We start from the raw sequence: 42704 nt of genomic DNA, 5'->3' as shown, positions 1-42704 counted from the left end.
ACGGTTCCAACTTCGGACCACGACGAGGCACCGGCACATCCGCAGAAGCAGTCATACACAAACTAACGACGGATCTCCGACGCGGGACACTAGCTCCGCCTGGCCTGACGCGGATCGGTTCTTGGACGCTTCCGAGTTCATTCACGCGCTTGGCATGATCCGTGCGATCAGCGGCCTGACGCAACGCGAGCTGAGCGAGAACTCCCCTGCGCCACTGTCAGCAGGCAGCATCAGTCGACTCCTCAACCGCGAGGACCTTCCCCACCGGTGGACTAAAACGATCGAGACGTACCTCTCTTCGTGCGGTGTGCCTGATGACCATGTCGACCGATGGAAAGCAGCCTGGGAACGACTCAGCGCTGCCTCAGCCCAAACTCCTTCGACCGTCGCACCCGCTCCAGCTCCAGCTCCAGCTCCAGAGCGGGGCTCGTCGAGTTCACTACGCACCAGGCTCAAGGCCATTGGTCTACGCAAGCAGTCACCGACGAAGCGCACCAGCCGCTGACGCAAGACCAGCGCCGCGAACTGCAGCAAGCAACGGGACGCTACTTCCTTGCAGGTGAGGAGGTAGCGGATGGCTTGTCCGTCTTCTGAGTAGTGCTTCCGTCATCGCCACTGCCGGAGAAGAGCCCGAGCTTCGCCCCAAGGAGCAGCAGGGCCACAGCAGCAACACCGGCCCATGTCTTCTTCTTCGGTCGTTTACGGCCGCCTGTGGGCCGATTCACCATGTGGCCAGCGCGATAGTACTGACCGGAACGCCCTGCCATCACACACCCCCGAGTTGAGCAAACGCCCTGCTCCATCGAGTCTCGCAACGAACCAGGTGGGCAGACCACGAGTTGAATGCACTTGGCTGAAATAGGCGCCACCGCACGCTTGGCAACCACGGGAGCCTGCCGTCCATCAACACTTGCGCCTGGCAGCCGTCTTCCTCCACACTCAGCTGTGGCCTCCAGGGGGCCGCCCCTGATCCTGCTTCGCCCCGTTGCCGGATCATCCAGGGGTTAAGGAGCCATAGCCCCACCTGCACAGCGCATCGCACTGTTCACCTATGCCCTCATGCAGGGCGTGCAGATCAGTTGTCGGATGCCGAGGGGCGACGGTATTCCGGGGACGGATCGCACATGACCAGCGGTGGGCGGCTCGAGAAGCTCGCGAGGACACAGCAGCTCTACACGGGCGAACCCTTCGCCGTGGCGAAGAAAGTGATGCGTGGCAGGGACAATCGCCACCCGATTCATTCCGGCCCGCTGCAACAAGCGCATCTCGAAGCTGAGGCATTTGCCAAACTTTGCAGCGGAGGCCAGTGGTGGGCCCATCCCCTCGGGCTCTCGCACGTGCAGTCCACAACCAAATCTGCGGTCGCGCACCTCGACAGCCACACCACACTCAGCAACGGCACCTCGTATGCCCTCAGTGGCCATGCCCTCGACCAGCTGTTGCCCAGCGCCGAGCCAGGCGTACAAGTAAATGGCGTCGTTGGCCTTCGAGTTGTTGGCATCGACGGATCAGACCTGCACCTCACACTCGTTGACAGCGAATGCCACCTCGTGCTGCGCGGCATCCCCGGGACGGATTGGGCTGAGGAGCTCGATGAACGTCGACTTCGATACGAGAAGGCCGAAGCCCCGCCGCTCTGGCAGCAGCCAAAGCTGACCACCTTCGAGGAAGAGCACATCCGTGACTACCCAGAGACGTGGAAGGCCGAGCGTGGCCTCGATTGGCTCGGATCAGCGCTGCTACGCCGTATCGCCATCTTCCAGACGGCCAGCACCGCATACTCAACACGCTCCTGGATCACCGGCGACGAATGGATCTTCGAGCTAGACACGGTGCGTGGCATCAGGCTCGAGCACGAAGTCTTTCTGCGACACCTCATGGACCCCGTATGGGGCTTGCCTCTCCATATCGAGCGCCAGTACTGCTCTTGCAGGCCGGAGCAAGAACTCGGTGACAGCACGTACACCCTGCAATGCACGTATGACCTCCTGCACCGCGGTATGAACAGTGGCGGTCTACAACTACGTTTCCGTCACGGACCAGGCGTCTACACGGGCGGCACCCGGATCAAGCTTGCAGAATTGGGTGCTCCCATCAGGTGGCTCGATCGGGTTCTGCCCGAGCACAGCCCGGACGTCGCGTCGCCTTCCGATGCCTCGGGCGCAGCTCGCTCCTCTGACGAGGGGAGCCACTGATGAACTGGGATGCCATCGTGCTGTCCGTTCTGGCCGCGTTCGGAGCAGTCGTTATCGCGCTCTCGCAGCTCCACGAGGCGCTGGGGAAAGTGCCAGCGATCATCCGCGCATGGCATGAGATTCGGCGCACCTGGCGCGAGGCAGGAGATGACCGGCAATAGCTTGGCCCCAGGTCGCTGGCCGGACGAGCTGCGACCTCTCGTGGGACATCCCGTGCCGAAGTGAGCCATACAGGCTCCGGCCGGCCCTGCTCTGTCGTGCACCGGTTGTGCACCGCCCCCAATGCCAGAGGGTGAAAGGTACTGGTCAGAAGCACTTCTTATCTCTACTTCGACATTTAAGAACGCCACAGGTCAGAGCGGGTTTCCGCTCCCCTGGGCCGTCTCTGGGCCGTCGGCCGTGTTCTTCCGCTCTCGGAAGGCGCGGCCGACGGCCCTTTCCATGACGTCCCCAGCCCAGCGGCCGGCGCCCCCCTCTCGTCTTTCGCCCAGCGGTCATCGACGGGACGATGCCTCAAGGGGGAAACTGTGCAGTGACAGCGAAGTCGGCGGCGGCAGGGGCCCGTTGGCCGCATCGGCGCGGAACGACTGGAGCAGGTAGGCGATCAGACGCCGGGAGGCCGCGCCGTCTTCCGGCAGGGCGGACACCAGACCGCAGTGGGCCACCAGGGCCACGGCGAGGTCGGTCGGGTGGAAGTCGGCTCGCAGCGCACCCGTCGCCTGGGCCCTGCGTACCAGGGTCATGAGGTCCCTTTCGGCGCGTTCCCGGGACGGTGCGTGCTCCACCGTGCTGTCCGGGAAGGCCGCGACGAACGCGGCGGGGAACCCCCGCTCCTCCCGCTGAAGCGCGCAGACCGTCTCGACCAGCCGTTGGAATCCCCGCCAGGGGTCAGGGTCGGCAAGAGCCTCGGTGAGCGTCCGTGCGCAGGTCTCCATCTGCTGCGTGAACGCGCCTCGCACCAGGGCGTCCCGGGTCGGGAAGTGCCGGTACAGCGTCGCTACGCCGACCCCGGCCCGGCGGGCCACGGTCGCCATCGGCGCGTCGATCCCGCGCTCGGCGAATACCGCACGGGCGGCGACAAGGACACGCTCCCGGTTGCGTCGGGCATCCGCCCGCACCCCGTCCGGGTTTTTGATCCGAGAGGATTCGGTCATCGGTGCCTCTCACTTCCGGATCAAGTGGACGATCTCGTCCGTTTATGAGCTTACGGTCCACGTCAGACACGTCCTCACATGGCCCCGGCCGCAAAGGTGGAACGATGAATGACCACATGATGAGAGCAGTGCTCTTCGACCGCTACGGCAGCCCCGACGTGCTGTACGTGGGCCAGGTGACGCGCCCCGAGCCGACACCGGGGCAGGCGCTCGTGCGGGTGCGCGCGTTCAGCGTCAACGGCGGCGAGCTGGCAGCCCGTGCCGGCCGTCTCCGCCTCGTGACCGGCCGGAAATTCCCCCAGCGCGTCGGATTGGACTTCACCGGCGAAGTCGTCGCACTCGGCGCCGGTGCGACGGAGGCCACGGTCGGTGACCGAGTATGGGGCGTCCTGGGGCGCGCGTCCGGGTTCGGCAGCGCCGCTGAGTACGTGACCGTACCGGCCGGGCGGCTCGGCCGGGTCCCCGACGGGCTGGACCTGGTGGACGCCGCGGCGCTGCCGGTGGCCACCACAGCCGTCACCGCCCTGCGGGACAAAGCCGGGCTGCGGGCCGGCGAACGCCTCCTGGTGCGGGGCGCGGCGGGCGGTGTCGGCAATGCCGCCGTACAGCTCGGGCGGGCGTACGGCGCCGAGGTCACGGCCCTCGCCCGTGCCACCAACCTCGACTTCGTCCGCGGTCTCGGCGCTCACAAGGCAGTTGACCACCGGGCCGTACCTTCTGGGGAACTGGGCCGCTTCGATGTGGTCCTGGACACGGTGGGGACCGATCTGCGGAGTTTCCGGCGCCTGCTGAATCCGGGTGGGCGCATGGTCACCATCGCCTTCGATCCGACACGTCCTGCCGCGTCGCTGGGCTACCTCATGGCCAGTGCGGTTCATGGCCGCGGCCGGGTGCGCTTCTTCAGCGGCAACCCCAAGCGAGAGGAGCTCGACGACCTCGCCCGCCACGTGGTCGAGGGCAAACTGCGCCCGGCGGTGGACACGGTCTTCCCTCTGCAGGAAACGGTGGCGGCACACCGTGCACTGGAGGCGGGCGGCGTGCAGGGCAAGTTCGTGGTCAAGGTCGCTTAGGGCAGGTCACGGCCGCGCGTGTGGCCCTCTGAGCTCCCCAGGCGAGTGGGTCGAAATCGCCCTAAAATCGGGCGAAGTCGCATACGCGTGAACGTCTCGGAGGAGTGCTGTCATGAGCAATCTGTTCGTCGTCGCCTACGACGACCTCGCCACCGCCGACCAGGTTCGCGACAAGTTGTTGTCGATGTCCAAGGAGCACCTCGTCGAGCTCGAGGACATCGTGGTGGTCGAGCGGCGGGAGAGCGACGGCACGATCAAGCTGCACCAGGCCGTGAATCACACGGCGGTGGGCGCCGCGGGCGGGGCGCTGTGGGGTGGCGTCATCGGGCTGCTGTTCCTCGTGCCACTCCTGGGCGCCGCGGTGGGGGCGGCGGCCGGTGCGGCCGGCGGGGCCGTCACGGACACTGGGATCAACGACGACTTCATGAAGGAGCTCAGCCAGAATCTGCGGCCGGGCGCCGCAGCGCTGTTCGTGCTGGTGAAGCAGGCCGCCCAGGACAAGGTCGTACCCGAGATCGCCGCGTACGGCGGGCAGTTGGTGCAGACCTCGCTGAGCAACGAGGAGGAGGACGCGCTGCGGGAGATGGCGCGGGCCGCCCGCGAGAAGGCGCGGGCCGCCGAGGAGGGGGCCGGGGCCGTGTCGGCGCAGGCCCCGGTCGCTTCGCCTTGACCCGTGCTCGTTAGGGGTCGATGGGGAAGTCGCGGCCCTCGACGATCTCGCGGGCCACGTCCTGGACCTTGCGCTGGTGCGAGCGCGCGTGGCGGCGCAGGCGGTTGAAGGCCTCGTCGAGGGAGAGGCCGTGCAGGGCGGCGAGGATGCCCTTGGCCTGTTCGACAACGACCCTGCTGGACAGTGCATGCTCCAACTGGCCTGCCAGGACCCGGCTTTCGGTCACCTCACGCTGGAGCGAGAGTGTGCTGGCCGCGGCGTCGGCGAAGGAGCGGGCCAACGACAGGGCTTTCTCGTCGAGGCTGCCGCTGTGCGGGCCGAACAGGACGAGGGCACCGGCCGGGCCGTCCTTGGCGGGCAGCGGCAGGGCGGTGACCCGGCCGTGCCCCAGGTCCCTGACGCGTGCGGTCCAGCGCGGCCAGCGGGCCCGCGTCGGCTGTATCGTCACGTCCACGTCGATGAGGGCGCAGCCCGTCGTACGGACGTCGTAGCCGGGGCCCTCCTGCCAGCCCGCGGCCTCCGCCGCGAGGGCCCGCAGAGCGTCGTCGGTACCGTCGGTCTGGATGGCCGAGTTGCCACCGGGTGAGTACTGCACGGTCGCGCCCAGTGCGTCGAACAGCCTTCTGCCGCCCTCCACCAAGGTGGCGAGGAGGGTCTGCGTATCGAGCGGATCACGTGCGGCTTCCTCCGTCAAATGGGCGAAGACCGCGGCGAGTTCCTGCTCCTGCAGCGTCACGGTGGAAGACCTCTCAGCCGAGTTTCAATTGTCCGTGGACGATATCCCGGGCGACGTCCCCGATGCGGCGTCCATCGGCGAATGCGCGCGCTTTGACCATTTCCAGTGCATCCGCGACCTGACAGTTCAACTGCACGGCTGCCATGCCCGCGGCCTGGTGCACGACGGCCCGGTAGTCGATGCCGCCGAACAGACCGGGTACCGCGTCCTGGCCGAGCAACACACTTCTGGTCAACGCATCCGCGACCTCGGTGAAAAGCGTCGTGGACGCGGTGTCGGGGCGCGGGTCGAAGACCGCGAGGGCGCCGATGCACTCGCCGGGCACCTGCAGCGGCACGGCCACCACCTGGCCGATGCCGAGTGCTCTGACGGCCGGGCCGTAGCCCGGCCAGCGCGAGGTCAGGGCGGCCTCCGACACCTCGACCGGGCGGCAGTCGCGCACCGCGTCGCCCGCCGGGCCTTCGCCCATGACGAACTCCAGGTCCTGTGCGGTGCACGAGGGCTGGTCGGATGTGGCGATCGCGAGCTGGTTGCGCTCACGGTCGACGAGGACCACGGCGACGCTGCTCGTGCCGCACACCTCGGCGACACCCGTCATGAACAGGGGCGGCGGGCCGCCGTCACGGACCCACTGGCGGGCCCGGCGGGCGTGCCCCTCGAGGAGCTCCGCCGCGACCCGATGGCGGGCGGCGGTGGAGCGGTGGATAAGGGCGAGGCGCTGGTACAGACTGTCGAAGGATCCTTCCGCCAGCGACTCGTAGCGCTCCGCGAGTTCGGCGGCCCGGTCGGCACGCTCCCGGGCCCGGACCGCGCGCTGCCAGGCAAGCGCGGCCTGCGTCGGTGAACCGGCCTTGGGCTCCATATCCCGAGAATACGCCCGGCCAGTCAGACCGTGTCGCCGCTTCCGCCTTCTTCCATCAAGAGGACGACCCCCCCGCCGCGGTGGCCGTCGAACGGGCTGCACTGCACGGTGCAGCCGATGCCACGGCCCAGCCGGTTGACCGCGTCGATCTCCACGGGATTACCGCGCTTACGGGTCTTGACGCACTCCTCCACCACGGCGAACAACTGCTGGGTGGGCAGACCGAAGTCGAGGCGGAAGAAGGGCTCGTCGAGCACCTCGTCCTGGCGCAGGCCCCACAGCTCGGCGGCGCCCCGGTTCCAGCTCTTGACGTTGAGGTCCTTGTCGAGGACGACGACGGCGGCCGCGATGGAGGTGAGGACTCCCTCGAGGAAGGCGCGGGTCTCGTCCAGCTCCTCGCTGCGGATGCGCATCTCCTCGTTCATGGTCTCCAGCTCCTCGTTCCCGGACTGGAGCTCCTCGTTCGTGGTCTCCAGTTCCTCGTTCGTGGACTGGAGTTCCTCGTTCGTCGTCTCCAACTCCTCGATCGAGGACTGGAGTTCCTCGTTCGTCGTCTCCAACTCCTCATTCGTGGACTGGAGTTCCTCGTACGCCGTCTCAAGGTCCTCGCGTACGCGCTTGACCTCGGACTTGAGCTGGGTGGTGACGGTGACGTCGGTGAACGAGATGTGCGTGACGGAGGGCAGGCCGCCGCCGCCGACCAGCGGCTGGACCAGGATGTCGAAGTACTGGAGGTCCTCGCCGACCCTGCGCTCCGCCCCGTTCACCCGCAGGGTGCGGCGCTCGTGGGTGGCCTGGTCGATCAGTGAGCGCAGTTCGACCGGGCGGTAGGAGATCTCCAGGTCCTGGAAGGGGCGGCCGATGTCGTTGGTGGTCAGGCCGAACTGGACGCGGGCATGGTTGTTGATGAGGACGACGACGCCCTCGGCGTCGACCGCGAGGGCGGCGCCGGGCGCGGCGTCGAGGATCAGGTCGCGCAACTGCCGGTTCCTGGCCATTGTCAGCATCTCCCCGCCGAATCCCGTGCGCATCTTGGGCGCGGGAGGCTGGTACTGCGCGGTCACGGCGGAGCCCCGGCGGCGGCGGAAGATGCGCTGGCGCATGCTGACGACGTCGAACCGATCCGCGTCGTTGAGCAGCATCTCGGCCTTGCCGAGGAACAAGAAGCCGGTCTCGCGCAGCGCGAAGTGGAACCGGTCGACGATCTGGGTCTGCGCCTCGACGTTGAAGTACATCAACGCGTTGCGGCAGACCAGCAGGTCGAGGCGGGAGATGGGAGCGTCGCGGGTGATGTCGTGACGGCCGAAGATGACCCGGCGGCGCAGATCGGACCGGAAACTGTACTGCGAGCCGTTCTGCTCGAAGTACTTGTCGCGCAGCTCGGGGGCGAGCGACTCCAGGCTTCTGGCCGGGTACAGACCCGCGCGGGCGTCGCGCAGCGCTTCCTCGTCGACGTCGGTGCCGTAGATCTTTACGCGGGTCAGGGCCTCGGCGAGACCGAGAGCCTCCGCGAACATGATGGCCAGCGAGTACGCCTCCTCGCCGCTTGAGCAGCCGGCGCTCCACACCCGGATCTCTTCCGCCGGGTCGAGCCCGGCGATGAGTTCGGGGAGTACCTCGCGCTGCAGGTACGTCCAGGCGTCCGCGTCGCGGAAGATGGAGGTGACGTTGATGAGGATGGTGTTGAAGAGAGCGCTGAATTCGTCGGCGTTCGTCTCGAGCTGGTCGCGGTAGTCGGCGTACTCGTCGATGCCGACGTCGGCCATCCGCTTGCGGATGCGGCGGCCCAGGGAGGAGCGCTTGTACCCGGTGAAGTCGAAACCGCGGGCGTCCCTGAGGAATCCGAGAAGGTCCTCCAGCTCCTCGTCCGTCTCCTGCTCTCGGGGCGCCTCGCTCATCGTTGCCTACCTACTGCTTCTTGATCTCGACAAGGCCGCGGATCACCGCGGGAATTTCCTCCAGAGGTAGCACAAAGTCCACAGCTCCCGTACCCACTGCGGCCTCCGGCATGCCTCGGAACTCCGCGCTCTGCGGGTCCTGCGCGATCACGGTACCGCCCCGCGACTTCACGGCGTCGACTCCCATGGCCCCGTCGTTTCCGGTACCGGTCAGGACGACGGCTATGGCACGGGGGCCGTATGCCCCGGCGACGGACTCGAAGAGCAGGTCGGCGGAGGGGCGCAGGAAGTGGACGAGTTCGCTGCGGGAGAGGGAGAGCGTGCCGCCGGGTCCGACGAGGAGGTGCCGGTCGGGCGGCGCGATGTAGACGGTTCCGGCCTGGGCCGTCTCGTCCTGTTCGGCGAGTTTGACGGCGAGGTTGGCCCGGCGGTCCAGGATCTCGGCGAGGACGGTGCGGTGCCGGGGGTCCAGATGCTGGACGACGAGGACGGGCACGGGCAGCTCGGCGTCGAGCCCGCCGAGCAGGGTGATCAAGCCGTGGATGCCGCCCGCGGACGTGGCGACGGCGACGACGGCGAAGTTGTCCGGGACGGCTCCGGGAGGCTGTGGCGGCACGTCGCCGAGCGTAGCCCTCCGGGCGGCTTCGCACAGCGTGGCGTGGGCCGCGCTCCGCCTCACGCGCCCGGCCTGGCGGTGAGGACGCCGGCCGAGATCGCGCCGCACAGTGCGTCGTGGTCCCTGGTGGTCTGATCGGCGTAGCGGAGCGCGAACGCGGCGGTCGCCCGGTCGAAGGTGTCCGCGCCGCCCAGATACGCGGCGATGGCGATGCGGTCGCCGGAGCGGGCGTGGGCGCGGGAGAGCGCGGTGCCGCAGAGTCGTGCGTAGGCGAGGAGTTCGTCGGGGGGCATGGCCGCGATGTCCGCCGAGCCCTTCATGTCGCGCAGCTGCCGCCAGTAGAAGGCGCGGCCCTGGGGGCCCGTCATCCAACCGAGGAAGATGTCGCCCGCGGCCTGCATCAGGCGCTGTCCCGAGACCACGCGGTGGCCGGGGTGGAGGTACGGGCCGTGGTAGGGGATGTGTTCCTCGATCACGGAGCGGGTCGCCTCCTTGATCTGGAGGAAGAGCGGGTCGTCGGGGTCCCGGCCGGCGAGCAGGACGACGAAGCAGCGGGTGCCGACGCTGCTGACGCCGACGACCTTGCGGGCCGCGTCGACGAACCGGTAACGGTCGAGGAGGCGGCGGCGGTCCTCGGCGAGCGTGGAGCGGTAGTCGCCGAACATCTTGCGCAGGGCGGCGGCGTCGCTGATTCCCGCGGGTTCCAGGAGCGGCGGGTCGTGGGCGATGCGGCGGCGGCCGTCGGGGGTGGTCTCCGTGAGCCGCGCGAGGGCGTGCAGGCTGGTGCGGCGCGTGGCCTGGGCGAGGGTGTGCTCGGCACGGCGGCGGTGGCGTGCGGAGCGCACCAGCGGGAGCAGCGCCCGGGCGTCGATGTGTTCGTACCAGACGGCCAGTTCGCCGAGGCCCGCCAGGCGGCGCATGTTGACGCGGTACGCGGCGACGGAGGCGAGGACCGCGCTGTGGGCCTGTTTGTCGGAGTGGCCGTTGTCACGGGCGGCGACGGCGGTCGAGGCGGCGAGGCGCTTGACGTCCCATTCGAAGGGGCCCGGGTACGTCTCGTCGAAGTCGTCGAGGTCGAAGAGGAGGGAGCGTTCGGGCGAGGCGAAGAGGCCGAAGTTCGACAGGTGGGCGTCTCCGCAGAGCTGGACGGTCAGGCCGGTGTGGGGTGTCGCCGCGAGGTCGCCGGCCATCACGGCGGCGGCGCCGCGCAGGAAGGCGAACGGGCTCGCCGCCATCCGCCCGTACCGGATCGGGAGCAGGTCGGGCAGGCGGTCGGCGCCCTGGCGTTCCAGGACCGCGACCGGGTCGGGGCGGTCGGCGGCCGGGATCCAGGGGGCGTGCGAGGAGCGCGGGGCGTACTTGCGGGCGCGTTTGCCCTGGGCAGCGCGTTCGGCGGGGCTGCTCATGGCGGGCGCCCCTTCGTTCAGTGACGCAGCGCGCGGAGGATGTCGGCGGTGACGTGGCCGTCGAGGGAGCGGTGGCTGCGGGCGGTCTCCTTCTGCGACGTGCCCCCCGCGACGTCCTTCACGGTGAGGGCGACCGTGTCGAGGCGCTTGCCGCCGCTGTCCTTGAAGGAGACGAGGACGAGATACGTCTTCGCGGACGATGCCTTGTTCGTGACCTTGACCGGCACGGTGGCCCGTCCGTCGTCCTTCGTCACGCCGCCGATTTTCACATCGTCCTTGGCCTCGGCGCCATCCTTGAACTCGTCGACTTTCTTCTGCGCCTCGGCCGTCGCGGACGACAGCACGCCCCCGGCTTTGGACGCGGCGTCGGACGGGCTGTCGCCGCTGTCGGAGCAGCCTGCCGCGCCGGCCGTCAGGACCACCGCGAGCAGGACCGCGCCGGCGCCTCGGATGCCTCGCACGTATCCCATCCCCACACCTCCGCTCGACCCGCCACTGCGGGTCGCACCAGTCAACGGTGCTCCCTCGGGGGCCCGCATGCCAAGTACGGCAAACAGGTGAATTCCCGGCAGGGGGCGAGGGGCCCGGACAGCGAAAAGCCCGGCGGCCGGAACTTCCGGCCGCCGGGCGTCGCGCGACAGGTCAGCGGCAGTACCGCATCAGCGTCCGCACCATGTGACAGGTCGTGTCCGACGGCGGATGTACGCCGATGAGCTCGGCCGTGGAGCGGATCCTCCGGTTGTGGGCCTGGTTCGGCAGGTAGACGCCCGAGTCGAGCAGGGCTATCGCCAGGCGCATGGCCTTGAGGCGTCGGTTGTGGGTGATGTACCAGTCACGGGGCCGTCCCGCGGGGAGCGGCCTCTTGGCGAGTGGCGCGTACGGCAGATCCATCAGCATCGGTGCGGCAGCCGGCACAGGCATCCTCCTGTCGCGAACTCGAGAGCCCCCGAAGCCCTCGAACACTGCTTCTATTCTACTGCCACCCACTGACAAAAGCCGCTGGCCAGGCCCCAGTTGAGGCCGCCGCGTGAAGCAACTCGCGTACCGTTGGCACCATGGAGATCTGGATCAACCCGGCTTGCTCGAAGTGCCGCGGCGCGCTCACCCTGCTCGACGCCGAGGGCGCCGACTACACGGTGCGCCGCTACCTGGAGGACGTACCCGCCCCCGACGAGATCCGCGCCGTCCTCGACCGGCTCGGCCTGGAGCCGTGGGACATCACCCGCACCCAGGAAGCGGTCGCGAAGGAGCTCGGGCTGGCGGCGTGGGCGCGCGACGCCGACACCCGCGAGCGGTGGATCGAGGCCCTGGCCGCGCATCCGAAGCTGATCCAGCGCCCGATCATCACGGCCGACGACGGCACGGCTGTGGTGGGCCGCAGCGAGGAGGCGGTACGGGACGCGCTGGGGCGGCGCGCCTGACATCCCCGGTAACACGCGGTTCACAAGCGGGCAATGGCCGGGAAACCGCCCGTTGACAAGCTGCCCGGCAGACAGCGACCCGTGACTGAGGATGTGGCCCGTGACGTTCAAGGCTGAGTACATCTGGATCGACGGCACCGAGCCGACGGCCAAGCTCCGCTCGAAGACGAAGATATTCGCCGGTGCGGCGGAGCGGTCGGGAAGCCTGGACGCGCTGCCGATCTGGGGCTTCGACGGGTCCTCGACGAACCAGGCCGAGGGCCACGCCTCGGACCGCGTACTCAAGCCGGTCGCCGTCTACCCGGACCCGATCCGCGGCGGCGGCGACGACATCCTCGTCATGTGCGAGGTCCTCAACATCGACATGACGCCGCACGAGTCCAACACGCGGGCCGCGCTCGCCGAGGTCGAGGAGAGGTTCGGCGCGCAGGAGCCGATCTTCGGCATCGAGCAGGAGTACACCTTCTTCGAGGGCGACCGTCCGCTCGGCTTCCCGGTCGGCGGCTTCCCCGCCGCGCAGGGCGGCTACTACTGCGGTGTCGGCACGGACGAGATCCACGGCCGTGACGTCGTCGAGGCGCACCTGGACAACTGCCTCAAGGCGGGACTCGGCATCTCCGGCATCAACGCCGAGGTCATGCCAGGACAGTGGGAGTTCCAGGTCGGCCCGCTCGCCCCGCTGGAGGTCTCCGACCAGCTGTGGGTGGCCCGCTGGCTGCTGTACCGCACCGCCGAGGACTTCAAGGTCTCGGCCACCCTCGACCCGAAGCCGGTCAAGGGCGACTGGAACGGCGCAGGCGCGCACACCAACTTCTCGACGAAGGCGATGCGCGAGGGGTACGAGGCGATCATCACCGCCGCCGAATCCCTCGGCGAGGGCTCCAAGCCCATGGACCACGTGAAGCACTACGGCGCCGGCATCGACGACCGCCTGACCGGCCTGCACGAGACCGCCCCGTGGAACGAGTACTCGTACGGCGTCTCGGACCGCGGCGCCTCGGTCCGCATCCCGTGGCAGGTCGAGAAGGACGGCAAGGGCTACATCGAGGACCGCCGCCCGAACGCGAACGTCGACCCGTACGTCGTCACGCGGCTCCTCGTCGACACCTGCTGCTCCGCGCTTGAGAAGGCCGGACAGGTCTGATTCCGGCCATGTCGCACCTCTGGGCGCCCGCATCTTCTGCGGGCGCTCTCTCCTTTGCGTACCGCATCTGCTTCAATATGGGCATGGCCGGATTCCAGAACACCACCGCGCGGGGTCGTCGTCACGACCTCGAGCCGTTCTGGCCTTCCCGCCAGCATCACGACTTCGACCGGGTGTGTTGCCGCGCGACGAACGCGCCGGCCCTCTAAAACCGTCCAGCGAAGACTCGCGGTACGGCCTTCGGCCCGCGCGCACGACGTACGTCCTTCCTCAGACGGCCTCTCGCGCGAAAGAGTTGACCACTCATGGCTAACGCCCGCTCCCTCGCCCCTCTTGCCTCTCCCGCCCCTCTTTCTGGTGGCCCCGGCTCCCCCGCGCGCACAAGGCTGCGCGCCGTCGACCGGAACGAGGTGGCCCCCGCCGCCCCCCTGGTGAACGTGGCTGACTTCCTGCCGCCGGGCGCCACGCTGCTGCCCGCGCCGCCGCACACGCTGCCCACGCTGCCGGGCCGGCCGCCGATGATCGGCTACCTGGTGCTCGTACCGGCCGACCAGCAGCCGCTGCTGCCCGTCCCGCCCGGCCCCGCCGAGTCCGCCGAGCCCGCTCCCGCGGCGGGCCCCGAAGGGCGTGACGTGCTCATCGGGATCGACGGCGCGCAGCGCACCGCCGACGTCCAGGGGCGTCAACTCGACCTCACCTACCTGGAGTTCGAGCTCCTTGCCCACCTCGTCGCGCATCCGCACCGGGTGCACACCCGCGACCAGCTCGTCACGACGGTGTGGGGCTACGGGCACGTCGGCGACGGCCGCACGGTCGATGTCCACGTCGCCCGGCTGCGCCGCAAGCTGGGCGCCGAGCACCGCAATGTGATCCAGACCGTGCGCCGCGTCGGATACAAGTACGCGCCGCCGGCCGGCCGCTGAGCCACGGTGCGGGGTGTACCCAGTGACACCCCGGTACGGGTGCCGTACCCACTGACCGGCGCCGTTCCAGCGGCGACACTGTGAGGTGTCGGGTCGGGCGGGACGGATGGAGTGTGCGGCTGATGGGCGCGAGGACGCGGAGCGCCGTGGTGGCGGGGTTGCGGGGGCTGGGGGTCGCCGTGGCCGGGCTCGCCGGGTCGGTCACCCTGTTCGTGCTGTCGCTGGTGTCGGTCCTGCTCATCGTGGCCGGGGTCGGCGCCCTGACCACGCCCTGGGTGCTCGGACTCGTTAGGCACTGGGCGAACTGGCGGCGGGCCGTCGCCGCCGAGTGGTGCGGGGTACGGATCCCGGCAACGTACCGGCCGTTTCCGGACGATCTGCGCGGCGGCGTGCTGGGACAGGCCGAGCGGTGCCGGCTGCTGCTCGCGGACCCGGCGACCTGGCGGGACCTGCGGTGGCTGCTCGTCGACATGACGGCCGGGTTCGCCACCGCGCTGCTGCCCGCGGCGCTGATCTTCTATCCGCTGGAGGGGTACGCCCTCGCGGCCGGGCTGTGGCGGGTCTTCACCGACGGCACCCATGTCGGCTGGTGGTACGGGTTCGTGCCGATCAGCGGTCAGGGAACAGCCCTGCTGGCCGCGGTGCTCGCGACGGCGCTGCTCGCCACCGGCGTCTTCGTCACGCCCGCGCTGCTGCGGGTGCACTTCCAGCTGACCCGCTACGTGCTCGCTCCCGCCGCCGGTGAACTGGAGCAGCGCGTCAGGGTGTTGACCGAGACGCGGCGGGACGCCGTGGACACCTCGGCGGCCGAACTGCGGCGCATCGAGCGCGATCTGCACGACGGGGCGCAGGCCCGGCTCGTCGCCATGGGCATGGACCTCGGCACGATCGAGGCGCTGATCGAGAAGAACCCCGCGAAGGCCAAGGAACTGCTCGGACAGGCCCGGCAGTCGTCCGCCGAGGCGCTCACCGAGCTGCGGGACCTGGTGCGCGGAATCCATCCGCCGGTGCTCGCCGAGCGCGGACTCGGCGACGCGGTACGGGCGTTGGCGCTGCGCCTGCCGGTGGCGACCGAGGTGGAGGTGGAGCTGACCGGGCGGGCCGACGCGCCCGTCGAGTCGGCCGCGTACTTCGCCGTCAGCGAGGCCCTCACCAACACCGTGAAGCACGCGGGCGCCGACCGGATCTGGGTCGACATCACGCATGCCGACGGCTGTCTGCGGGTCGCCGTCACCGACAACGGCAAGGGCGGCGCGGTGATCGCGTCCGGCGGCGGGCTGAGCGGGATCGAGCGCAGGCTGGGTACATTCGACGGTGTCCTCGCCGTCGGCTCCCCCGCGGGCGGTCCGACCATGGTGACCATGGAGATCCCTTGCGTGTTGTCCTAGCCGAAGACCTGTTCCTGCTGCGGGACGGTCTGGTGCGGATGCTCGAGGCCTACGACTTCGAGATCGCCGCGGCCGTCGAGAGCGGGCCCGAACTCACCAGAGCGCTCGCGGAGTTGGCGCCGGACGTCGCCGTCGTCGATGTCCGGCTGCCGCCGTCGCACACCGACGAGGGGCTGCAGTGCGCGCTCGCGGCGCGGCGGGAGCGGCCGGGTCTGCCGGTCCTCGTGCTCTCGCAGCACGTGGAGCAGCTGTACGCGCGCGAACTGCTCGCCGACGGGACCGGCGGGGTCGGTTATCTGCTGAAGGACCGGGTGTTCGACGCGGACCAGTTCATCGACGCGGTACGGCGGGTCGCCGCGGGCGGGACCGCGATGGACCCGCAGGTGATCCAGCAACTGCTGTCGCGCCGGGCCACGGACCCGCCGCTCGGCGGGCTCACCCCGCGCGAGCTGGAAGTACTGGAACTGATGGCGCAGGGGCGGTCGAACGCGGCCATCGCCGGGCAATTGGTGGTCACCGAGCGGGCCATTGCCAAGCACACGTCGAATATCTTCGCCAAGCTGGGGCTGCCGGTCTCCGATGACGACAATCGGCGCGTGCTCGCGGTCATCGCATATCTGGATCAAGGCCGCTGAGAATTCCGGGCGGTCGATTGAACACGGCCGCCTCCCGTTGCGTACGTAGCCCCATGGGACGCACCTCACGGAAACGGCGCTCTTCGCTGGCGACGCGGATGACCATCGCGTCAGCCGCACTTCTCCTGGGCGGAGGTGGGCTGGTCGCGGTCAACGTGTATGCGTCGGCCCAAGAGGACTCGGGACAGGAAGCGGGCAGCGAAACGCAGCAACAACAACAGCTGCAGCAACAGCAGCAGCAAGTGGCCACCATCGACTGTCCGGACGTCGGCAACGCCCTGCCCGACGTCCCCGACAGCGCGCGCGGCCAGGTCGACGGTGAGCTGGCCGCCATGGACAGCCAGATCACGGAGGCGTATCAGCGGCTCGCCTCTAACCGGCAGGCCGCCGTGCAGGACCCGAATTTCGTGCAGAACAGCATCCTGGGTCCACTGAAGGACAAGCGAGGCGCCGCGCTGGGCCGCATCGGGCAGGACATCCAGCGCTCCGGCGGCAACCCGCCGCAGCAGCTCGACGCGATGGCGGCCTGCACCGGGCGGTCAGCGGAACAGCAGCAACCTCAACAGCAACAGCAGCCGCCGCAACAGCAACAACAGTCACAGCAACAACAGCAACAGTCGCAGCAGCCCGCCACCGCCGGCGGCAACGCCGGTAACGGCAACGCGGCTAACGGCAACGCCGGTAGCGCCAACGGCCCCGACGCGAGCGACTTCGTCGACATCAAGTCCGTACAGCCCAATGTCGCCACGGCCCGCAACCAGCGCGCGGCGTCGCGCGGCACCTTCACCACGGCCTGCGGACGCAACGAGAACGGCAAGTTCAATCCGGACAATGTCATCGTCGCGCCCGGAGTGAGCAATGGCGCTCACCATATGCACGATTACGTAGGAAATCAGGCGACGGACGCTTTCGCCAGTGACGACAAACTTGCGAACGGGCAGACGAGCTGCCGCAATCAGGGTGACAAGTCGACCTATTACTGGCCGGTCCTCAGGCTGCAGAACGGAAAGGCCGAAGCGGACGCGAACGCGGACGGCGGCGGAAAGGACCAGAACGTCGGGGAAATCCAGACACCGTCCTCGGTGACCTTGCAATTCGACGGGAATCCGACGAGCAAGGTCGTGGCGATGCCGCGCTTCCTGCGGATCATCACGGGTGACGCGAAGGCCTTCACCAACGGCAACGCGAACGCCAACGCGTCATGGAGCTGCACCGGCTTCGAGAACCGCCAGCTGAAGGACAAGTACCCGATCTGCCCCCGGGGTTCGAAGGTCGTGCGCTCCTTCCGGTTCCAGAGCTGCTGGGACGGGGCGAACGCCGACAGCGCCAACCACCGTACGCACGTCGCGTTCGAGGACCAGCGCACCGGCGCCTGCCCCGGCGGCTTCAAGGCGATCCCGCAGCTGGTGCAGCGCATCGTCTACAACGTGCCGCCGGGACCGGGGTTCGCCGTCGACTCGTTCCCCGAGCAGTTGCACAAGCCCGTCACCGACCACGGCGACTTCATCAACGTCTTCGACGCCAAGCTGATGCAGCGCGTCGCGAACTGCATCAACCGGGGCGATCGCTGCACCTGACCGATCCGCCCCACCATGGCTGCTGCGCGGCCGTCTCAGTGGTGACCCGAGTGCCCCGTACGGGCACCCTCCTCGCGACCCCCACCACCGCTGCTCATCGAGTGGTGCGAGGAGGACCGCTCCACGGTCCCGCCGAGCCGGCCGCGCAGCTCTGTCACGACCCGGTCCGCGCCGACCACGATCCACTTGCGGCCGACGAGGTACGTGCCGCCGTAGTCGTCGGCCGCGTCCAGCCACTCGGCCTGGCCGCGGTCGGTGGCGAAGGTGGCGAGAACGTAACGGCCACTTCCCTTGCCGCAGTTGGCCTGACGCAGTTCGTCCGCGTCGGTCTGAATGTCCGGGCGGCAGCCCGCCGTGTGCGCCAGCTGCTCCAATGAGCCGCTGGCCGTTCGGGGGATCTTCGAGCCGTTGTCGTGCGCCCCGCACCCGGTCACGGCCGCGACCACCGCGACCCCTGCCACCAGCAACTTCTTCATCCCGTACTCCTGTCCCACAAGTCCTTGGTACGCCGACACGATCCCGCCAGCTCCGTACGCACCGTTGAGCGCGGGCGTGCGCCCCGGTTAGCGTGCGCCGCACCATCCGCGACGCAGGGGGTTCACACGTATGTCCGCGCCAACGCGACGCACGGTTCTCGGCACGGCAGGCGCCATCGGGCTCGGCACGGCCCTCGGGGTGGGCGCACCGGCCGCCGAGGCGGCCCCGCACGCACTTGATACGGCTCCGGCCCTCGCCGCGCTCAAAAGGCAACTGCCGCATCACGCGGATCAGTTCCGGCTCAGACTGCTCGCCCCGCAGGGCGGCGCGGACCGGTTCCGGGTTTCCGGCAAGCGGGGCAGCGTCGAGGTGTACGGGACGACCCCGGCGACCCTGCTCGCCGGGGTCCACTGGTATCTGAAGTACGTCTGCGGCACCCACATCGCCTGGAACGGCAGCCAGCTGGACCTGCCCCGCACCCTCCCGGCGCCCGTCCGCCGCCTGGAGCGGTCGACGGCGCTCCCCCACCGGTTCGCGCTCAACGACACCAACGACGGCTACACGGCGCCGTTCGCCGGCTGGGCGTACTGGGAGCGCATGATCGACGTGCTCGCGCTGCACGGCTGCAACGAGGTGCTCGTCATCGCAGGCATGGAAGCCGTGTACCACCGGGTCCTGAAGGACTTCGGCTACAGCGACGAGGAGTCGCGGGCCTGGCTCCCTGCCCCCTCCCACCAGCCGTGGTGGCTGCTGCAGAACCTCTCCGGGTACGGCGGCCCGCTCTCGCCCGAACTCATTGCGGAGCGCGCCGAGTTGGGCAAGAAAATCACCGACCGGTTGCGCGAACTCGGGATGAAGCCCGTCATGCCGGGCTACTACGGCCATGTGCCCGAGGGGTTCGTGGAGCGCAACGGCGGCGACGCGCACGTCGTCCCGCAGGGCACCTGGCACGGCTTCGAGCGCCCCGACTGGCTCGACCCGCGCACCACGTCCTTCGCGCAGGTCGCCGAATCGTTCTACGGCCACCAGAAGGACCTCTTCGGCGAGATCGACGCCTTCAAGATGGACCTGCTGCACGAGGGCGGCACCGCCGGCGACGTGCCGGTCCCGGACGCGGCGCGCGGCGTGGAGAGCGCGCTGCAGAAGAACCGGCCGGGAGCCACCTGGGTCATCCTCGGCTGGGAGGCGAACCCGCTGCCCGCGCTCCTCGACGCGATCGACAAGAAGAAGATGCTGATCGTCGACGGGGTCTCCGACCGCTTCGCCTCCGTCACCGACCGCGAGAAGGACTGGGGTGGCACCCCGTACGCGTTCGGCACGATCCCCAACTTCGGCGGCCGGACGACCATCGGGGCCCGCGCGCACATCTGGAACGAGAAGTTCTTCGCCTGGCGGGACAAGCCGAACAGTGCGCTCACCGGCACCGCGTACCTGCCGGAAGGCACCGACCGCGACCCGGCCGCCTTCGAGCTCTGGTCCGAACTCGCCTGGACAGAAGACAAGTTGGACCGGGCCGAGTGGTTCGCCGGGTACGCCGACTTCCGGTACGGCCGCCGCGACCGGGACGCCCGCGCCGCCTGGCAGGCCCTGTACGAGACGGCGTACCAGCAGACGGCCGTGGAGCGCTCCGACCCGCACGACTCACTGTTCGCCGCCCGCCCGGACCTCGCCGCCGACCGCGCCGCCTACTACGCGCCGCGCGCCCTCACCTACGACCCGGGCCGCTTCGACGCGGCGCTCACCGGGCTCCTGGGCGTGGCAGGGTCCCTGCGGGGCAGCCAGGCCTACAAGTACGACCTCGTCGACGTGGCCCGGCAGGCCCTCGCGCACCGCAGCCGCCAGCTCCTGCCCCAGCTCAAGGCCGCGTACGCCGACAAGGACCAGGCCCGCTTCAAGGACCTCGCCACGCTGTGGCTGAAGCTGATGCGCCTGACCGACGACGTCACGGGCACGCACAGCGCCTTCCTGCTCGGCCCGTGGATCCAGGACGCCAGGACCATGGCCACGAGCGACGCGGAGCGCGCGGAGTTCGAGCGCTGCGCCAAGGTCCTCATCACCGTGTGGGGCGACCGGGCCACCTCCGACCCGGGCAACCTCCACGAGTACGGCAACCGCGAGTGGCACGGCCTGATCGCCGACTTCTACCTCCCGCGCTGGCAGAAGTGGCTCGACACGCTGCAGGACGCGCTCGCGGCGGGACAGGCGCCCGCGGCGGTCGACTGGTTCGCGTTCGAGGAGCCGTGGACGCGGGAGCGCAAGGACTACCCGCTGCGCCCGTACGGGGACGCGTACCGAACGGCCTCGCGCGTACGGGACGTGCTCGCGCGGGCTCCCTACCAGGGTGCCGTGACGGTCACGGCCGACCCTGTCGCGTTCCCGCCGGGCGGCCACGCGCGCGTGGCCGCCACCTTCCGCAACGTCAACGGGCTGCGGGCGACGGGCCGCGTCGACTTCTCTCTGCAGGGCATCGACGCGACGCCCGAGCGCGGCACGTCGCTGCCGCGGGTGGCCCCGGCCGGCAAGGGCACCGTGTCCTGGCAGGCGAGCGCCCCGGGCACCCCGCTCGACAAGCCGCTGCGCCCGCTGCCGTACACGATCGACGTCCAGTACGGGCCCCAGGGCGAGAAGCGGGTCACGTACGAGCACAAGGGCACGCTCTTCGAGGCGGGCCCGCTGGACGAGGACTGGAAGACGTACAGCAACAACGCGGCTGTCTTCGGGCAGTTGGAGGACCGGTTCGCGATCGACGGCGGCGGCGCGGACCTGTGGAAGGGGACCACGGAATTCGGCACGGCGTACCGCGAGGGCGCCTTCCAGGACGGCTCGTCGGTGGTGCTGCGCGTGGACACGCAGGCGGTGACGGGCGCGTGGGCGCGCGCGGGCATCGTCGTCCGCAACTCCCTCGCCACCCCGGGATCACCGGGCTTCCTCAATCTGTCCGTGACGCCATCGAACGGTGTGGTGCTCTCCTACGACACGAACGGTGACGGGACGCTCGACACCTACAAGCGGATCACCGGGATCAAGGCGCCCGTGCTGCTGCGCCTGAGCCGGTCCGACGGGTCGTACACCGGCGCCTGCTCCACGGACGGCGGCAGCACGTGGCGCACGGTCGCGACCGTGCCCGTACCGGGGGTGGCGGCGACGCAGGACGTGGGCCTGTTCATGACCGCGACGAACGGCGGGAACGGGGCGCGCGGCACCGTCGAGTTCAGCGGCTGGGCGCTTACGTAAGCGGGAGCGGCCCATCACGTAAGGGGGCGGGGCATCGCGTAGGCGGGAGGGGCGTATCACGTAAGGGGGCGGGGCATCGCGTAGGCGGGAGGGGCGTATCACGTAGGCGGGAGGGGCGTAGGAGAGACTGGGCGGGACGCACCAGAGCACCTGAACGGGAGTCCCGCCCATGGCCGAACCCATCGCAGCCGCCACCGTGGCCAACCTTCGTGACCTGGGCGGCACCCCGCTGGCCGACGGCCGCCGGGTGCGCCCGGGACTCGTCTTCCGCTCCGGGCAGCTGGACCGGCTCGACCCCACGGCGGACCCGGCGTTCGCGGCGCTCGGCATCCGCACGATCCTGGATCTGCGCACCGATGCCGAGCGGGCCGACCACCCCGACCGAGCCCCTGACGGGGTGCGGCTGCTGGTCGCCGACGCGCTCGCCGACAAGCTGGCCCAGGCCGGGGTCGCGCCGGCGGCGGCCCAGCTGAAGGAGATCTTCTCCGACCCGGCGCTCGCGGAGCGGGAGTTGGGCGGCGGCAGGGCGGCGGCGATCTTCGCGGACACCTACCGGGCGCTGGTCTCCACCGACTCCGCGCGGGCCGCGTACCGCACGCTGCTGCTCGAACTGGCCGCGCCGGACGCGGGCCCGCTCCTGTTCCACTGCACCGCGGGCAAGGACCGCACCGGCTGGGGCGCGACCGTGATCCTCGCGCTGCTCGGCGCGGACGACGCCACGATCGAGGCCGAGTACCTGTCGGTGAACGCGGCGGTGCGCGCGGCGTTCGCCCCGCTCGTCGAGGGCTTCGTGGCGCAGGGCGGCGACCCGGAGGTGGCGCTCTCCGTGATCGGTGTGGTGCCCGGCTACCTTCAGGCGGCCCAGGAGGAGGTGGCGACGCGGTACGGGAGCGTCGAGAAGTACGTGCGCGAAGGGCTCGGCGTGCCGGACGAGGCGGTATCGGTGATCCGGAAACGGTTGACGTCCACCGGCTGATCTCCGAGTGTGGCCCGATGAGTATCGAGAACAGTGACTGGGAAGAGCGGATCGCCGCCGCGTGGGCCACGATCGGCAACTACGGCGACACCGAGGAGTCGGCCGGGGAGTTCCGCGCGCTCATCGACAAGCTGGTGGCCGAACTGCCCGCCGACAGCCCGGTGAGGCCTTTCGAGCGGGCCAGTGCGTTCGACTCGACCGGCCACTCCGACCAGGCGGTGCCGCTGTACCAGGAGGCGCTGCGGCTCGGCCTCACCGGGTATCGAAGACGCCGCACGACGATCCAACTGTCCAGCTCCCTGCGGAACATGGGCCGCCCGGAGGAAGGTGTGGCGCTGCTCGAACCCGAACTGAGCGCGCCCAGCGACGAGTTGGACGATGCCGTGCGCGGGTGCCTGGCGCTGTGTCTGTCGTCCCTCGGCCGGGACCGGGAAGGCCTTTCGCTGGTACTGGAAGCACTGGCACCGCACATGCCGAGGTATCAGCGGTCGATGGCCAACTACGCACGGGCCTTGGTCGAGGCCGGGTAGTCGAGGCCGGGTAGTCGAGGCCGGGTAGTCGAGGCCGGGTAGTCGAGGCCGGATAAAGGGTCCCGGCGATTCAGCCGGAGGAGTGGGGTGACCATCCCACGATTCGCTCGTTCAGCTGAACGTGCAGTCAAAGGTGCAGCAACCCAGTTCCCCGCCCTCCGGCGGTGCCCGCGGTGCCGGAAGCCCCGGAAGCGCCGACGTCATCGACGTAGAGCAGGCCGAGGCGGCCCTGGTCGAGCACTACCCCCGCCTCGTCCGCCTCGCCTACCTGGTGCTGCCGCCCGGCCTGGGCCGCAACCGCCGCGTCCTGACCGCCCACTCCCTCACCCAGCGGGCGCTCCCCCGCGGCCGCACGGCGACCGCGCCCCCGGCGCTCCCCGCCCAGCGCGGCAGCGCGCCACGCACCGGCGACCCGGGCTATGCCTACGTACGCCTGCGGGTGCTGCGCAGCGCCCTCGACGCGGGGCTTCCGCTGCGCCGCGCCGCCTGGCCCAAGCGGGCCCAGCTGCCGCCGCTGCTGCCGCAGGTGTGGGGGCTGCGGCTCTTCCCCAAGTCCGGCGGCGCCGACGAACTCGCCCTGGACCAGCGCCTTTCCGCGCTCAGCGGCCCGGCCCGCGCCGCGTACGTGCTGCGCGGCCTGGAGCACCTCGACTCCGCCGCGGTGCGCACCGTCCTGACCGCGGCGGGCTGCACCGGCGAGGCCGCGGCCGCCGCCCTGGCCGAGGCGGACGGCACCGAGGTCCTGCACGGGCTGCTCGAGTCCCCGGAGTTCGACCCCTGCTCCCTGCACGCGCGCCCGACCGATCTGATGCGCCGCCGCCAGCACGCCAAGGCGGCCGTCGCGGCGCTCGCGGCTCTCCTGGTGTGCGGCGCGCTGCTCGGCCTGCCCGGCTCCGGCTGGAGCCCGGACGGCGCGGCCGCTCCGCCGTACGCGCAGAACCCGGCGGGCCAAGCCGCCCTGAACCCCGGCAAGTTGACGCGGGTACCGGCTGCCGCGTGGCAGACGTCGGCGCGCACCGACTTCTCCGTGTGGCCCGCGCGCGGCTCCCTCACCGGCGACACGGCACTGCTGCGCCGTGCGCTCGCGGTGTGGGCGCGCCCCGGCGGGACCGTCCAGGTGTCGGCAACCCCCGGCACCCCGGCCGGCGCCCCGCCAGGTCCCGCGCAGCTGCTCTACGCGGGCGAGATCGACCAGGCCCGCGTCGTGCTGCTCTACGACGGTCTGCGCATCGTCCGCTACGCCGAACCGAAGAGCGGCACGAGCGGCGCCGCCCTCGACTTCGCGCGGGTGGACGGGGCGACGGGACCGCAGGCGGGCGCCGTGGTCGTCAACCGCTCCGACGGCAACGTCCGCTATCTGACGGCCCCTTGGGTGACGGGTGCGGCGGCCCGCGATCTGCTGAGGCCGGGCGCCGCGGCGCAGCGTCTGTCCCGTACGAAGGACGGCGTGACGTCGCCGTTCCCGAGCCCGGCTCTCGCCCCGGCCGCGCAGCCCTGCACGACGTGGCACGCGCTCGCTCTCACCGACTCCGCCGGTACCCGCTACTCCACCGACCTCGGCGAGCTCGTGCCCGCGCATCTCACGTCGGGCCGCCCGGACGCGCCGGGCGAGGCGAAGCCCGCCGCGTGGGCGGCCACCGCCTGCTCCCTCGCCGCGGCCCGTTCGCACGGGGTGAGCACCGTCAACTCCTGGGCGTACGCGCGACAGGCCCTGCCGGAGGCGAACGGGACCGCCGAGTGGATGTGCAACCGGGCCGAGACGTGGCGGGGTGGCGGGCCGCGGACGCTGGCGCTGTTCCGGGCGCCTGGCGCTGCCGCTGCGGTTGTTGCGGCCAAGTCCGAGGGGGCGGCCGCCTGCGGTGGGCGTGATCCGCGGGTTTTGGCCGGGGTTCGCTGGAAGTCCCGTGGGGGGAATTGGTATCTGGTTGCCGGGGGTAGCTCGGAGGTCGCCTCTGTCAGCGCGGCCGGGTCGACCAGCTCCGGGAATTTGCTGGCCGTGCGGGTGGCGCGGGGCGCGGGCGTGGCTCTGACCGGGGTCACCTCTGGCGGGGTCAAGGTGTCGGCCCTGCGGTAGCTGAGCCCAGGGGCTCCGCCCCGGACCCCGCTCCTCAATCGCCGGAGGGGCTTAAAAGACAGCCGCCCGGAGGGCTTGAACGGCACACGCCCGGAGGGCTTGGACGGCACCCGTCCGGAGGGGCTTGAACAACAAAAGTCCCGCCCAGGGGGTGTACCCGCGCCCCTACCCGTCAGTACATTGACGCCATGTCTAATACGCGCGTCCCGCTGAAGGCACGCCAGGTGTCCTTCGCCTGGGACCGGACCCCTTTGCACTGGCTCCCGGACGACCCCTTCGCGACGCACACCATCAACGTGCTGCACCTGCTGCTGCCCGCGGGCGAGCGCTGGTTCGTGCACGTCTACAAGCAGGTCCTGCCCCTCATCAGGGACGACCGGCTGCGCGAGGACGTCATCGGGTTCATCGGCCAGGAGGCCATGCACTCGCAGGCCCATGATGAGGTGCTGCCGCATCTGAAGGAGCAGGGCCTCGATCCGACGCCGTACACCGCGCAGGTCGACTGGTTCTTCGAGAAGCTGCTCGGCGACCGGACGCTGCCGCCGGGCAAGGCGCGCCGGTGGTGGCTGCTGGAGCGGGTCGCGCTGATAGCGGCGATCGAGCACTACACCGCGTTCCTGGGCAACTGGGTGCTGAACGCGGACGAGCTGGACAAGCGCGGCGCCGACCCCACCATGCTCGACCTGCTGCGCTGGCACGGAGCGGAGGAGGTCGAGCACCGGTCCGTGGCCTTCGAGTTGTTCGAGCACCTCGACGGCAGCTACCGGCGCCGCGTGCGCACCTGGGCCACCGCGTTCACGGCGCTCGTCTTCCTGTGGCAGCGCGGCTCCCGCTTCTTCATGGAGAACGATCCGACGCTGACGGACGGCAAGGCCTCCTTCAAGGACTTCCACCGGGGCGGCAAGCAGGGCGTGCTGCCGTCGACCGGCGCGATGGTGCGGTCCATCCCCCGCTATCTGAGCCGGAGTTACCACCCCGAGCAGGAGGGCGACACCGAGCAGGCCGTCGCCTACCTGGCCTCCTCGCCTGCCGCGACCGCCGCCGAAGCCCGCACAGGAGCCGCCCGATGAGCCGCCTGGCAACCCCCCGCACCCTGCGCAGGGCCGCCCTCGTCGCCGGCGCCGCGCTCGTCGTGCGGCGGGCGCTGCGCCGCCGCGTGCGGGCGTCGCCGCTGTGGCCGCTGCCCGCCCTGGAGGAGCCGACCTCCGGGCGGCCCCGGGCCCGCGCGCTGAGCCTGCTCGTCACCCGGCACGAGGAGATAGCCGACGGCGTCGTCCAGCTCCGCCTGGAGGGGCACGGACTGCCCGCCTGGCAGCCTGGCGCCCACCTCGATCTCGTACTGCCCTCAGGGCTCGTGCGGCAGTACTCGCTGTGCGGTGCCCCCGAGGACACGTCGTCGTACACCGTCGCGGCCCGGCTGATCCCGGCGGGCGAGGGCGGGCGCGGCGGGTCGCGCGAGGTGCACGAGCAGGTGCGGGTGGGCGCGGAGGTGGAGGTGCGCGGACCGCGCAACCGGTTCCCGCTCACCGCGGACGCGCCGTCCCTTCTCTTCGTCGCGGGTGGCATCGGCATCACCCCGATCCTGCCGATGCTGCGCGCGGCCGAGGCGCGCGGCGCCGACTGGAAGCTGCTCTACGGGGGACGCACGCGGGCCTCGATGCCGTTCCTGGAGGAGGTCGAGAAGCTCGGCGCCGAGGCATGCCGGGTGAGCGTGGTCGCCGAGGACGCGGACGGGCTGCCGGATCTCGCCGCGGTGCTCGCGGCCACCGCGCCGGACACGGCCGTGTACTGCTGCGGGCCCGAGGGGCTGATGGCGGCGGTGGAGTCGGCGCTGCCCGCCGGCCGCACCCTGCACCTGGAGCGGTTCGCGCCGCGCAACTCGGCCGACGGGAACGGGCCGTTCGAGGTCGAGTTGCGGCGCAGCGGCAAGGTCGTGGACGTACCGGCCGACGGCACGGTCCTCGCGGCGGTCCGCGCCGAGCTGCCCCATGTCCCGTACTCCTGCGAGCAGGGCTTCTGCGGAACCTGCCAACAGCGAGTCCTGGCGGGCGAGATCGACCACCGCGACGAGTTGCTCACCGACTCCGAGCGCGACGACTCGATGCTCATCTGCGTCTCGCGGGCCCGCGGTGAGCGCCTGGTCCTGGACCTGTAGGGCCTGCCCGAGGGGCTCTCCGTCGGGCCGGATCCGCTCGGTAGAGTGTTCGGTATGACAACCGGGGTGCGGCGCAGAATGGGAGTCGAGGAGCGGCGGCGGCAGCTGATCGGGGTCGCCCTCGAACTGTTCAGCCACCGCTCCCCCGACGAGGTCTCCATCGACGAGATAGCGGCCGCCGCGGGCATCTCACGGCCGCTGGTCTACCACTACTTCCCGGGCAAACTCAGCCTGTACGAGGCCGCGTTGAAGCGAGCGGCCGAGGATCTGGCGGGGCGGTTCGAGGAGCCGCAGGACGGGCCGCTCGGTGCCCGGCTGCTGCGGGTGATGGGCCGGTTCTTCGCCTTCGTGGACGAGCACGGCCCGGGTTTCTCGGCGCTGATGCGCGGTGGCCCCGCCGTCGGCTCTTCGGCGACGAACGCGCTCATCGACTCGGTCCGCCAGGCCGCGTACGTCCAGATCCTCGCGCACCTGAACGTGGCGGAGCCGTCCCCGCGCCTGGAGCTGGTGGTCCGCTCGTGGATCTCGCTGGCCGAGTCGACGGCGCTGATCTGGCTGGACGGGCGGCGCATCCCGCGCGAGGAGCTGCAGCTCCAGCTGGTCCACGACTTCGCGGCGCTCGCCGCGGTCAGCGCCGCGTACGACACGGAGATGGCGGCGCTGCTGCGCGACATCCTCGCGGACGAGCCGGCCGAGGGACCCTTCACGGACCTGCTCAACCGGCTCGCCGCGCTGGTGCCCGCCTAAGAGCTTCAGGAGCGCGCCGACCGGTATGCGGGCTCCAAGTCCCTTACCTCCGTGGAGAGATGGACTCCCTCGGCGCCCTTGATGTGTTCGGGCAGCAGCGCGAGTACGGACTCGGCGAGGGCCGCCTTGGCCTCCTCGGCGCGTCCGGCGAGCAGGGCGATCTCGATGTGCACCACGGCCGCCTCCTCGGCTCCGTCGCCGACGACCGTCTCCTCGGTGCGCCGGAACCGCGACTTGCAGGCCGGGGTCCGCGCGGCGACGAGGTCGACGCAGGCCCGGTGCACGGCGCCGGCGAGTCCGGCCCTGTCGAGGCGGTCGTCGAGGTCGGCGGAGTAGTCGACGGTGATCTGAGGCATGGGTGCTCCGTGAGTGAGGCGGCCTGCGGTGCTGTCACCGGCCACCTTTACGGTGATCGGCATGAGCGCACAACTCTTGTTCCGCGAAGCGGACACCGCCGACCTCGGCACACTCGTCGACCTGTACGACGGAGCGGCCCGCTGGATGGTGGACCAGGGCATCGACCAGTGGCGGCCGGGCGACAAGGACGAGGAGCATTTCCGGCTGCGGATGAAGGAGGGTGAGGTGTGGCTCGCCGACTCGGGCGGGCAGGTCGCGGGCGGCTACGAGCTGTGGTGGACGGACGAACCGGCGTGGGGCGCGCAGCCGCCCGTCGCGGGTTACGTGCACCGGTTGATGGTGCGGCGCGGCGCACCGCCCGGCACCGGGGGCGAGCTGCTCGCGCACGCCGAGCGGCGGATCGCCGAGACGGGCCGTACGCACTGCCGCCTCGACTGCGTGTCGACGAACCCGCGGCTGCGCGCGTACTACGAGCGCCGGGGCTACACCGTCGTAGGGGAACAGCCCTTCAAGTCCGGTGCGGGCGGCAGCAGTTACGCGGTGACGCTCATGGAGAGAGCTCTGGGTTGAGCCGCAGGGCCAGCAGGGCGATGTCGTCGTCGCGGTCCTTGCCGAAGCAGGACAGCAGGGTGTCGCACAAGGCGTCGGGCGCGGTCGGGGCGTCCGTCGCGGCGGCGCTCAGCTGTGCCATCGACACGGAGAGGTCGGTGCCGCGGGTCTCGATGAGTCCGTCGGTGACCATGAGGAGCCGCTCGCCCGGGGCGAGGATCAGCTCGGTGGGTTCGGGGTGGGGCAGGCCGAGACCGAGCAGCGGGCCCGACGCCTCGGCATAGCGGGCCGGTCCCCGCAAGGGCACGCGCAGCGGCGGGATGTGGCCCGCGTTCGCGACGGAGGTGCGGCCGGTCAGCGGGTCGACGAGGGCCAGGCACAGGGTGGCCGTGCTCTCCTGGTGGTAGTGCTGGAACATCCGGTCGAGCCGGGTCACGAGCCGGGCCGGGCTCGGGTCCTCGAGGCTGTACGCGCGCAGCGCGTGCCGGATCTCCACCATGACGGTGGCCGCGTCGAGCGAGTGCCCGACGACGTCGCCGATGCCGACGAGGACCCCGGCGGGGGTGGGCAGCACCGTGTAGAAGTCGCCGCCTATCTCGGTCTGCCGGGACGCCGGTACGTAGCGGAAGGCGATGTCGACGCCGGGCAGCCGGGGCAGCTGCGCGGGCAGGAAGCTCCGCTGCAGGGTGAGGGCGACATGGCGCTCCTGCTCGTACATGAGGAGGGGTTCGGCGGCGAGTGCGGTGGCGCGGGCGAGCTGCGCGACGAGCTGGCCGATCCAGCCGCCCGGGTCGGCGGCTGCCGGGGTGGCCAGGCAGACCGGGAGGCCGCCCGCGCGGGTGCGCGCGATCACCAGCCGTACGTCGCCGGGCCCGAAGTACGCTCCTGGCCACATGGGTTCGGGTACGACCGTGCTGCGCACCCCGCCGCGGGTGCACATGACGCGCCGGGCGATCGCGGCCGCCTGCCCGCGCGCGACGGCGTCGGGCACGGCGGCGTGCGCGCTGCGGCGGGACAGACCGGTGTGCACCTCACCGTTGTCACCGAGGACGAACACGGCGGCGCTCTGCTGGGTGAGCCTGGCCGTCGCCTCGGCCGATGTGGTGGCCAGTTCGACGAGGCAGCGCGCGCCCTGCACGTCGACGACCGCCTCGGACAGCAGCTCGAGCCGGCCGAACTGGGCCTGCGCGTCCCCGAGTTCACGGGCGCCGCGCAGCGCGGCCCGGATCACGGCGCGGATCTCCTCCGGCTCGGCGGGCACCGACAGATACGCCTCGCCGCCCGCGTCGAGCGCGCGGCACCGGTCGACGGGCTCGGAAGGGCGGGCGGAGAAGTGGACGACGGGGATCCCGGCGAGCGAGGGCAGCGCCTTGACGCGGCGGCACAGCTCGAACCCGCTGAGATCGGGCAGGCCCACGTCGACGAGCGCCACGTCGGGCAGGGATCCGGCCCGCAGCCGCAGGTCGAGCTCGAGCAGGGCCTCGCCCGCGGAGGCGACGGGGATGACGACGTGTCCGGCCCGGCTCAGGACCGCGCCCATGGCGTAGCGGTTGGCGGCGGTGTCGTCGACGACCAGGACCGTACTGCTGCCGTCCGTCCTGGATCCCTGAGCGGTGGCGTTCACGAGGCGACCCCTCGGGGCGGGAAGCGGGGCGGGCCCCCTCGGCCCGCTGCTCCAAGTTACCGCCGGGCGCGCCCTGCGGGGCTCCCGTCGGCGCAGCTTCACCGATCCGGGTGGCTCTCGCTCAACCCGGGGGGCACGCGCGGCACTTCCCGCTCCGTGCCCGCTCGGTGTGCAATACGGCATGTGACCGGTAAGGTCCCCTCCCGTGACCGCACGTCTTGCCGACATAGCAGCTCAAGCGGGGGTCAGCGAAGCGACCGTCAGCCGCGTGCTCAACGGCAAGCCCGGGGTCGCCGCGGCCACCCGTCAGTCCGTGCTCGCCGCTCTCGACGTGCTCGGCTACGAACGTCCTGTGCGGCTGCGCCGGCACAGTGCGGGCCTGGTCGGTCTGATCACCCCCGAACTCGAGAACCCGATCTTCCCGGCGCTCGCCCAGGTCGTCGTCCAGGCGCTGACCCGCCAGGGGTACACGCCGGTCCTGGCCACCCAGACGCCCGGTGGCTCCACCGAGGACGAACTGACGGAGATGCTCGTCGACCGCGGGGTCAGCGGCATCATCTACGTCTCGGGGCTGCACGCCGACACCACGGCCGACACCCGCCGCTACGAGCGGCTGCGCGGCCAGGGTGTCCCGTTCGTGCTCGTCGACGGGTTCTCGTCGGCGGTGGCGGCTCCGTTCATCTCGCCGGACGACCGGGCCGCGGCCCGGCTCGCGGTGACGCACCTGGTCTCGCTCGGTCACACCCGGATCGGCCTGGCGCTCGGTCCGCGCCGCTTCGTGCCCGTACAGCGGAAGATCGAGGGCTTCGTCCGGGCGATGAAGGAGCTCCTGGCTCTCTCCCCCGACGAGGTCGAGCGCGACCTCGTCCAGCACTCCCTGTACACGCTGGAGGGCGGTCAGGCCGCGGCCGCCGCCCTCCTGGACCGCGGCTGCACGGCGGTGATCTGCGCGAGCGACATGATGGCACTGGGTGCCGTGCGGGCGGTACGGGAGCGGGGCATGGACGTGCCGACGGACGTCTCGGTGGTCGGTTTCGACGATTCGCCGCTCATCGCCTTCACCGATCCGCCGCTGACCACGATCCGTAAACCCGTGCACGCGATGGGCCAGGCGGCCGTCAACACGTTGCTGGAGGAGGTCGGCGGCACGCCCGCGCCGCACAGCGAATTCGTGTTCATGCCGGAACTGGTGGTCCGGGGTTCAACCGCCTCGTCCCCTGGGGTCCGACCTCGTCCGTAGGGCGTAGAGGATGCGGTGCGAACCCGCCCGAGGGATGATCGGACGAGGGCCGATATCTGGCAGACTCTATGCCTATGGGTGAAACGACCTTGACGACACTGGAAGGCCGACAGGGGCCCACCACCTCACCCATCGCGGAGGACCGCGCCGGGCAGGGTGATCGTGGCCTGCTGCGCCGCCTGCGTACGCCGCGGCGTCCCCGGCTCTGGTTCGAGATCCTTCTGATCGCGGTGAGTTACTGGACCTACTCCCTGATCCGCAACGCCGTGCCGGAGCAGAAGGCGCAGGCGTTGCGCAACGCGGACTGGATCTGGCGCGTCGAGCACCACCTCGGAATCGCCGTCGAGCAGAGCGTCAACCACGCGGTGAACGCGGTGACTTGGCTCATCGTCGGGATGAACTACTACTACGCGACACTGCACTTCGTCATCACACTCGGTGTACTGGTGTGGCTGTTCCGCTGCCATCCGGGCCGCTACGCGGCGGCCCGTCTGGCCCTCTTCGCCACCACCGCCGTCGCGCTGGTCGGCTACTACTTCTATCCGCTGGCCCCGCCGCGCCTGATGACCGGCGGCCACTTCATCGACACGGTCGCCGTCCACCAGACGTGGGGGTCGATGGCCTCCGGCAACCTGAAGAACATGTCGAACCAGTACGCGGCGATGCCGTCGATGCACATCGGCTGGTCCCTGTGGTGCGGCCTGACGATCTTCGTGCTCGCATCGGTGCCGTGGGTGCGGGTGCTCGGCCTCCTGTACCCGGCGCTGACCCTCACGGTCATCGTCTCGACCGCGAACCACTTCTGGCTGGACGCGGTGGGCGGCATGCTGTGCCTGGCCTTCGGCATCCTCGTGGCACGGCTCTGGTACGGCTCGCTGCCCTACGCGCTGCCGCGCCTGGTGCAACCCTCCGTGTGACGGCCCTACGCCCCGTAGAAGCGTTCCTCCATCACGGCGCGGGCCCGTCGGGTGATCCGGCGGTAGTCGTCCAGCATGTCCCCGACGTGTCCCGGGTCGTACCCCAGATACCGCCCCACGGCGCCCAGCTCGCGCCCGTCGGAGGGGAACGTGTCGCCGGCCCGGCCGCGCACCAGCATCACCGCGTTGCGCACCCGGGTCGCCAGCACCCATGCCTCGTCGAGGATCGCCGCCTCCTCCGTCGGCAGCAGCTCCGCCGCGCAGGCGGCGGCCAGCGCCTCGCGGGTCCTGGTCGTGCGCAGGCCCGGTTCCGCCCAGCCGTGCTGGAGCTGGAGCAGCTGCACCGTCCACTCGACGTCGGAGAGGCCGCCGCGGCCCAGTTTGGTGTGCAGGGTGGGGTCGGCGCCGCGCGGCAGCCGCTCCGACTCCATGCGGGCCTTGAGCCGGCGGATCTCGCGCACGGCGTCGTCGCCGAGCCCCTCGGCCGGATACCGCATCGGGTCGACAAGATCGATGAAGGAAGCACCCAACTCGACGTCCCCCGCGACGGGTTGGGCTCGGAGCAGCGCCTGTGACTCCCAGACGAGGGACCAGCGGCGGTAGTACGCCTCGTAGGACTTGAGCGTGCGCACGACCGGGCCCGACTTGCCCTCCGGGCGCAGGTCCGCGTCGATGAGGAGCGGCGGATCGGCGCTCGGCAGCGCGAGCAGACGGCGCATCTCGGAGACGACCTTGTTCGCGGCCTGGGCCGCCTCGTGGTCGTCGGCCCCGTCCCGCGGTTCGTACACGAAGAGCACGTCGGCGTCGGATCCGTAGCTCAGTTCGTGGCCGCCGAAGCGGCCCATCCCGATCACCGCGAACCGGGCGGGGAGCTGCGCGCCCCAGCCGTCCCTGACGACCGCGCGCAGCGTCCCGGCGAGCGTCGCCGCCGTGAGGTCGGAGACGGCCGCGCCGACCCGGTCGACGAGCGCGCCCTGGTCGCCGACGGCGGGGCTCTCCTCGGTGCCGTACGACGCGATGATGTCGGCGGCGGTGGTGCGGAACAGTTCGCGGCGGCGCACCCCGCGGGCCGCGGCCACCGCCTGCTCGGCGCCTTCGGCCCGACCGACGGCCGCGAGCACCTCCTGTTCGAGCTGGGCGTGGCCGCGCGGTTCCAGGCCGTGCGGATCGCCGAGCAGCGCGACCGCCTCCGGCGCGCGCATCAGCAGGTCGGGGGCGAGCCGGCCGGCGGACAGGACACGGGCCAGGTTCTCCGCGGCGGCGCCCTCGTCGCGCAGCAGCCGCAGGTACCAGGGCGTCTTGCCCAGCGCGTCCGAGACCTTGCGGAAGCCGAGGAGGCCCGCGTCCGGGTCCGCCGAGTCCGCGAACCAGCCGAGCAGCACCGGGAGCAGCGTCCGCTGGATGGCCGACTTGCGGGTGACGCCCGACGCGAGCGCCTCCAGGTGGCGCAGGGCCGAGGTGGGGTCGGCGTAGCCGAGTGCGACGAGCCGCTCCCGTGCCGCTTCGGTACTCAACCGGGTCTCACCTGGGGCGAGTTGGGCCACGGCGTCGAGCAGCGGGCGGTAGAAGAGCTTCTCGTGCAGCCGGCGGACGACGGAAGTGTGCCGTTTCCAGGCGCGGTTGAGGTCGGTGAGCGGTTCGGTGCGCATGCCCATCGAGCGGCCGATGCGGCGCAGGTCGGCGTCGCCCTCGGGGACGAGGTGGGTGCGGCGCAACTTGTAGAGCTGGATGCGGTGTTCGAGCGTACGCAGGAAGCGGTACGCGTCGTCGAGCTGCACGGCGTCGACGCGTCCGACGTAGCCGCGCTCGGCGAGCGCGGCCAGGGCGTCGAGCGTCGTGCGGCTGCGCAGGGACGCGTCGGCCCGGCCGTGCACCAACTGCAGGAGCTGCACCGCGAATTCGACGTCGCGCAGGCCGCCGGGGCCGAGCTTCAGCTCGCGCTCGACCTCGCCCGCCGGAATGTTGGCGACGACGCGCTTGCGCATCTTCTGCACGTCGGGCACGAAGTTCTCGCGCTCGGCGACGGTCCACACCATCGGGGAGACGGCTTCCAGATACGCCTCGCCGAGCTCGGGGTCGCCCGCGACGGGCCGGGCCTTGAGCAGCGCCTGGAACTCCCAGGTCTTCGCCCAGCGCTGGTAGTAGGCGACATGGGAGGAGAGGGTGCGCACCAGCGGGCCGTTGCGCCCTTCCGGGCGCAGGTTCGCGTCGACCGGCCAGATCGTGCCCTCGACGGTGGTCTCGGAGCAGATCCGCATCAGGTGGGCGGCGAGGCGGGTCGCGGCCCGGATCGCCTTGCCCTCGTCGGCGCCCTCGGTGGTGCCGGTCTGGTCGGCGGGCTCGGCGACGAAGATGACGTCGACGTCGGACACGTAGTTCAGCTCGTGACCGCCGCACTTGCCCATCGCGATCACGGCGAGCCGGCACAGCGCGGCGTCGGCGGGGGCGGCCGCGCGGGCGATGGCGAGGGCCGCGCGCAGGGTCGCGGTCGCCAGGTCGGCCAGTTCGGCGGCGGTCTGCGCGATGTCGGTGGTGCCGCACACGTCGCGCGCGGCGATGGACAGCAGGCAGCGCCGGTAGGAGACGCGCAGCGAGTCGGGGTCCACGGCGTCGGCGAGACCCTGCTCGAACTCCGCGACGCCGGGGTGCAGATCGCTGTGCTCGTACGTGACGAGGGCCTGCCAGTCGGCCGGGTGGCGGGCGAGGTGGTCGGCGAGTGCCTCGGAGGCGCCGAGGACGCCGAGGAGGCGGTCGCGCAGCGGCTTGGCCGTGATGAGCGTGTCGAGCAGTTCGCGGCGGGCCGTGTCTCCTTCGGCCCCGTCCGCCCGCTCCTGCGCCTCGACGAGGCGGACCAGGCCGAGCAGCGCCAGATCGGGGTCGGCGGTGGCGCCGAGCGCGTCCAGGAGCAGCGGGTCGGAGCGCACCGAGGAGAGGGCGGGGGCGTCGAGCAGCCGCTCGGCACCGGACGGATCGGTGAACCCGTGCCGCAACAGCCGCGTGAACGTACTGCTCCTGCGCCCTTGCGGCACCGACATCCCGGCCTCCTGTTCGATCACACGCTGGTCATGAGCGTACTGCTGTCGCTGCGGCACCGATGCGCGGCGACCGCGTGCGATGTCGCTCCGCCGGCGGGAGGATGCGGAGGGAAACACAGGAATCCAGGGCGCCGAATCCGGGCACAACTGGTGCGGGCACTACTACGCGGGCACTACTGGGGCGGGCACAACTGGTGCGGGCACAACTGGAAGGACAGGTCGTAGGTCATGGAGTGGACCCTCGAAGTGATCGTCGTTCCCGTCTCCGACGTGGACCGTGCCAAGGACTTCTACGCCGACAAGGTGGGCTTCAAGGTCGATGTGGACACGCAGGTCGCGCCCGGCATCCGCATCGTGCAGCTGACCCCGCCCGGCTCGCGCTGCTCGATCGCGCTGACGGAAGGGCTGCCGGGCGCTCCTGGGCAGCCGCCGTTGATGCCGGGCACGCTCACCGGTCTCCAGCTGTGCGTCACGGACATCGCGGCGGCGCGCGAGGAGTTGGTGGGGCGCGGGGTGCGGGTGAGCGCGGTGCGGCACGCGGGTCCTGAGGGCTGGGCGGACGGTCCCGGCGCGGAGCCGTGGAACTCGTTCATGTTCTTCTCGGATCCGGACGGCAACGGGTGGACGGTGCAGGAGGCGCCGGCGCCGCTGTCGGAGCGCTGAGCGGCCTGGCATCAGAACGGTCGGGCTGCGGCTGCGACTCCGCGGCTCCGGCTCCGGCTCCGGCCCCCAGGGATTCACCCACGCTTCACCCATCAGGGTCGGAACGCGCGGCACAGGAGCATCTTGGCGTGTGCATGCTCTACCCGCATTGCTGATCCCCCGTTCCTCCCCCGTTCCTCCCCCGTCATCGGAGGTCTCACGTGCCCGGCAGATCACGCGGATCATTCCTCAGGCGCACCCGCGGCAAGGCCCTCGCCTCGACCCTCGCCCTGGCGGCGGCCGCCTCGGGCAGCTGGCTCGCCCTCACCGGCACCTCCCCCGCGCAGGCCGCGGCCGCCGTGCCCACCCCGGACCACACGGTCGTCGTGGTCTTCGAGAACCACGCGTACAACCAGGTCATCGGCGCCTCCGGCGCGCCGTACATCAACAGCCTGAAGTCGGGCGGCGCCAACCTCACGGCCTCCTACGCCGAGACGCACCCGAGCCAGCCCAACTACTTCGCGCTGTTCTCCGGCTCCACGCAGGGCGTCACGGACGACAGCTGCTACACCCCCGGCTTCTCCTCGGCGCCCAACCTCGCCTCGGAGCTGATCGCCGCAGGCAAGACGTGGGGCAGCTACAACGAGACGCTGCCGAGCCAGGGTTCGACCACCTGCTCCTCGGGCGACTACGCCCGCAAGCACAACCCGTGGTTCGGCTTCAGCAACGTACCGACGTCATCGGCGAAGACGTTCACCCAGTTCCCCTCGGACTACACCACCCTCCCGCAGGTCTCCTTCGTCGTACCGAACCTGTGCAGCGACATGCACGACTGCTCGGTGGCCACGGGCGACACCTGGCTGAAGAACAAGCTGAGCGCGTACGCGACCTGGGCCAAGACCCACAACAGCCTGCTGGTCGTCACGTTCGACGAGGACAACCGGCTCAGCGGCAACAAGATCCCCACGGTGCTCTACGGGCAGCAAGTCACCCCGGGCTCGACCTCGGCCACCACCTACAACCACTACGACCTGCTCCGCACCATCGAGGACATGCACGGTCTGCCGACGCACGCGGGCAACGCCGCGTCCGCCAAGGACATCACCGGCGTCTGGACCTCATGACATGTACGTAGCGGACAGCCGCGCCGCAGCACCGGCGCCGACGTCCGCGGAGCCCGCCGCCCGGCCCACCGCCGGGCGGCGGCGCGCCGTGGGCTCCACCGTGCTCGCGCTCGGCACGGTCAGTCTGATCACCGATGTGTCGTCCGAGATGGTCACGGCCGTGCTGCCGCTGTACCTGGTCGCGGGGCTCGGCCTCAGCCCGCTCGGCTTCGGCCTCCTGGACGGCGTCTACAACGGTTTCTCCGCGCTGGTCCGGCTCGTCGGCGGGCGCCTCGCGGACAGCGGTGGCGGCCGCCACAAGACGGTCGCGGTACTCGGCTACGGCCTCTCCGCACTGTGCAAACCGCTGCTCCTGCTCGCCGGCTCGCTCCCGCTCATCGGTGCGGTCCTCGCGGCGGACCGCACCGGCAAGGGACTGCGCACGGCGCCGCGCGACGCGCTGATCTCCCTGTCGAGCGAACCGGCCGCGCGAGGCCGGGCGTTCGGGGTGCACCGGGCGATGGACACGGCGGGCGCGCTGCTCGGCCCGTTGGTGGCGTTCCTGATCCTGCGGCACGCGGTGGACGGGTACGACGCGGTGTTCACGGTGAGCTTCTGCGTGGCCGTGCTGGGTGTCGTGGTGCTGGTGCTGTTCGTCCCCCGGACACGACGCTCCGCCCCGGACCCCGCTCCTCGAACGCCGAAGGGACCGGGCCCGGGGCTCGACCGGGCCCTCCTGATCCGGCCCACGATCTGCGCGACCCTCCTCGGCCTCGCCACGGTCAGCGACGCCTTCATCTACCTCCTCCTCCAACGCCAACTCGGCGTATCGGAGCGGTGGTTCGCCCTCCTCCCGCTCGGCACGGCGGCCGCGTTCCTGCTCCTGGCGGCGCCGCTCGGCCGGCTCTCGGACCGTGTCGGCGCCTGGCCGGTCTTCCTCGCCGGCCACCTCGCCCTGCTCACCGTCTACGCGCTCCTGCTCACCCACGCGCACAGCACGGCACTGACCTACGCCGTACTGCTGCTCCACGGCACGTTCTACGCGGCGACCGACGGCGTCCTGATGGCGGCCGCCTCCGCGGGCCTCCCCGAGGAGCGGCGCTCGTCCGGCCTGGCCGTCGTACAGACGGGGCAGGCCCTCGCCCGGTTCGGCTGCTCGCTCGGCTTCGGCGCGGCCTGGACGGCGTGGGGCGACCGCACGGCGCTCACGGTCGCCGCGGTCCTGCTCGCCGGGTGCGGCGTGGTGTCGTACGCCCTGCGCCCCTCACTCCCCTCACTCCCCGCGAAGGCAGCCACATGACGACGGGCACGACCACCGGCATGACCAGCCGCGGCAAAGTCACCGTCCTGATCGCGGCGGTGCTCGCCCTGGCCGCGGTGGCGACGGCCGCCGTCCTGCATGCCTCGGCCCGCGCCGAGCGCGTCGAACAGGCCCGTCCGGGCGGCCCTGTGGTCACGACGGGCGTGGTCCGGCTGAGCTCCGCCGCGCCCCACTTGGTGTTCCGCAACATGGCATGGGGCCCGCATCGCGACGAGTTGGCCACCACGCCCACGGGCACCCCTGGCGGCCCGCGCACGGCGACCGGCACCGGGGTCAAATGCCTGCGCTTCTACGCGAGTTCGGGCACGGGTATCTGCCTCCAGGCCGTCCATGGCGCCCTCTCCGACACCTATCGGGCCACTGTCCTGGACGCCCGCCTGCACGAGAAGGCGCACTATCCGGTGCCGGGCATCCCCTCGCGCGCGCGGGTGTCGCCGAGTGGGCGGTACGCGGCATGGACGGCGTTCGTCGGCGGTGACAGTTACGCGGGCACGAACTTCTCCACGCGGGCGGCGATCCTGGACACGGCCACCGGGAAACTGACCCCGTCCCTGGAGGCGTACCGCATCGTCAAGGACGGGCACCCGTACCGGGCGGCGGACGCCAACTTCTGGGGCGTCACGTTCTCGTCCGACGACCGCCACCTCTACGCGACGCTCGCCACGCACGGCAGCACGTACCTGGTCCGCGGCGACCTGCGCGCCCGCACGGTCACGACCCTCCACCGGAACGTCGAGTGCCCGTCCCTCTCCCCCGACGGCACGCGGATCGCGTACAAGAAGCGCGTGCACGGGCTGCCCGCGGACGCGCCCTGGCGCCTGTACGTACTGGACCTGGCCACGCTGCGGGAAACGCCGCTGGCCGAGACCCGCAGCGTCGACGATCAGGCGGTGTGGAGCGACGACCACCACGTGACGTACGCGCTGCCGGGCGACTACGGCGCCGACTTGTACACGGTCCCCGCCGACGGCACGGGCGCCCCGCGCGAACTCCTGACGGCCGCGGTCTCCCCCGCCTATCTTTGACCGATGGACATGACCCTGGAAGTCATCCCGCTGCCCGTCTCCGACATCGACCGGGCCAAGGCCTTCTACATCGACAAGGTCGGCTTCCGCTGCGACGTCGACCGCGAACTGATGCCCGGCTCCCGCATCGTCCAACTGACCCCGCCGGGCTCGGGCTGCTCGATCATGCTCTCCGCGGGCGTCCCCCTCCACACGGGCACACCGACCCCGGGCACGTACCACGGCCTGCAACTCGTCGTGGCCGACATCAAGACCGCCCACGACGAACTGACGAAGCGCGGCCTCGACGTCTCGGAGCCGGTGCAGTTCGGCGCGGACGACGGCGGCACGTTCATGTATTTCACGGACCCGGACGGGAACGGGTGGGCGGTACAGGAGTACCGGAAGAGGGCGAGCGTGCCGTTGCGGGACGCGCTGAGCTGAGCGACCGCTGAGCTGAGCGACCGCTGAGCTGAGCGACCGGGCACCCCACGACGGGCGACGGCTGCAGCACCGGCAAATTTTTTCACCGGCTGTCCGGGTCCTGTCCAGGATCTCGCATCTGCGGCCACCCCGGTCGCCTTGGCAGATGGGGCTGCGGTCCTGCGAACCCCGGCACAGTCGACTCGCGCTGCAAACAGGTGGGGCCGCCGGTTCACGACCGGCGGCCCCACTGGCTGTACGGGGCGCAGCCGCGCCCTGACCTGTGGCTACAGCACCGGCAGGTTCTTGCGGAGCTCGAACGCCGTGACCTCGGAGCGGTACTCCTCCCACTCCTGCTTCTTGTTGCGGAGGAAGAAGTCGTAGACGTGTTCGCCGAGCGTCTCCGCCACCAGCTCCGAGCGTTCCATCAGGGCGATGGCCTCGCCGAGGTTCTGAGGGAGGGGTTCGATGCCCATCGCGCGGCGTTCGGCGTCGGAGAGGGCCCAGACGTCGTCGTCGGCGCCCGGCGGGAGTTCGTAGCCCTCCTCGATGCCCTTGAGGCCCGCGGCCAGGAGGACGGCGTAGGTGAGGTACGGGTTGGCGCCCGAGTCGATCGAGCGGACCTCTACGCGCGCCGAGCCCGTCTTGCCGGGCTTGTACATGGGGACGCGGATCAGGGCCGAGCGGTTGTTGTGGCCCCAGCAGATGTACGAGGGGGCCTCGCCGCCGGCGCCGGCGGTGCGGCCGCCGCCGCCCCAGATGCGCTTGTAGGAGTTGACCCACTGGTTGGTGACCGCGGAGATCTCGGCGGCGTGCTTCAGCAGGCCCGCGATGAAGGAGCGGCCGACCTTGGAGAGCTGGTACTCGGCGCCGGACTCGTAGAACGCGTTGCGGTCGCCCTCGAAGAGCGAGAGGTGCGTGTGCATGCCCGAGCCGGGGTGGTCGGAGAACGGCTTCGGCATGAAGGTCGCGTTGACCCCCTGCTCCAGCGCGACCTGCTTCATGACCAGGCGGAACGTCATGATGTTGTCGGCCGTGGAGAGCGCGTCGGCGTAGCGGAGGTCGATCTCCTGCTGGCCGGGGGCGCCCTCGTGGTGGCTGAACTCGACCGAGATGCCCATGGATTCGAGCATGGTGATCGCCTGCCGGCGGAAGTCCATGCCCACGTTCTGCGGGGTGTGGTCGAAGTAGCCGGAGTTGTCGGCCGGGGTGGGGCGGGTGCCGTCGAGCGGCTTGTCCTTGAGGAGGAAGAACTCGATCTCGGGGTGGGTGTAGAAGGTGAAGCCGAGGTCGGAGGTCTTGGCGAGGGCGCGCTTGAGGACGTAGCGCGGGTCGGCGAAGGACGGGGAGCCGTCGGGCATCAGGATGTCGCAGAACATGCGGGCCGTGCCGGGGGCCTCGGCGCGCCACGGCAGCACCTGGAACGTCCCCGGGTCCGGCTTGGCGATCATGTCGGACTCGTAGACCCGGGCGAAGCCCTCGATGGCCGAGCCGTCGAAACCGATGCCCTCGTCGAAGGCCTGTTCCAGCTCGGCGGGGGCCACGGCCACCGACTTCAGGAAGCCCAGCACGTCCGTGAACCACAGACGTACGAACCGGATGTCGCGCTCCTCAAGAGTCCGGAGCACGAATTCCTGCTGCTTGTCCATCTTTCGCTTCCACCCATCCTTGCTGGTCAGGCCACCTGCTCCGGGGACGTCGAAGGGCCTGGGCCTATCCCACCACACGCCCGTTTCGTACGCGTTGCCGACCATGATCGTCCTTGATCGGCCGGTGTTGTGTTCGGTGTTGTGTTCATAGTGCCGGTTGCACCCCTCAGGGCCATAGTGTCTGCCCTTCGCCGTAGGGACGACAGCACCTCCCGCTCGGCCCGTTCTCCCCACTACGATCAGCGGGCCCGCCCGTCTCATCCTTTTCTCAGAAGGACACTCCATGGGTTCCGCCAAGAAGACTTCCGCCGCTCCACGCCCGGACCGCAGGGACCGTATAGAGGAGATGCGCCGTGCCGAGCGCGCCCGCGCCCGGCGCGGCCGGATCGCCATCGTCTCGGTGAGTGCCGTCGTCGCGGCAGCCCTTATAGGAGTAGGCGCCTGGGCCGTGACGAAGAGTGGCGACGACTCCGGGAAGTCGGACGCGAAGTCCGGCTCGGGAGCCTCGGGACACTTCTCGTACGACAAGGATGGCGTCGGCACCTGGAGCGGGAAGCTCGCCCGCACCCACGTCACCAAAGATGTCGCGTACCCGATGAACCCGCCGGTCGGCGGCGATCACAACCCGGTGTGGATGAACTGCAACGGCGATGTCTACGGCAAGTCGATCCCGAACGAGAACGCCGTGCACGCCCTGGAGCACGGCTCCGTCTGGGTGACGTACAACGACAAGGCGGCCGAAGCCGACGTGAAGGCGCTCGCCGCCAAGGTGAAGCAGACGCCGTACTCGCTGATGAGCCCGGTGCAGGACCAGAAGGATCCGATCATGCTCAGCGCCTGGGGTCACCAGCGGACCGTGAAGAGCGCCGCCGACCCGGCGGTCGCGTCGTTCTTCGCCACGTTCGTGCAGGGCAAGCAGACCCCGGAGCCGGGCGCGGCCTGCACGGGCGGC

39 protein-coding genes (1 of these 39 running past the window's edge) are annotated in these 42704 nt (G+C 70.7%); 26 read left to right on the top strand and 13 right to left on the bottom strand.

Features of this window, described 5'->3' with window-relative positions; all coding sequences use genetic code 11:
* Positions 1-1124 precede the first annotated feature (1124 nt).
* Positions 1125-2195 (top strand): hypothetical protein, encoded by a 1071-nt coding sequence (locus ACIREE_RS24835; protein WP_404156031.1) that lies wholly within the window; start codon positions 1125-1127, stop codon positions 2193-2195.
* Entirely contained in the window at positions 2195-2356 is a 162-nt protein-coding gene (locus tag ACIREE_RS24830; protein WP_404156028.1) for a hypothetical protein, read from the top strand. Before ACIREE_RS24835 ends, ACIREE_RS24830 begins: the two co-directional genes overlap by 1 nt.
* Before the next feature lie 333 nt (positions 2357-2689).
* On the opposite strand, the gene ACIREE_RS24825 is transcribed toward ACIREE_RS24830, so the two are convergent.
* Positions 2690-3349, bottom strand: a complete 660-nt coding sequence (locus tag ACIREE_RS24825; RefSeq protein WP_404156025.1) for a TetR/AcrR family transcriptional regulator — start codon at positions 3347-3349, stop codon at positions 2690-2692.
* A 104-nt stretch (positions 3350-3453) separates the two neighbouring features.
* On the opposite strand from ACIREE_RS24825, the gene ACIREE_RS24820 reads away from it, so the two are divergent.
* Together ACIREE_RS24820 and ACIREE_RS24815 are read left to right on the top strand one after the other, a co-directional pair.
* Positions 3454-4419 carry an NAD(P)-dependent alcohol dehydrogenase gene (locus ACIREE_RS24820; RefSeq protein WP_404156022.1) on the top strand — a complete coding sequence of 322 codons (966 nt, stop codon included), beginning with the start codon at positions 3454-3456 and terminating at the stop codon, positions 4417-4419.
* A gap of 112 nt (positions 4420-4531) precedes the next feature.
* On the top strand, positions 4532-5089 hold the full coding sequence (locus ACIREE_RS24815) for a DUF1269 domain-containing protein (protein WP_404156019.1): 558 nt from the start codon (positions 4532-4534) through the stop codon (positions 5087-5089).
* A 10-nt stretch (positions 5090-5099) separates the two neighbouring features.
* On the opposite strand, the gene ACIREE_RS24810 is transcribed toward ACIREE_RS24815, so the two are convergent.
* The 7 genes from ACIREE_RS24810 to ACIREE_RS24780 form a co-directional block, all read right to left on the bottom strand.
* Complete coding sequence (locus ACIREE_RS24810) at positions 5100-5825, bottom strand: ANTAR domain-containing protein (protein WP_404156017.1); 726 nt, start codon at positions 5823-5825, stop codon at positions 5100-5102.
* 13 nt (positions 5826-5838) lie between these two features.
* Positions 5839-6687 carry a GAF and ANTAR domain-containing protein gene (locus tag ACIREE_RS24805; protein WP_404156014.1) on the bottom strand — a complete coding sequence of 283 codons (849 nt, stop codon included), beginning with the start codon at positions 6685-6687 and terminating at the stop codon, positions 5839-5841.
* A gap of 23 nt (positions 6688-6710) precedes the next feature.
* A complete protein-coding gene (locus tag ACIREE_RS24800; protein WP_404156012.1) occupies positions 6711-8585 on the bottom strand; it encodes a CheR family methyltransferase in 1875 nt (624 codons plus the stop codon).
* A 10-nt stretch (positions 8586-8595) separates the two neighbouring features.
* Positions 8596-9201 carry a chemotaxis protein CheB gene (locus ACIREE_RS24795; RefSeq protein WP_404156009.1) on the bottom strand — a complete coding sequence of 202 codons (606 nt, stop codon included), beginning with the start codon at positions 9199-9201 and terminating at the stop codon, positions 8596-8598.
* Between the two features lie 59 nt (positions 9202-9260).
* Positions 9261-10607, bottom strand: coding sequence for a DUF2252 domain-containing protein (locus tag ACIREE_RS24790; protein ID WP_404156006.1), 1347 nt, complete (start codon positions 10605-10607; stop codon positions 9261-9263).
* 17 nt (positions 10608-10624) lie between these two features.
* A complete protein-coding gene (locus ACIREE_RS24785; protein WP_404156004.1) occupies positions 10625-11077 on the bottom strand; it encodes a hypothetical protein in 453 nt (150 codons plus the stop codon).
* A gap of 172 nt (positions 11078-11249) precedes the next feature.
* Entirely contained in the window at positions 11250-11528 is a 279-nt protein-coding gene (locus ACIREE_RS24780) for a hypothetical protein (protein ID WP_404156001.1), read from the bottom strand.
* A gap of 134 nt (positions 11529-11662) precedes the next feature.
* On the opposite strand from ACIREE_RS24780, the gene ACIREE_RS24775 reads away from it, so the two are divergent.
* The 6 genes from ACIREE_RS24775 (at position 11663) to ACIREE_RS24750 (ending at position 17695) form a co-directional block, all read left to right on the top strand.
* Entirely contained in the window at positions 11663-12028 is a 366-nt protein-coding gene (locus ACIREE_RS24775; protein ID WP_404155998.1) for an arsenate reductase family protein, read from the top strand.
* 100 nt (positions 12029-12128) lie between these two features.
* Complete coding sequence (gene glnII, locus ACIREE_RS24770) at positions 12129-13172, top strand: glutamine synthetase (protein WP_404155996.1); 1044 nt, start codon at positions 12129-12131, stop codon at positions 13170-13172.
* Between the two features lie 305 nt (positions 13173-13477).
* Positions 13478-14095, top strand: a complete 618-nt coding sequence (locus ACIREE_RS24765) for a winged helix-turn-helix domain-containing protein (protein ID WP_404155993.1) — start codon at positions 13478-13480, stop codon at positions 14093-14095.
* 122 nt (positions 14096-14217) lie between these two features.
* On the top strand, positions 14218-15483 hold the full coding sequence (locus tag ACIREE_RS24760) for a sensor histidine kinase (protein WP_404155990.1): 1266 nt from the start codon (positions 14218-14220) through the stop codon (positions 15481-15483).
* Entirely contained in the window at positions 15468-16118 is a 651-nt protein-coding gene (locus tag ACIREE_RS24755; RefSeq protein WP_404155988.1) for a LuxR C-terminal-related transcriptional regulator, read from the top strand. Before ACIREE_RS24760 ends, ACIREE_RS24755 begins: the two co-directional genes overlap by 16 nt.
* Before the next feature lie 53 nt (positions 16119-16171).
* Entirely contained in the window at positions 16172-17695 is a 1524-nt protein-coding gene (locus tag ACIREE_RS24750) for a DUF1996 domain-containing protein (protein WP_404155985.1), read from the top strand.
* 35 nt (positions 17696-17730) lie between these two features.
* Here ACIREE_RS24750 and ACIREE_RS24745 read toward each other — a convergent pair whose 3' ends face one another.
* Positions 17731-18171, bottom strand: a complete 441-nt coding sequence (locus ACIREE_RS24745) for a hypothetical protein (protein WP_404155982.1) — start codon at positions 18169-18171, stop codon at positions 17731-17733.
* 130 nt (positions 18172-18301) lie between these two features.
* Between ACIREE_RS24745 and ACIREE_RS24740 the strand changes: the two genes are divergently transcribed.
* From ACIREE_RS24740 to ACIREE_RS24710, 7 genes are all read left to right on the top strand, one after another.
* On the top strand, positions 18302-21406 hold the full coding sequence (locus tag ACIREE_RS24740) for an alpha-N-acetylglucosaminidase (RefSeq protein ID WP_404155979.1): 3105 nt from the start codon (positions 18302-18304) through the stop codon (positions 21404-21406).
* A gap of 169 nt (positions 21407-21575) precedes the next feature.
* On the top strand, positions 21576-22382 hold the full coding sequence (locus ACIREE_RS24735; protein WP_404155976.1) for a tyrosine-protein phosphatase: 807 nt from the start codon (positions 21576-21578) through the stop codon (positions 22380-22382).
* A 17-nt stretch (positions 22383-22399) separates the two neighbouring features.
* Positions 22400-22912, top strand: coding sequence for a tetratricopeptide repeat protein (locus ACIREE_RS24730; RefSeq protein ID WP_404155975.1), 513 nt, complete (start codon positions 22400-22402; stop codon positions 22910-22912).
* Between the two features lie 133 nt (positions 22913-23045).
* A complete protein-coding gene (locus ACIREE_RS24725; protein WP_404155973.1) occupies positions 23046-24986 on the top strand; it encodes a hypothetical protein in 1941 nt (646 codons plus the stop codon).
* A gap of 188 nt (positions 24987-25174) precedes the next feature.
* On the top strand, positions 25175-26056 hold the full coding sequence (locus ACIREE_RS24720; protein ID WP_404155970.1) for a metal-dependent hydrolase: 882 nt from the start codon (positions 25175-25177) through the stop codon (positions 26054-26056).
* Positions 26053-27141, top strand: a complete 1089-nt coding sequence (locus tag ACIREE_RS24715; RefSeq protein ID WP_404155967.1) for a PDR/VanB family oxidoreductase — start codon at positions 26053-26055, stop codon at positions 27139-27141. Before ACIREE_RS24720 ends, ACIREE_RS24715 begins: the two co-directional genes overlap by 4 nt.
* Before the next feature lie 54 nt (positions 27142-27195).
* Complete coding sequence (locus ACIREE_RS24710) at positions 27196-27888, top strand: TetR/AcrR family transcriptional regulator (protein WP_404155964.1); 693 nt, start codon at positions 27196-27198, stop codon at positions 27886-27888.
* Positions 27889-27893: 5 nt separating this feature from the next.
* On the opposite strand, the gene ACIREE_RS24705 is transcribed toward ACIREE_RS24710, so the two are convergent.
* On the bottom strand, positions 27894-28244 hold the full coding sequence (locus ACIREE_RS24705; protein WP_404155961.1) for a 5-carboxymethyl-2-hydroxymuconate Delta-isomerase: 351 nt from the start codon (positions 28242-28244) through the stop codon (positions 27894-27896).
* A gap of 61 nt (positions 28245-28305) precedes the next feature.
* Here ACIREE_RS24705 and ACIREE_RS24700 point away from each other — a divergent pair, with 61 nt between their 5' ends.
* On the top strand, positions 28306-28815 hold the full coding sequence (locus ACIREE_RS24700; RefSeq protein WP_404155959.1) for a GNAT family N-acetyltransferase: 510 nt from the start codon (positions 28306-28308) through the stop codon (positions 28813-28815).
* On the opposite strand, the gene ACIREE_RS24695 is transcribed toward ACIREE_RS24700, so the two are convergent.
* Positions 28793-30418 (bottom strand): SpoIIE family protein phosphatase, encoded by a 1626-nt coding sequence (locus tag ACIREE_RS24695; RefSeq protein WP_404155956.1) that lies wholly within the window; start codon positions 30416-30418, stop codon positions 28793-28795. The genes ACIREE_RS24700 and ACIREE_RS24695 overlap by 23 nt on opposite strands.
* A gap of 205 nt (positions 30419-30623) precedes the next feature.
* Here ACIREE_RS24695 and ACIREE_RS24690 point away from each other — a divergent pair, with 205 nt between their 5' ends.
* Entirely contained in the window at positions 30624-31658 is a 1035-nt protein-coding gene (locus ACIREE_RS24690; RefSeq protein ID WP_404155953.1) for a LacI family DNA-binding transcriptional regulator, read from the top strand.
* Between the two features lie 74 nt (positions 31659-31732).
* Complete coding sequence (locus tag ACIREE_RS24685) at positions 31733-32575, top strand: phosphatase PAP2 family protein (protein WP_404155950.1); 843 nt, start codon at positions 31733-31735, stop codon at positions 32573-32575.
* Between the two features lie 5 nt (positions 32576-32580).
* Here the strand turns inward: ACIREE_RS24685 and ACIREE_RS24680 are convergent, their stop codons facing one another.
* A complete protein-coding gene (locus tag ACIREE_RS24680; RefSeq protein ID WP_404156096.1) occupies positions 32581-35610 on the bottom strand; it encodes a bifunctional [glutamine synthetase] adenylyltransferase/[glutamine synthetase]-adenylyl-L-tyrosine phosphorylase in 3030 nt (1009 codons plus the stop codon).
* A gap of 228 nt (positions 35611-35838) precedes the next feature.
* Here ACIREE_RS24680 and ACIREE_RS24675 point away from each other — a divergent pair, with 228 nt between their 5' ends.
* The 5 genes from ACIREE_RS24675 (at position 35839) to ACIREE_RS24655 (ending at position 40124) form a co-directional block, all read left to right on the top strand.
* A complete protein-coding gene (locus ACIREE_RS24675) occupies positions 35839-36273 on the top strand; it encodes a VOC family protein (RefSeq protein WP_404155947.1) in 435 nt (144 codons plus the stop codon).
* A gap of 200 nt (positions 36274-36473) precedes the next feature.
* Entirely contained in the window at positions 36474-37376 is a 903-nt protein-coding gene (locus tag ACIREE_RS24670; RefSeq protein ID WP_404155945.1) for an alkaline phosphatase family protein, read from the top strand.
* A 1-nt stretch (position 37377) separates the two neighbouring features.
* Positions 37378-38655, top strand: coding sequence for an MFS transporter (locus tag ACIREE_RS24665; protein ID WP_404155943.1), 1278 nt, complete (start codon positions 37378-37380; stop codon positions 38653-38655).
* Between the two features lie 20 nt (positions 38656-38675).
* Positions 38676-39701: a TolB family protein gene (locus ACIREE_RS24660; RefSeq protein ID WP_404156093.1), complete on the top strand. Its 1026-nt coding sequence runs from the start codon at positions 38676-38678 to the stop codon at positions 39699-39701.
* Between the two features lie 3 nt (positions 39702-39704).
* Positions 39705-40124 carry a VOC family protein gene (locus ACIREE_RS24655; RefSeq protein ID WP_404155941.1) on the top strand — a complete coding sequence of 140 codons (420 nt, stop codon included), beginning with the start codon at positions 39705-39707 and terminating at the stop codon, positions 40122-40124.
* 266 nt (positions 40125-40390) lie between these two features.
* Here the strand turns inward: ACIREE_RS24655 and ACIREE_RS24650 are convergent, their stop codons facing one another.
* Positions 40391-41752 carry a glutamine synthetase family protein gene (locus ACIREE_RS24650; protein ID WP_404155940.1) on the bottom strand — a complete coding sequence of 454 codons (1362 nt, stop codon included), beginning with the start codon at positions 41750-41752 and terminating at the stop codon, positions 40391-40393.
* A 283-nt stretch (positions 41753-42035) separates the two neighbouring features.
* Between ACIREE_RS24650 and ACIREE_RS24645 the strand changes: the two genes are divergently transcribed.
* Positions 42036-42704, top strand: partial view of a DUF3105 domain-containing protein gene (locus ACIREE_RS24645; protein ID WP_404155937.1) — the 5' portion only. Its footprint extends 12 nt past the window's final position; only the first 669 of its 681 coding nucleotides appear in the window; its start codon is at positions 42036-42038; the stop codon falls past the right edge of the window.

The organism is Streptomyces sp. NPDC102467, from assembly GCF_044765445.1.
Taxonomy (GTDB): Bacteria; Actinomycetota; Actinomycetes; order Streptomycetales; family Streptomycetaceae; genus Streptomyces.
Note: the sequence above shows the minus strand (reverse complement) of the source record. Positions and strands in the feature narration are given on the sequence as shown.

Coding starts and splice junctions, on each gene's coding strand:
- ACIREE_RS24650 (WP_404155940.1), bottom strand. CDS start 41,752: ATGGACAAGCAGCAGGAATTCGTGCTCCGGACTCTTGAGGAGCGCGAC.
- ACIREE_RS24780 (WP_404156001.1), bottom strand. CDS start 11,528: ATGCCTGTGCCGGCTGCCGCACCGATGCTGATGGATCTGCCGTACGCG.
- ACIREE_RS24660 (WP_404156093.1), top strand. CDS start 38,676: ATGACCAGCCGCGGCAAAGTCACCGTCCTGATCGCGGCGGTGCTCGCC.
- ACIREE_RS24785 (WP_404156004.1), bottom strand. CDS start 11,077: ATGGGATACGTGCGAGGCATCCGAGGCGCCGGCGCGGTCCTGCTCGCG.
- ACIREE_RS24805 (WP_404156014.1), bottom strand. CDS start 6,687: ATGGAGCCCAAGGCCGGTTCACCGACGCAGGCCGCGCTTGCCTGGCAG.
- ACIREE_RS24815 (WP_404156019.1), top strand. CDS start 4,532: ATGAGCAATCTGTTCGTCGTCGCCTACGACGACCTCGCCACCGCCGAC.
- ACIREE_RS24655 (WP_404155941.1), top strand. CDS start 39,705: ATGGACATGACCCTGGAAGTCATCCCGCTGCCCGTCTCCGACATCGAC.
- ACIREE_RS24685 (WP_404155950.1), top strand. CDS start 31,733: ATGGGTGAAACGACCTTGACGACACTGGAAGGCCGACAGGGGCCCACC.
- ACIREE_RS24715 (WP_404155967.1), top strand. CDS start 26,053: ATGAGCCGCCTGGCAACCCCCCGCACCCTGCGCAGGGCCGCCCTCGTC.
- ACIREE_RS24665 (WP_404155943.1), top strand. CDS start 37,378: ATGTACGTAGCGGACAGCCGCGCCGCAGCACCGGCGCCGACGTCCGCG.
- ACIREE_RS24750 (WP_404155985.1), top strand. CDS start 16,172: ATGGGACGCACCTCACGGAAACGGCGCTCTTCGCTGGCGACGCGGATG.
- ACIREE_RS24760 (WP_404155990.1), top strand. CDS start 14,218: ATGGGCGCGAGGACGCGGAGCGCCGTGGTGGCGGGGTTGCGGGGGCTG.
- ACIREE_RS24740 (WP_404155979.1), top strand. CDS start 18,302: ATGTCCGCGCCAACGCGACGCACGGTTCTCGGCACGGCAGGCGCCATC.
- ACIREE_RS24720 (WP_404155970.1), top strand. CDS start 25,175: ATGTCTAATACGCGCGTCCCGCTGAAGGCACGCCAGGTGTCCTTCGCC.
- ACIREE_RS24745 (WP_404155982.1), bottom strand. CDS start 18,171: ATGAAGAAGTTGCTGGTGGCAGGGGTCGCGGTGGTCGCGGCCGTGACC.
- ACIREE_RS24765 (WP_404155993.1), top strand. CDS start 13,478: ATGGCTAACGCCCGCTCCCTCGCCCCTCTTGCCTCTCCCGCCCCTCTT.
- ACIREE_RS24730 (WP_404155975.1), top strand. CDS start 22,400: ATGAGTATCGAGAACAGTGACTGGGAAGAGCGGATCGCCGCCGCGTGG.
- ACIREE_RS24800 (WP_404156012.1), bottom strand. CDS start 8,585: ATGAGCGAGGCGCCCCGAGAGCAGGAGACGGACGAGGAGCTGGAGGAC.
- ACIREE_RS24830 (WP_404156028.1), top strand. CDS start 2,195: ATGAACTGGGATGCCATCGTGCTGTCCGTTCTGGCCGCGTTCGGAGCA.
- ACIREE_RS24680 (WP_404156096.1), bottom strand. CDS start 35,610: ATGTCGGTGCCGCAAGGGCGCAGGAGCAGTACGTTCACGCGGCTGTTG.
- ACIREE_RS24825 (WP_404156025.1), bottom strand. CDS start 3,349: ATGACCGAATCCTCTCGGATCAAAAACCCGGACGGGGTGCGGGCGGAT.
- ACIREE_RS24820 (WP_404156022.1), top strand. CDS start 3,454: ATGAATGACCACATGATGAGAGCAGTGCTCTTCGACCGCTACGGCAGC.
- ACIREE_RS24835 (WP_404156031.1), top strand. CDS start 1,125: ATGACCAGCGGTGGGCGGCTCGAGAAGCTCGCGAGGACACAGCAGCTC.
- ACIREE_RS24705 (WP_404155961.1), bottom strand. CDS start 28,244: ATGCCTCAGATCACCGTCGACTACTCCGCCGACCTCGACGACCGCCTC.
- ACIREE_RS24710 (WP_404155964.1), top strand. CDS start 27,196: ATGACAACCGGGGTGCGGCGCAGAATGGGAGTCGAGGAGCGGCGGCGG.
- ACIREE_RS24775 (WP_404155998.1), top strand. CDS start 11,663: ATGGAGATCTGGATCAACCCGGCTTGCTCGAAGTGCCGCGGCGCGCTC.
- ACIREE_RS24700 (WP_404155959.1), top strand. CDS start 28,306: ATGAGCGCACAACTCTTGTTCCGCGAAGCGGACACCGCCGACCTCGGC.
- ACIREE_RS24675 (WP_404155947.1), top strand. CDS start 35,839: ATGGAGTGGACCCTCGAAGTGATCGTCGTTCCCGTCTCCGACGTGGAC.
- ACIREE_RS24735 (WP_404155976.1), top strand. CDS start 21,576: ATGGCCGAACCCATCGCAGCCGCCACCGTGGCCAACCTTCGTGACCTG.
- ACIREE_RS24790 (WP_404156006.1), bottom strand. CDS start 10,607: ATGAGCAGCCCCGCCGAACGCGCTGCCCAGGGCAAACGCGCCCGCAAG.